This is a genomic window from Bacillus sp. REN10, from assembly GCF_016820555.1.
Lineage (GTDB): Bacteria > Bacillota > Bacilli > Bacillales > Domibacillaceae > Bacillus_CE.
The window spans coordinates 517,922-574,279 of sequence record NZ_JADHDW010000001.1; the positions used below are offsets into that span (position 1 = coordinate 517,922).

Here is a 56,358-nt window from a genome sequence, read left to right on the forward strand (position 1 = left end):
TGATCATTGCGGAAAATAAAGAGCGTTTTCATTACGCCCCCGGCGATGAAGCGAGCACGACATTAGATCAATCGAAAGTGATCAATGACCCTGTACTCTCTCAAGTATTTACTGAAGATAAAAAAGTACGAACGGAGCTTCCTATTCAAGGAGGAATCCAATCCAATCGGCATGAGAATTCCATTGTCATTGCTGTTCCGCTTCGAATGACAGATAAAGAAGACGGAGCTGTCATTATTTATCAATCATTAGAGGTCATTAAGGAAACCTCTCAGCAAACAACAAGACTAATTTTACTAGCAGCGGGAATTGCCATTGTGTTAACAACTATCTTTGCGTTTTTCCTATCCACAAGAATTACAGCTCCTTTAAGGAAGATGAGGGAAGCTGCGACGGAAGTAGCAAAAGGAAAATTCGATACGAAAGTACCCATTTTAACAACGGATGAAATCGGTGCGCTTGCTACGTCCTTTAACCAAATGGCCAAGCAATTAAATTATAATATTCATGCGCTGAACCAGGAAAAAGAACAGCTTTCCAGTATACTAAGCAGTATGGCGGATGGTGTGATTACCTTTAATCGCGATGGGACAATACTCATCACCAATCCGCCAGCGGAGCGATTTTTGCAAAATTGGTATTATGAGATGGGAAATAATTACGATAATCAAACGATGCCTACTTTAGTGGCTGATTTGCTGAGAAAGGCGATTGAAACTGAGACGGAGCAAATTGGTGAATTGTCCTTAAAAGACCGCTCGTATGTAGTGATCGTCAGTCCGCTTTATAATGATAAGTCCGTTCGCGGTGCAGTAGCGGTGGTTCGGGATATGTCCGAAGAGCGGCGATTAGACAAGCTTAGAAAAGACTTTATTGCTAACGTCTCTCATGAATTACGGACACCGATTGCGATGTTGCAAGGCTACAGTGAAGCGATTGTCGATGATATTGCAGGAACGGAAGAGGAAAAAAGAGAAATTGCTAAAATTATTCATGAAGAATCGCTTCGAATGGGGCGTCTTGTGAATGAACTGTTAGATTTGGCGAGAATGGAAGCAGGGCATATTAATCTAGAATTAGAGGAAATCGAGCTGTCTTCGTTTATGAAGCGAGTATGCAATAAATTTCAAGGCTTAGCAAAAGAAAAGCAAATCGAATTGAGAGAAAATATTCCTGATGAGGAGTATTATATTGAGATTGATTCAGACCGCATTGAGCAAGTGTTGACGAATTTAATTGATAATGCTATTCGCCATACGCAGGAAAAAGGCTTTGTGGAAGTTAGATTAGAACGAAAAGCGGATGGGTATGAAGTTCATGTTCAAGATTCAGGTGTCGGCATTAGCGAAGAAGACTTGCCGTTTGTGTTTGAGCGGTTTTATAAAGGCGACAAAGCGAGAACACGAGGGCAATCAGGCACAGGACTTGGTCTATCTATTGCCAAAAATATGATTAAAGCACATCAAGGAAGTATTAAAGTAGAAAGCCAACTAGGAGAAGGAACAACCTTCACTTTTTACTTGCCACGAAGAAAATAAATGAAAGAGGAAGCTATTGTCTAGTAGCTTCCTCTTTTTTAAGTCATATTGAAAACGTTTTCGTGCATACAACTAGAAAGGCAGAGAACAAATAGAGTCGCAAGGAGGCCGATCAATATGACAGACTATATAAAGCGGTTTTGTATCGTGTTGGCGATGGTGGTGTGTGTCAGTTTGCTTATTCTTGGCGGAGGGATGATTCATCAGGAAAAGGAGTTGAAAAAAACGAGCATTTCGCATGGAAGAAGTTCAGATGTGATTACATAGAGATTAAATACTTCACACAATCGTTAAATTTATGTATAATAAACTCTAAAATACAATATCATTTCATCTTCGGGGCAGGGTGAAATTCCCGACCGGCGGTATAGAAGCATCCCTTCTGAGCCCGCGAGCCGCAAAGGCAGATTTGGTGAGAATCCAAAGCCGACAGTATAGTCTGGATGGGAGAAGGTGAAGGTCTGCCAGCGTTCAAAAAGTACAGTTTTGAACGTCTATTTGAGTATGACTTCAAACTCCCTCAAGCCTTTTGCTTGAGGGTTATTTAGTTGGCAGCCTTTCTTCTTGTGCAGGATGAATGAGAAGAAGGAGAGAGTTTTGTGAGAAACAAAAAGATTCGAGTGTTAACGTCTGTGGGTTTATTAAGTACATTATCCTATTTATTAATGTTGCTTAACTTTCCAATCCCGCCATTTCCAAGCTTTTTAATGATTGACTTTAGTGAAATCCCTGCGCTGATTGCTGCGATCGTCTTTGGTCCGCTTGCCGGTATTACGGTTGAATTCATTAAAAATGTATTAAATTTTTTAGCAGCAGGCAGTCCAACGGGTGTGCCTGTAGGGCATATAGCGAATTTCACAGCGGGTGTCACGTTTATCCTTCCGGTGTACTATGTGTATAAGAAATTTGAATCGAAAAAGGGAATGACTATTGCTTTGATCGCAGGGACAATAGTGATGGCTGTTATGATGAGTGTGTTGAACTATTATGTCATTTTACCAGCTTATACGCTTTTCTTAAATGCACCGGCGATGACAGCACCCGAAACGAAGCAGCTAGTAGTCACAGCTATTTTACCGTTTAATTTCATTAAAGGAATGGCGATGGCTGTAGTCTTTTTCTTCATTTATTCCCGCATTCAAGTATGGATGAAAAAACAATCAATGGCATAAAATGCTTAATGAATAAATGACGAAGGTCTCTGCTAAATTAATAGCAGGGGCTTTTTTTGAGGAAAACATTTTAAACATGCGGAAAGAACAAAAATAGATTATGATAAACGTAAATGATTCTTTTTGATAGAAATGAGGGAAGATTATGAATTTTTTAACGAGGTTTAGTTTGAAAAATGCCTTTGCCGTTTTCATTATTTCTTTTTTACTTATTCTTGGAGGCTTATACTCGTTTACGAAGTTAAAAGTGGACTTATTGCCGAATATTGAGTTTCCGCAATTAAGTGTGGAAGTTATCTACCCTGGTGCTTCTCCACAAGACTTAAATGAGCAGGTGACTTCTAAGCTTGAAGAAAAGTTTAAAGGGGTAGAAGGTGTTAAAAAAGTCCAAAGCTCTACTTTTGAAACGTTATCTGTAATTAGTATGGAATTCCCTTTCAGTACCGATATGGATGAAATGGAGCAGCAAGTGAACAATTTAATTAAAGAAGCGGACTTGCCAGAACAGACAAAAACGGAAATTAACCGTTTTTCTTTCGGTAGCTTTCCGATCTTTAATATTTCTTTATTCGCTAAAGAAGGGACGGATCTTCAACAGCTTCTTGATGAGGAAGTTATTCCTGAATTGAATAAGATTAATGGATTGAACAGTGTATCTGTTGGCGGATTGCAGGAAGAATGGCTTCAAGTGACAGTGGATCCAAACAAAGCTCGCGCCTACGGTTTATCACTTTCGCAAATTAAAGATCAAATCAATGAAAGGAATCTATCTTTTCCGGCTGGGACTATTGAAGGGAATCAAATCCAAGTTCCTGTCCGAGTCCAAGAAAAGGTAGAGACGAAAGAGCAGTTAGAGAAATTTATAATCACACCAGCGGCTTTTATTCCGAATGGTCAGCCGGTTGTATTGAAAGACATTGCCGTCATTGAAGAAGTAAAGGATCGGGCAGAAATCACACGCTATAATCAAAAAGATGCCTTGTCCATGGCGATAACGAAAAAGCAAGATGCCAATACCGTTGAAGTGGCTGAGAAAGTCATCAATATTATGAACAAGTACGACGGAGAATTTGAGTACGCCATCGGATTTGATTCAGCTGAAGGCATTGCCAAATCAGTTAGCACATTAATAAAAGAAGGATTACTAGGCGCGTTATTTGCTTCGTTGGCCGTGTTATTGTTCTTAAGAAATGTGCGTGCGACAATCATCGCCATTATTTCAATTCCGCTTTCTTTGCTTGTCACATCCATCTTTTTGTATCAGTTAGATATATCATTAAATATTATGACACTTGGTGGCATGGCTGTAGCTGTCGGTCGAGTAGTCGATGACAGCATCGTTGTTATAGAAAATATCTTTAGGCGAGTACGCAAATCGGGAGAAGGTGTGACGAATGAATTAATTATTCAGTCAACAAAGGAAATATTAAAAGCCATTACTTCTTCTACGATCACGACTGTTGTTGTTTTTTTACCGCTTGGTCTTGTCGGAGGGATTACAGGAGAATTCTTTCTTCCGTTTGCGATTACGATCGTGATTGCTTTATTAATGTCTTTACTCGTTTCCATTACGATTGTACCGATTTTAGCGAAGTTTTCGTTTAAGAAAGTTCCGCAGGCCGAAAAAGAAGGTCGATTACAAAAAGGATATGTACGGGCGATTGAGTGGTCATTAAACCATAAAGTAATTGTGATCATGTTATCTTTAGTTACGTTATTCAGCTCTTTTGCCTTTGCGTCCAGATTAGGATTTACCTTTATTCCAAATGAAGAGCAGAAGCTGTTAGCAGCCACGTTTCGTTTACCTTCGTCTACGCCACTTGAGAGAACAAATGAACTATCTTTACAGCTTGAACAATATTTAGCTGATGCAAAAGAAGTGGAAAATGTGACAACAGGGATTGGTACGAGGGATTTCCAATCAGGATTGAAGCGACCGAATCAAGCGAACTATTTTATTACGTTAAAAGATGGAGTCGATGTAGCTGATTATATCGACAAACTTGAACGTGAGATGGAAGAGCTGATTTTAACAGCAGAGCCGAAAGCCGTTCTTGGGGTGCAGGAGCAGCAAACGGGTGGCCCGCCATCTAATAATAATGTCAATATTGATTTATATTCCAATGATCTTGATCAATTACAAACAGCCGCTCAAATGGTTGAAACGTATATGAAGAAGCAAGATGACTTGAAATATGTTTCCAATAATTTCAGTGAAAAGCAAACGCAGCTCATCGTAAAGGTTGATCCTGCAAAGGCTGCGAAGGCAGGAGTATCGGGCTTTCAAATTCTTGGAGCCATCGCTGATCAAACGGAGCCGGTGGACGTTGGAAAGCTAGAATTGGATGGAAAAGAAAAAGCTGTTCGTCTAGCATATACAGAAAACGCCAATGCTGTTGATGATATTAAAAAGATTCAGCTATTCACAGCAAAAGGTCCATTAGCGATTACAGAAGTAGCGGATATCAAAGAGGGAGATGCATTTACGTCCATTCAAAAGCTTGATGGCAAAGTGTTTGCTCGAATTTCTGCGCAAATTGAAGGCAATGACATTCGAACTGTATCTGAGCGAGTGATTGAGGGAGTCAAACAGGATGTAGATTTACCAAAAGGAGTGAGCTTTGAAGGAGGAGGCGGAAGCGATGAAACCGTCGAAACATTCCAAGCATTAGGGTTAGCAATGGTCATTGCGATTGGATTAGTGTACATTACGATGCTCATTACGTTTGGTCAAGCGAGAATTCCATTTATCGTTCTTTCTTCTTTAATTTTTGTACCAATCGGTTCACTATTAGGACTAACGATCGCTAATGAGCCATTGTCTGTTAGTGTCATGATTGGTTTATTAATGTTGATTGGTATCGTGACAACCAATGCGATTGTGCTTGTTGATCGAATCGGACAAAATAGAGAGAACAAAGATATGACGATTCGGGAAGCATTGTTAGAAGCAGGAAAAACGAGACTGCGTCCAATTTTAATGACTGCCTTTGCGACAATTACGGCATTGATCCCGTTAGCGTTAACGACATCCTCTGGAACACTGATTTCAAAAGGCTTGGCGATTACAGTGATTGGAGGCTTGACGTCTTCTACTGTGCTAACACTTATTCTGATTCCTGTGCTATATGAATTATTTTTCTACCGAACAGTCAAGCAAGAGCAATCAAAATAAAAGAAACCCGCCAATTGGCGGGTTTCTTACTGTTTTATTCGTATTTTAAAGCGTCGCCATCAAACGGAGCGTCCGCCACTTTAATGGAATCTGTCGGGCAGCCTTCAAATGCATCTTGCATATCTTCTTCAAGCACTTCCGGAATAGCCGCTGTCCCTTCGTTATCATCTAAAATAACGAACGCAATTCCTTCATCATCATAATCATAAATGTCTGGTGCAGCTGCTCCGCAAGCACCGCATGCAATGCATGTGTCTTTATCAACAATTGTATATTTTGGCATTGTGAAACCTCCTTAGTGTATGTCAAATCCTCAATGGATTAAGCCAATCTTAAATCCTTAGAAAACTTCTATATTTTATTTTATATGTGATGTATTTACTTTTCAATAAAAAGTTCTCTCTCTGAAAATGATAAGGCTTTCATAAATTATCAACACTCTTTCGAGAACATCTGACGTATTTCGTGGTAAAATGGACAAAAGTGAAAAAAAGGAGACGAGAAAGTTGTTCATCCATGCAGTTATGCTATTGATGTTTAAGCAGTTAAACGGCGAGAGAACGGCCTCGTCCATCTATCATTTATTAAAAGGGAAGAAATCTTCTCAAACGATACAAGATGCTCGCTTATTTCAATTCGATCGATGGTTTCAAACGGCACCATTTCTCGAAAGAAATGTATATGATGAATGGATTCAACAATTGTTGAAAATGGGGTATGTGCAAGGTGACTCCAACTGCCTGTTAGTGACGGAAGCAGGCGAACAATGGCTTGCTCATTTTCGCGATACGTTAACGACTCTTGAGCATTTAAACGGTTTGAAACTGCAAGATTGCTCTTTATTGTTTTGGAAAAGGCTGGCGTTGCTTGTTCAAGTGACCTCTCATCTTGTGTACAAGCAAAAGCAGTACCATCCAATTACAAGGGATGAGCCCACTCTTTTTTGGATGAAGCAATTCCTTTCTGAGCAAATGCTATTGAAAGAAGAACTGGCTGTAAAGTTATATGATGAACTGGCAGGCAGTTTAAAAAGTCAAAGCTTTGAAGATCCACTGATACTTGTTCTTCGTTTATCGGGGAACAATAAAACAGGAAAAACCGCTGTGCAAACGGCTGAAATTGTTCATATGGAAGAAACGGAATATTGGTATCGCTTTTTAAATTTGCTTCATTTTTTGATTGAATACATTTATCAGCATGCCTCACAATTTCCATTGTTATACGGAGCCCTTAAGGACATATATGAGTCAGTGAACCTGACGCAATCAACGAAGAAGACGGCGGAGTTACTAAAGAAAGGCTATTCGCTTACAGAAATTGCTCAGCAGCGAAGACTAAAAATGAGCACGGTAGAAGACCATCTTGTTGAACTTGCTTTCAATATGTCTCATTTCCCGCTTGATGAGTATGTGAACGATCAGCAAGCGCAACACATTTTAGCTGTGGCTTTAAAGCAAAGTCATAAAAAGTTAAAGCCCATTAAAGATCAAATTCCAGATGTCACATATTTTCAAATTCGACTAGTATTAGCTAGGCATAGCAGGTGAGGGCATGGCAAAAATAAAGAAAATTCTATTCGAGCAATTTGGTTATTCTCAATTTCGAATGGGGCAAAGGGAAGTCATTGATTCTTTATTAGCAGGGCAGCACACGCTTGCTATGCTACCAACAGGAACAGGCAAATCACTATGTTATCAATTACCTGCCTATGTGCTGTCAGGTAGCGTGATCATTGTTTCCCCGCTTTTGTCACTTATGCAAGACCAAGTAGAGCAGTTAAAGATGCGCGGAGAAAAACGAGTGATTGCCATTAATTCTTTCTTAACTTTTACGGAAAAAAGTCATGTATTGAGCCGCTTGGGCCATTATCGCTTTATTTTCTTATCGCCTGAAATGCTAATGAATCAGTGGATGATTCAAGCGTTACAACAAGTGCACATTGCTTTATTCGTTGTCGATGAAGCGCATTGCATTTCTCAATGGGGACATGATTTTCGTCCGGATTATCTGTTGCTTGGGCAAGTAAGAGAAAAGCTGGGTCATCCGTTAACTTTAGCTTTAACCGCTACGGCTACCTCTGAAGTGAGAAAAGATATTCTTCGTTATTTACACATTGAAGACGCACAGGAATGGGTCTTTTCTGTGGATCGCCCGAATATCGCCATGGTGATTCAGCACTGTTCTTCGAGGGCGGAAAAGTTTGAACGCTTATCTGAGTTAGTTGTTAACTTAGAAAAGCCTGGAATTATTTATTTTTCGAGCCGGCGCGGAGCAGAAGAAGGAGCCGAGTGGTTAAAGCGGCAGGGGGTTCAGCAAACGGCCTTCTATCATGGAGGGATGGTTCAAGAAGACCGGATTTTAATTCAGCAGCAATTTCTCTATGACGAATTAGATGTAATTTGTGCTACCAGCGCCTTTGGAATGGGAGTGAATAAGGAAAACGTTCGATTTGTTATTCATTATCAACTGCCTTCGCAGATGGAATCTTATTTGCAAGAAATTGGCCGTGCAGGAAGGGATGGAGGGCAGTCGCTCGCCGTTTTATTATATACTCCAGGAGATGGAGAACTCCATACGATGATCACAGAAAATGAATTCCCTAACGATTGGCAAATAAAAAATTATTTTCGGTATCAGCCACATCATTCACAAGAAGAACTCATGAATATGCTCGGTTTAAGTGACATTCAGTACCGGTTTGTTTCTCGTTATGCCATGTCGATTGAGGAGGATTCTTTAGATGATAAGATCCGCTTGATCATTAAGCAGCGCGAAAGCAGGTTAACACAAAAAAAACAAAAACTTGATGAGATGCTTCAATGGGTATCGTCTAAAGCGTGTCGCCGGAGAGGGGCTTTGCAATTTTTTGAGGAAAAGGTCAATCAACGGCCGAATCGCTGCTGTGATATTTGCGGCATTCATTTGCCTGATTTCTGCGGGCGGACAAAAGTCGCTACAGAGGAAGCGAACAATGACTGGGAAGCCTTGCTGAAATTGTTATTAAATATTAAAGGATGATCAAGTTTTCGAATGAAAAAAAATAAACAATCCGAACTCATTAAACAAATCACAGATGAGGAACTTTTAAAATCATTATATCTTACACAATTTTTTTTATTGCTTCTTTCATTTATTGCAGGCTTCTTTTTGTTTCCTGATTTTTCATCATTTTACAATTTGTTTCAATGGTCGTTATTCGAAATTGTCATCATAGGGGCAGGAGTAGGAATGATGGTTGTAATATTTGATCTTTCCTTAATGAAATGGTTGCCTGATCGATATTATGATGACGGCGGAATTAATGAGCGGTTATTTGCTCAGCGATCTATTTGGGACATTTTTTGGATCGCGGCGGTAGTGGCCGTTTCCGAAGAAGTTTTTTTTCGGGGGATGTTACAAACCTCTGTAGGGTTGGTCGTCACTAGTTTAATTTTTGCTTTGATTCATATTCGATATTTATCCCAATGGTATTTAACATTGAATGTGGTCCTTTTAAGTTTTGCAATCGGCTGGTTATTTGAATGGACAAACAACCTAGCCGCGACGATTATGATGCATTTTGTAATTGATTTTTTCCTTGGCTTAGCGATTCGAAGACAAGCGAGGAAACAGGCAAGTAGTGTTAGAGAGGAAGAGAATAAATGACAGTAGATCCTTATCGTGAATTAGCGAGAAAGAATCGTCAGGAAATACAAAAAGTTCATGTGGAGAAGCTGGAATCTAACGAAATAGAAAATCATTCCCGCATAAAGAGGAGAGAAGAACAAGAACAGCAACAACGCCAAAATCCGTTATTAAAAATCCTGTTATTCTCATTTATTTTAATTCCCATTTTAACGGGTTTATGGTATTCGTACGAACAAAGCAAAAAAGAACCGTCTAATTCCGAAGTGATTGAAAAAGCATATAGCTTAGAGGAGATGACCGAGGTCATAGATGAATAAAAGGGCGGAGACAAGCACTCCAGCCCTTTTTATTATATATGATGACCTTAAAAGAATTTCTTTCGATCGCGTTCCTCTTTTAAAATCTCTACCGCTTCTCGGAACCGTTGCGAGTGAATCACTTCTCTCTCCCTTAAGAAGCGGAGGCCATCATTTAAATCAGGGTCATCGCTGACATCGATGATCCATTGATACGTCGCCCGCGCTTTTTCTTCTGCAGCAATATCTTCGTACAAGTCAGCAATCGGATCTCCTTTCGCCTGAATATAGGTGGCTGTGAAGGGAACCCCACCTGCATTTTCATAAAATAAGGCGCGGTCATGATTGACATAATGAGCTCCTAGTCCAGCAGCCTTCATTTGCTCAGGTGTCGCGTCTTTTGTAAGCTTATATACCATTGTGGCAATCATTTCTAAATGCCCTAATTCTTCTGTGGCAATGTCGGTTAATAATCCAACAACAGATCCTGGAATGGTATAGCGCTGGTTCATGTAGCGTAAAGCGGCGGCAAGTTCCCCGTCTGCTCCGCCGTATTGCTCAATTAAATATTTGGCTAAAGTAGGGTTGCATGTACTTACTTTCACTGGATATTGTAGCTTTTTTTCGTAAATCCACATGTTGTTCTCCTCTCTTAGTTTATACTTGCCAAGGCCACGGTTCTTCTTTATAGTCGAAAGGGTGATGGGAATAGCTGTAGCCAAAGCTTGTCATCGCTCCGTATTTTTTCTCAAATGCTTTTTTCAGTGTTTTGCTCGATCTCACCATTTGGTTGTATTGTTGTACAGCTTGCAGATCATCGGGGTGGGTGTGCAAATAAAGGGTTAATTCTACGATCACAAAGTCAGTCGCTTGAATTTGTTCAAGTTCACGATAATATTCTTGAGAAAGCGACTTCATTTTTTAGCTCCCTCCTTTGGTTCTTTAAATGGAAAGTAAGGATCGAAAAAAGCCTTCCATAACGTTCCTTTTTGCAAGGCGGCTAGAGGGGGAAATTGCTCTAGACCCGGCGGTTGAAACCCTATAAATAATTGCGGACCAGTTGAGTATCTTTTTATTTTAATGGGTGGACAAGGGTCCATCGGGCTGATAAAAGGCCGATACGTTCGATACCATTGATTTTTGTCCATGCCTTGCCTCCTTATATCGTCTATTCTTCAATCTATTGTATGGGCGATTGGAGTGAGATATTATTGATTTTTAAGAGGATTTGAATGAATGAAATGATTGGTTAAATTTGTATTAGAGGATGTAGCGTATATGATATGGTTAATACTCGGAATAATTTCGTTTGGAGTGGCTTTACTGCTTTATATGTGGAAAGAAGCTCATGGAAACAAAGTGAAGGAAGAAACAATTGTATTGAACAGCTACCCGGGAAAAGAACCGTTTACGTTCTTTTTTATTTCGGACATTCATAGGAGGAAAATCCATCCATCGATTATTGAAGCCATTAAAGGAAGAGCAGAACTCATCATAATCGGGGGAGATTTAGCCGAGAAAAGGGTAAGCTTTGAACGAATCGCTTATAATTTGCAATTATTAAGGGAGGTTGCTCCTGTTTTTTTTGTGTGGGGTAATAATGATTATGAACTCCCAAAACAATCATTTGAGCAATTATTAAAAGCGCATGACGTAGTGATGTTGCGGAATGAATCATTTTGTGTTCAAACAGTGGAAGGAAAAGAGATTTATTTATTAGGTGTAGACGATTTAAGTGTCGGCTACAGTGATAAAGAAAGTACCTTTAAACAGGTGCCAGACGAAAGTTTTAAAATCCTGCTTAGCCATAACCCGTTATTTATTAGGCGAATGATGGAAAAAGATCAAGTGGCTCTTTTTTTGAGCGGTCATACACACGGGGGACAGATTCGACTGTTAGGAATGGGATTATATAAACAAGGCGGCTGGACACAAAGAGGAAATATGATGGTGCTTGTCAGCAACGGCTACGGAACGAGTGCTCTTCCTCTTCGATTGGGAGCGAAAGCCGAGACGCACTTGATCACCATTATGTCTTCTTGAGTGAGTACAAAAGGTGAAAATGACCTATACAAATTTTACACAGATCAGCCTTCGCTATATAATGGGGGTAATATGTGAAGGTGTAGAGAGGAAGTTGAAGAAATGAGCGAAGGTAAATACAATATTAAGGCGGTTTCCAATTTAGTTGGCATCCAACCAGGAACCCTTCGTGCTTGGGAAAGACGGTATAAAATATTAAATCCTGTTCGAAACGATTCGGGGCACCGGTTATATACAGAAGAGGACGTAAAAAAGTTAAAATGGCTCGTCGAGAAAGTCAACCGGGGGTTTACGATTAGTCAAGCGGTTTCATTAATGGATCAGCACGAAGTAGGTTTAGATCAACAGGTCACTTCACACGCACACGAGGAGCAATCCTCTCTTTCTGAAGAACTATTGCGGGCCTTGCTTTCTTTTGATGAAGTAAAGGCACAACAATTAATTAACCAAGCCTTCTCGTTGTATACGATTGATAAAGTAACGGTTGAAATATTAGCAGAGCTGCTTGTTCGAATCGGGTATATGTGGGAAAAAGGAGAAATTACAACGGCTCATGAGCACTTTGCCACTTCGATTTTACGCTCACGAATCGGCATGATTATGCATTCTTTTCCTCATAATGGCATCCTTCCTAAAGTGGTAGCTGTATGTGGTCCAGGAGAGTGGCATGAGCTCGGCTTGCTCATCTTTACTTTATTTGTTCGCCGGCGAGGCTATGAAGTGATTTATTTAGGTTCGAGTTTAAAAGACGGAGATATAGAAGTCGTTTTAGATACAGTGAAACCAAAGTTTCTCTTTCTTTCAGTCACTTTAATGGAAAACTTACCTAAAACGCTGCAATTAATCGATCAGCTGAAGGCAGAGCAAGCGGATCTTCAGATTGGCATCGGTGGAGCAGCTGTGAATGAAATGGCTGAACAGCTAGCGAAAAGCTATGAACAGCATATCGTTGGTCACACGAAAGAAGAATGGGAAGATTGGCTGAATCAGCAAATATAATCATGCGTTTATAACTCACCATCTCTGCTTCTTATCATAGTATGTGTTAAAGAGGTCCTTTAAAGCAGGGGGCAGCAGATGATGAGGATAGAAAGATTATCAGAGAATAAAGTGAAGCTTTCCGTTACTTATGATGAGTTAAGAAAAAGAGGCTGTTTAAAGAAACATATTTTGGAGGATTCTTTTATTTGGCATGAAATCTTTGATGAAATGTTAGATGCCATTGAAGAGCAGTTAAATATTGACACAGAAGGAATGATCGCTATTGAAGTACATTCGATGGCGGGGGATGAGTTAGTGCTTATTTTAACGATTGAGCATTTAGACTTTTTTGATAAGTTGGAGGATGTGGCAGGAGGAAAAAGTGATGAACACGGCTTTGAACAAACCATTAAGTTTTTAGATATTGAAGATCTCATTGGCCTCGTTCACGATGATCCAAGAATCCGCTCCATTTCAAGCTCGCTGTTTTATTTTAAAGGAGCGTACTATGTGAATTTTTCCTTTGACTTTGATAGTCAATTCGATGTCTTTGAAGCTGTCTTAATGGAATATGGGATGTATTCGAGTTTACCAGAAGAAATGCTTAAGGAATATGCGTTGACGATCATTCCTTCCAACGCTATGAGAAAGCTTTATCAGTATTTTATTAAGCGTGTGTCAAGCTGAAATCGTTGAAATTAGCTGTTCTTTCTCCTATCATTTAAATGGATAGGAGATTTTTTTTGAAAAGCTTTGTTAACGTGTCGTGTGGATTGTTGACCTATTTGAATGAAATGAGAAGAAAACGTCCGGTAAGCTTATTTTTCGACAAAGCCTTACGGAAATAATGCTGCAGTGAAAAGATAGATGTTGGAAACGAGGAGTGAGTAAGATGCAGAAGGAAGATTGTATTATTGTAGGCGGAGGGCCTTGTGGGCTTTCTGCCGCTATTGCGTTAATGGAGATCGGAAAACGCCCGCTTGTCATTGAAAAGGGAAACATCGTTCATTCTATTTATAATTATCCAACGCACCAAACTTTTTTTAGTTCAAGTGAAAAGTTGGCGATTGGTGATGTGCCATTTATTATCGAGGGACGGAAACCGAAACGAAATCAGGCTCTCACTTATTATCGAGAAGTCGTCAAATTAAAAGATATTCGGGTCAATCGCTATGAAACGGTTCATAAAGTCGAGAAACAGGAAAATGGCTTATTTCATGTGTATACTTCTAAAGCACAATATGAAACACCTTACGTCGTCATTGCTACCGGTTATTACGACCATCCTAATATGATGAACGTAAAAGGAGAGCATCTTTCGAAGGTGTTTCACTATTTTAAGGAAGCACATCCTTATTTCGATATGGATGCTGTCGTTATTGGCGGCAAAAATTCCTCTGTCGATGCTGCGCTAGAGCTGCATAAGGCGGGGGCTAGAGTGACTGTTCTTTACCGCGGAAGTGAATATTCACCAAGCATCAAGCCGTGGATTCTTCCTGAATTTGAGGCATTAGTGAGAAATGGGGAGATTCGCATGGAATTTCAAGCTGTGGTGAAGGAAATGACAGAAGAAGAAGTCATATATGAGCAAAACGGTGAGTTGAAACGATTGAAAAATGATGTGGTGTTCGCCATGACAGGGTATCATCCGGACCATGAATTTTTAAAGACAATGGGTGTAAAGATCGATATTGAAAGCGGTCGACCGCATTATGATCCGGAGACGATGGAAACGAATGTGAACGGGATTTTCATTGCAGGGGTGATTGCTGCTGGGAATAATGCCAATGAAATTTTTATTGAAAATGGTCGATTTCATGGGGGAGACATTGCTAAGGCTATTGCTTTTCGAGAAGAAATAGAATAAAAGTAGGCGGAGCGATCGGTTATTTGATTGCTCCGCCTTTTGAACAATGAATGGCGTGAAGCTCGTTAATTAAATATGTTTTCGAGAGCAGTAGCATCGTATTTTGCCGATAAGGCGATTAAAAGTTTGATTCGGGCTTTTTGGCCATTTAAACCATTAGAGAAAATCACTCCGAACTCTTTTAACTGTTTGCCACCGCCTTCATACCCATAAACGTCCTGTACAATGCCGTTAAAGCACCGAGACACAAGGACGATGGGGATTTGCTGTCTAACCAACTCTTTTACCCCGGCAACAGCAGCAGGAGGGAGGTTTCCTTGACCAAGCGCTTCAATAACGACGCCATCGTAATGGAGCTCATGTAAAGCTGATAAAAGAGAAGCATCCATTCCGGCGTAGGCTTTAATGAGAGCGACTCGCTGATCAATAGTTGTGACATCGATTTGTTGTCGCTTCGTCGGCACATGATGAAATACGATTTTACTTTTCGTCACAATGCCGATAGGTCCATATTGTGGACTCTGAAAAGTGGAAATATTACTGGTGTGTGTTTTTGTAACGTTTTCGGCTGAATGAATTTCATCATTTAAAACAACTAATACTCCTTTCCCTCTAGCGGAGTCACAAGCGGCCACCTGAACGGCACTTAGTAAATTATATAGTCCATCTGCTCCAAGTTCATTGCTCGATCGCATCGCCCCTGTAAGGACGATAGGTACATCAGTTGATAATGTTAAGTGGAGAAAGTAGGCTGTTTCTTCTAGCGTATCTGTTCCATGTGTGATCACCACCCCGTCAAACGCTTCTTTTCGCAGCCGCTCCTCGATTAGTTGTTTCAAGTGCAGCATTTCTTTTGGTGTGATGTGAGGGGATGGTAAATGAAAAGGCTCTACCGTTGTAACATGAGCTGCTTCGTTTAATAAGCTAGTGGATAGAAGCAGAGGATTTTGTTCCCCTGGTGTCACAGCACCGGATTGTTTATCCTCCATCATCGAGATGGTTCCCCCTGTATGTATAACAAAGACGTGTTTTTTAGACAAAAGAACAAACCTCCTAATTCTTTTTGCAAATTTTGTATTTTCAATCCCTTTTATTAATGATACGATGAAGAAAACAGAAAGAAAAGAGGACAGATGGATGCTGGCAATCTTTTCGGCAGGGATCGCACCAGGGCTTGCGCTATTATGCTATTTTTATCTTCGCGATAAATATGAAACAGAGCCTGTCACTACTGTAGCGAAAGCTTTCATTTATGGGGCGTTACTTACATTTCCAACCATGTTTATTCAATATGTTTTGGCAGAAGAAGGGATCACGTTTTCCACTATAATCGAAGCCCTTTTTACGGTCGGATTTCTTGAAGAGTTTGTAAAATGGTTTATTTTATTTTATTTAATTTATCAACATGTTGATTTTGATGAGCCCTATGACGGCATTGTGTATGCGACGAGTGTGTCTTTAGGGTTTGCTACGATTGAAAATGTACTTTATTTACTTGCTCACGGGGTGGAACATGCTTTTGTAAGGGCGCTTTTACCTGTATCCAGCCACGCGTTATTTGGAGTAGTGATGGGCTTTTATTTAGGAAAAGCGAAGTTTCATCGAGATGGAAGAGAGAAGACATATTTATTCTTAGCTTTTCTCATTCCGTTTTTGCTGCACGGATTCTTTGACTATATTTTATATTTAGAAACCATTTGGGTCTATTATATTGTTCCTTTTATGTTTTTCCTATGGTGGTTTGCTCTAAGAAAAGTAAAGCAAGCACATATTTTAACTGAACAGCATCATCGCGAATTATTTCAAGAAAGAAGCTCTTCATGAAAAGGGCTTCTTTTTTGTGTTTCTGGATCATTTTAACAGTGGAAAGCTGTTTGATTATGAAACTTTACTGAATAAAAAAAGGTTAGCAGAAAAAACTACGAATACACATCATACTTCATGTGGAGGGTAAAAAAATGCGAATGGGTGCAAGAGTCATAAAGACAGCAATCGCTTTTGTTATGCTACTTAGCTTGGTGATTGGGGGGCTATTTATTTCACCGTTATATACATCCGCTTTTTCAGGGCAAGTCATTCAAAAGGGGGCTTATGGAGACGATGTTATTGAGCTGCAGACTAGGCTGAAATATGTTGGTTATTATAAGGGGAGAGTAGATGGTGTTTATGGATGGGGAACGTATTGGGCTGTTCGAAACTTTCAAAAGGCCTTTGGTTTGCCTGTCGATGGTCTCGTTGGTCAAACAACAAAAAATAAACTAATTAAAGCCTCTAAATATAATAAAAGTTATGTAAAAAATCAGAGCAGCAGTAGGAAATCCTATAATAACAAAGCAGCAGCGACAAGTGTGCCAGGAGGTTTTTCTCAAAATGAGATTCGTTTAATGGCTAATGCTGTCCATGGTGAAGCGCGTGGAGAGCCATATGAAGGACAGGTAGCAGTAGCAGCTGTTATTTTAAATCGAGTGGCTAGTCAAAATTTTCCTAATACTGTATCAGGGGTTATTTTTGAACCGAGAGCTTTTACAGCAGTGGCCGATGGACAAATTTGGTTGACGCCAAATGAGACGTCGAAACGGGCGGTGATTGATGCCCTTAATGGATGGGATCCTACGAACAATGCGTTATATTATTTTAACCCGAACACTGCAACGAGCAAGTGGATTTGGACGCGTCCGCAAATTAAACGAATTGGTAAGCATATTTTCTGCAAATAAGGAGGGAAGCAGTTATGTTGCGAATACTAACGATGGTTTTTCTATCATTAGTAGCGGTGGGGACAGGCCTTTGGGGATATCAAGAGCATCGTGAAAAAAACGCGGTATTAATTAATGCCGAAAACAGTTATCAGCGGGCATTCCATGATTTAACGTACGAAGTGGATAAACTTCATGATCAAATCGGCGCAACGTTAGCGATGAATACGCGACATTCTCTATCCCCTGCTTTAGCAGATGTATGGAGATTAACTTCACAGGCACACAGCGATGTCGGACAATTGCCGCTCACTTTATTACCTTTTAATAAAACGGAAGAATTTCTAGGGAATATTGGAGATTTCAGTTATAAAGCAGCAGTGAGAGATTTAGAGAAAGAGCCCTTAACGGATCAAGAGTATAATCATTTAAAGAATTTATATAAGCAGTCAGCCGATATTCAAAATGAATTACGAAAAGTACAACATATGGTACTGAAAAACAACTTGCGTTGGATGGATGTAGAGCTGGCGTTAGCAACGAACAAAGAAGGAGCAGATAATACAATTATTGATGGATTCAAAACGGTAGAGAAGAGATCGGAAGGCTTTAGTGAATCATATGTGAACAGTTTGCCTGGACAAGCAAAGCAATTGACTCATCATCAGTTGCAAAAATTGAAAGAAACCGCGATTTCTAAAAAAGAAGCTGTTCAACAAGCAAAAACATTTACAAACATCAAAAATCCGGAACAAGTAAAGATAACAAAAAGCGGGAAGGGCTCTGATTTCTCTTTCTATAGTATTAATATGAAAGGCGGAAATGGGGAGAAAGCAAGTATTGATGTGACTAGAAAAGGGGGCCATCCTATTTGGTTCATTATCAATAGGGACATTAAGCAGCCAACGATCGGATTAAATGAAGCAAATCATCAAGCGGCGGCTTTTTTAAAGAAGCATCAATTTACAGATTTAGAACTGGATGATAGTACGCAATATGATCATATAGGGGTATTTACTTTCATTGGAAAGCAAGATGGTGTGCGAATTTATCCAGATGCAGTGAAAGTAAAGGTGGCGCTAGATAATGGGCAGATTATTGGTGTCACAGCCAATGAATATTTAGAAAACCATCGCACAAGAAAGTTCTCGAAGCCGGCTATACCTGAAGGTAAAGCTCAAAGCTTTATTAATCCAAAAGTGAAAATAGAAGAAAAGCGGTTAGCAATTATTGAAAATGCATTAAATCAAGAAGTTCTTTGTTATGAATTTTTAGGAACGCTTGGAGAGGACACGTATCGAATTTTAATTAATGCCAAAGATGGGCGGGAGGAACAAGTAGAGAAATTACGCAATGCGGAGCCGGTCTATGAAAATGTATTGTAAATGATGGGGATAGTATTCTTACATTGCATTTTCAGAAATCACCATCTATAATTTGGATTATACCCATTATAGTAAAATTGAACTATGGGCAGTCAGAAATTAGGGTGAGGGATTGTAATGCTTAAAGTAGGAATAGATTTAATGCTTGAGCCGTTAGATGTGTCAGATGAAGAGGAAAAAGAAGCTTACCGCTGCAAGGTGGCAGATATAAAAGATGGTCAAGTATTTATTAATTACCCCGTGAATATAAAATCGAACCGCACGGTCTTATTGATGGACAATACCGAGTTAACAGCGGAATTTATCGACCCGACAGCCGCTTCTGCGGTGTATGTATTTAGTACAAAAGTCATTGGTCGGGTCAAACATTCTATTCCGTTGTTAGTTTTGCAGGATCCTGGTTTGGAGAAGTATCAACGAATTCAGCGGCGTAAATATGTACGTGTGTCCACAGCCGCAGATGTAGCTGTGCACTTAGAGGCACAAGCCCCTTTTACTGCCGTGACGATTGATTTAAGTGCTGGCGGATTAGCTATTCCTGTTCCTAGCGGGATGGACATAAAGCAAGGAGATCAAGGAAAAGTGTTTCTTTCCATTCCATTTGAGTCTGGAGATCATCATTATTTTGAATTAACAGCTAAAGTGGTAAGGGTGTATGAAGAGGAAAAAAGCAATCGAACCATTGCTTCTCTCCAACTAAATGATATGTCTAGAGTAGAACAGCAATTATTGATGCGCTTTTGTTTTGAGCGTCAAATTATTTTAAAAAGAAAAGGACTCGTATAAAGGTTGCCTTTTACCGAGTTTTTTTTTGAAGAATATCTTTTCATCGTATGGTAAAATGAAAGGACAAATTGATTAGAAGGTGAAATAATGACGAAACCAATGCAAATTGCCATCGACGGACCAGCTGCTGCAGGAAAAAGTACAGTAGCGAAAATAATTGCGGAGAAATTATCATATGTTTATATCGACACTGGTGCGATGTATCGAGCACTTACTTATAAAGCTTTACAGCAGCATGTAGACCCGGAAAGCGAGAGCGATTTATTACAGCTGCTTCAGCATATAGAAATAGTGTTAAAGCCTGGAGAAAACGGGCAACAGGTGTTTGTTGACGAGCAAGATGTAACGAATGAAATTAGAACGAATGACGTGACAAATACGGTTTCCTTCATCGCGAAACATCCTTTAGTGAGACAAGAGATGGTGAAACGTCAACAAGCGTTTGCTAAAGCTGGAGGAGTAGTGATGGATGGACGAGACATCGGCACTCACGTACTGCCAAAGGCGGAAGTCAAAATTTTTCTGAAGGCAAGCACAGAAGAACGTGCAAAAAGAAGATATAATGAGAATCTTTCGAAAGGAATTCCTTCAGATTTAGAGAAATTAAAAGAAGAGATTACTCTTCGCGATCAAATTGATTCAGAAAGAGCAGCTGCTCCATTAAAGAAAGCGGATGATGCGATTGAGCTCGATACGACATCTTTAACAATTGACGATGTTGTAGAAAAAATTATGGCGGTAGTAAAAGAGGAGAAGGTAAAATGACGACCTTTTATTCGATTGCCAAGACGGTCGTGAAGACGATCTTAATGCCGATGTATCGAATCGAAGTTCATGGGAGAGAACATTTCCCAAAGGACGGAGGGGTGCTTCTCTGTGCTAATCATATTGATAATTTAGATCCCCCTGTCGTCGGAATTACAGCCCCGAGGACGGTCTCCTTTATGGCTAAAGAAGAGCTGTTTGAAGTCCCGATCCTTGGAAAAATGATCTCTCAGTTGCAAGCATTTCCGGTAAAAAGAGGAATGAGCGATCGCGAAGCATTACGAAAAGGACTAAACTTCTTGAAAGAGGGAAAAGTATTGGGTCTCTTTCCAGAAGGGACGCGATCCAAAACAGGAGAGATTGGCAAAGGGCTAGCCGGTGCCGGTTTTTTTGCCCTTCGCACGGAGGCATATGTTGTACCTTGTGCGATTGTAGGTCCGTATAAGCTTTTTCGTAAACTAAAAGTGATTTATGGCCCGCCGATTGATATGTCAGAACTTCGCGAAAGAAAAGCGAATGCGGATGAAGTAACGGAAATTATTATGAGCCGTATCCGTCAGTTACATGACAGTCATAAATAAAAGCTTCTTGCTTGACAAATGGCTGTAATTGTTAGAAGTTAATAGAAAGAATATTTATTTAACTAAATGTTAGCAGTTTCGTATTAAGGAGGAGTACATATGACAGAGGATATGAACCAAGTAGAAGTGAACAACTATGCAGTAGGCGACAAAGTCCAAGCAACAGTGGTGAAAGTGGAAGAGAAGCAAGTGCAAGTTGAAATTGAAGGAAGCAAAAAATACGGTATCATCCCAATCAGTGAACTATCCAGCCTTCATGTGGAAAAAGCTACAGATGTAGTAAATGAGGGCGATAAGCTTGAACTGCTCGTAACAAAAGAAGAAGACGATCTTTATGTTCTTTCTAAGCGCAAAGCGGATGCCGATAAAGCGTGGGAAGAAATGAACAAGCGTTTTGAAGCTGGTGAAGTGTTTGAGGCTGAAATTAAAGAAGTAGTGAAAGGCGGACTTGTTGTTGATCTTGGCGTTCGCGGTTTTATTCCTGCTTCATTAGTTGAAGATCATTATGTGGAAGATTTTGAAGATTATAAAGGTAAAACATTAAGTTTGAAAATCGTGGAATTAGAACAAGAGAAAAACCGACTGATTTTATCTCATCGAGCAGTTCTTGATTTAATGAAAGCAGAAAATAAAAAGAAAGTACTGTCAGAAATTCAAGCAGGTGATGTGTTAGAAGGTAAAGTGCAGCGACTCACTGACTTTGGCGCCTTTGTCGATATTGGCGGGGTAGATGGACTTGTTCATATCTCTCAACTGTCACACGAACATGTAGATAAACCTTCTGATGTCATTAAAGAAGGGCAAGAAGTGAAAGTGAAAGTATTATCTGTTGATCGGGATAGCGAAAGAATTTCTTTATCCATTAAAGAAACTTTGCCTGGACCATGGACGAACATCGCAGATAAGGCACCAATCGGTTCTGAATTAACTGGAAAAGTAAAACGCCTTGTATCATACGGAGCGTTTGTTGAAGTATTCCCAGGTGTGGAAGGGCTCGTTCATATTTCACAAATCTCTAACAAACACATTGGCACACCGCATGAAGTGCTCCAAGAAGGGCAAGAAGTGAACGTGAAAGTTCTTGATGTGAACGAAGAGGAAAACCGTTTATCTTTAAGCATCAAGCAATTACAAGAGGCAGAAGTGGAACCTGAAGAGAGTGCTTACGAAATGCCTGAAGAAAGCACAGGCTTCCAACTTGGAGAAATGATTGGAGATAAATTAAAAGGATTAAAAAACAATAATTAAATAGGTAAAACTATTTGAATGAGAAAATGGTGATGAGTTGTGACTAGGGAACAAAGAAAAAGAGAACATATTCAATATGCACTCTCTACAGGCCAAAGTCGTGCGACTGGCTTTGATGACATTGACATCGTTCACCAAAGTCTTCCAAACATCGCTTTGAATGACCTCTCCATTCAAACTAAAATTGGCGAACTTACTTTAAGTTCGCCAATTTTTATCAATGCGATGACTGGGGGCGGAGGTAGAGAAACGGAAAAAATTAATGAGAACTTATCTATAGCAGCACGGGAGTCTGGTGTAGCCATGGCAGTAGGATCACAAATGTCCGCCATTAAAAATCATGCTGAAAGACAAACCTTTCGCGTCGTTCGTCAAATGAACCCGAAAGGAATCATATTAGCTAATATTGGCAGTGAGGCGACGATCGAACAGGCCGCAATGGCTGTCGAGATGCTTGAAGCGGATGCGCTGCAAATTCATTTAAATGTGATTCAAGAATTGGCGATGCCCGAAGGAGACCGTAACTTTTTCGGCGCTTATGAGCGGATTCAGGCGATCACAGAGTCCTTGCCAGTGCCTGTCATTGTAAAGGAAACCGGATTCGGCTTAAGCAAAGAAGCGGTCAATCAATTATCTGCTTTACCGTTAGCTGCTATTGATGTGGGCGGTTTTGGCGGAACTAATTTTGCTGCTATTGAAAATGCTCGCAGGAATAGGGCTCTTGCTTATTTTAATAACTGGGGCATTTCTACAGTTGCATCCATTGTCGAAGCAAGGCAAACAGCACCTCAACATTTAAATGTCATCGCTTCTGGCGGTATACAGCATAGCTTAGATGTGTTAAAAGCCCTTATACTTGGAGCTGATGCAGTTGGAATGGCAGGGTTTCTGCTGAAAACCTTGTTGCAGGAAGGGTTTGAGTCGTTGTTAGTAGAAATAAACGAACTGCATGAAGATTTAAAAATGATGATGTGTGCTTTAGGTGCTACTACTGTAGAAGAATTGCATCGCGTACCTGTGGTGATTAAAGGAGAAACTTATCATTGGTTGGATGTGCGAGGGTTTGAGCCAAGGGGTTTGAGTCAAAGACCTTTCAAGTAAACTCCCTCAACTAGAACTCTTTCATGGTTTTGGTTGCTTGCTAAGGAGAATATTGATAAAATGGATAAGTTCAGAAAACCCTTCTACGTCAGAAGGGTTTTATTTATACGGACGTAGACAATAATGATGATAACCAAAATAGAATGTAAGTGTGGAAAGGATGAATAAAATGGTGAAACCAGTAGTCGCCATTGTAGGGCGCCCGAATGTAGGGAAATCAACCATTTTCAACCGAATTGTCGGCGAAAGGATTTCAATCGTCGAAGATATTCCTGGTGTAACAAGAGATCGAATTTATAGTTCAGGAGAATGGTTAAATCATGAATTTAACCTTATTGATACCGGTGGAATTGATTTAGGAGATGAACCGTTTTTAGAGCAAATTCGTCAACAGGCGGAAATTGCCATCGAAGAGGCGGATGTGATCATCTTTTTAGCAAGTGGAAGAGAGGGTGTGACTTCAGCTGATGAGGAAGTTGCAAAAATCTTATACCGCTCCAAAAAACCAATCGTTCTTGCTGTAAATAAAGTGGACAATCCAGAAATGCGCAGTCAAATTTATGACTTTTATTCTTTAGGTTTTGGGGAGCCGTTTCCGATCTCCGGTGCGCATGGAATTGGATTAGGAGATATGTTAGATGCGGTCGTCGCCCATTTTCCACAAGTGGATGAAGAGGACTATGATCCAGATGTCATTAAATTCTCGTTAATTGGTCGTCCGAATGTAGGGAAGTCTTCTCTAGTCAATGCCTTGCTAGGGGAAGAAAGAGTCATTGTAAGTAATGTGGCTGGAACGACGAGAGATGCTATTGATTCTCCATATATGTACGATGGACAAGAGTATGTCATTATTGATACAGCAGGCATGAGGAAAAAAGGGAAAGTATACGAAACGACAGAAAAATATAGTGTTTTGCGTGCGTTACGGGCGATTGAACGATCTGATGTGGTGCTAGTAGTGATTAATGCGGAAGAAGGCATTCGCGAGCAAGACAAGCATATTGCTGGTTATGCCCATGAAGCTGGACGGGCGGTCGTCATCGTTGTGAATAAATGGGATGCGATTGAAAAAGATGAGAAAACGATGAAGGAATTTGAACAAAGTATTCGCAGTCATTTCTTGTTCTTAGATTATGCGCCGATCGTCTTCTTATCCGCGAAAACAAAAAAACGGGTTCATACGCTGTTGCCAGTCATTGATCAAGCGAGTGAAAATCACGCGATGCGCGTACAGTCTAGTGTGCTCAATGATGTCATCATGGATGCGGTAGCTATGAATCCTACTCCATCAGATAAAGGAAAGCGATTAAGAATTTATTATGCCACACAAGTAGCCGTGAAGCCGCCTACTTTTGTGGTGTTTGTGAATGAACCGGAACTCATGCACTTTTCTTATGAACGTTTCTTAGAAAATCGAATTCGTGATGCGTTTGGCTTTGAAGGAACACCAATTCGCATTCTTTCACGTGCTCGAAAATAATGAAAAGCTGGTGAAAAAACATGAAGAAGAAGGAACAAATAGCTGTTGTTGGAGCTGGAAGCTGGGGGACTGCTTTAGCTCTTGTGCTTGCTGATAATGGCCATGATGTTCGTTTATGGGCAAATAATCAAGCGCGCATTCAAGAAATCAATGAACAGCATACGAATCATCAATACTTGCCGAATATTGAGCTTCCTGCAAATATTGTGGGCTATCATTCTATGGCGGAAGTTTTGGATGGGATTGATTTAATGGTGTTGGCAGTACCAACAAAAGCGATTCGTGAAGTGCTTCGTTCTGTCCAAAAACATCAAACCAAACCGCTGACCATTATTCATGTTAGTAAAGGAATCGAACCGGATACACTTTTGCGCATTTCTGAAATGATTGAAGAAGAAATGCCGAAAGAGCTTTGCCAGGCTATTGTTGTTCTATCTGGTCCTAGCCATGCGGAAGAGGTGAGTCTGCGTCATCCAACAACGGTAACGGTCTCCTCGAAAGATATGGAAGCAGCCGAAAGAGTTCAAGATATCTTTATGAATCAGCATTTTCGCGTATATACGAACTCAGACGTAGTCGGAGTCGAGATTGGCGGGGCCTTAAAAAATATTATTGCTTTAGCTGCAGGGATTTCCGATGGTCTAGGTTATGGAGACAATGCAAAAGCGGCCTTAATTACGAGAGGGCTAGCCGAAATCGCTCGACTAGGAACAAAAATGGGAGCGAAGCCGCTGACTTTCTCTGGACTGACCGGTATTGGCGATTTAATTGTTACTTGTACGAGTGTTCATTCCCGTAACTGGCGTGCGGGGAATATGCTCGGTCAAGGGAAAAAACTAGAAGAAGTATTGGCCAATATGGGGATGGTGGTTGAAGGGGTTCGGACGACGAAAGCTGCTCGACAATTATCTCTTAAGTATCATGTGAAGATGCCAATCACTGAAGCACTTTACGGCATATTATTCGAAGACCATGATCCAAAAGCTGTCGTTGACGAATTAATGGCTCGTATGAAAACACATGAAATGGAAGACTTAGTAAATGTATATGAAGATCGTCAATCTGATGAAATATAGAGACGTTCGCTGAGTCAAAAGTCAGAACCTCCCCATATAATATGGTGAGAAAGCCAGCGATATTAGGAGATGGCGGTCGAATCAGCTGAGGCAGTGAAACAGTCTGCTTCAGCTTTTTTTTGAATCCAGCTGAATTAGTACATAGACGAGCTTCATAGAGCTGGATTTCAACACGTTCAAGGTCCAATTTAGCTAGTGATTGTGATATAATCAGGTCGATAACTGAAAGGGGTAGTGCAAGATGTCACCATCAATGTTAAATATGTGGATTTCTTTTGCCGGTATGGGACTTATGATTCTCGCCGTCATGATGATTTATTTAAGTCGTTATAAAATGAAAAATGGTTTTTTTAAATTCATCTCTGCTATGTTGGCGTATGCTTGTTTGATTATTGGTGGAATGATCATGGTGTATATCGTGTTCAGCGGGCCAACAGGAGCTTAGGGGGCAACAATGAAAAAATATTCAATCATCGTATTATTTATTCTTATTTCTTCCATTATGAGCGGCTGTATGTTTCCGGAAGATCAGTTAGCGGCTAATCAAGTGCCGTATGAAGATCAAGTACAGTCGGTGCAAACGGCAGTAAATCAATATAAAGAGCAAAATGGCGGCCTCTTACCTATTAAAAACAAAGAAGCTGATACGCCATTATACGAAAAGTATCCGATTGATTTTAAAAAGTTAGCCCCGCAATTTATGGCAGAACCTCCAGGGAATGCTTTTGAATCAGGGGGGATCTTTCAATACGTTCTAATAGATGTTGAGAAAAACCCGACTGTGAAACTGATTGATTTAAGAATGGCGGAGCAAATTCGTGATATACAATTGCGTGTCAAGTCCCATAAATATCCACCGTATCATAGAGAGTTAGCTCCTAATGTGTATTCATTAAAATACAAGGAGCTTGGCTATGAAGAAGAGCCTTATGTGGTTAGTCCATACTCCAATAACAATTTGCCACTCGTGATTTCAGGAGATGGCACTATTTATGTTGATTACAGCAGTGATTTGTATTCAGCCTTGCAAACAGCAAAAGATAAGCCGAAAAAAGGAGAGGATATTCGTCCATTACTTTGTCAAGATTCTTTAATTGCTCCAGGATTTTCCCTTCCTTATACAGTAGATGAAAAGAATGTGCCTGTTTTTATGGCGAAATAAAGTGACACTTCAATCAGTGAGGGCTGTATCTCTTGTTGATTGTGTGAGTTTAACAGCCTGTTAATGCGGGATAAATAGAAAGAAAGAGACCTCAGTTTGCCTATTGGGGTCTCTTTTTTTCTATCTATTATTTTCAGGCATATAAAATAGGGACAACATCATACAATTTAATGTATGAGAAGCGGACTGCTACTAGAAAACGTATGCAATAAAGCAGGGAGGGAATCAAGTGGAAAAAACAGATGTTTTTAAAGATATAGCGGAACGCACAGGAGGAGATATTTATTTAGGCGTTGTAGGAGCTGTTCGAACAGGCAAATCGACGTTCATTAAGAAATTTATGGAGCAGCTTGTGCTTCCAAAAATAGAGAATGAAGCAGAACGAGCTCGTGCGCTTGATGAACTGCCGCAAAGTGCAGCTGGAAAAACAATCATGACGACTGAACCTAAATTTGTGCCAAATCAGGCTATCTCCATTCAAGTAGACGATGGCCTTGATGTGAATATTCGCCTTGTTGATTGTGTAGGGTATGTGATTCCGGAAGCGAAAGGATACGAGGATGAGAATGGGCCGAGAATGATAAATACACCTTGGTTTGAAGAGCCGATTCCCTTTCATGAAGCAGCGGAAATAGGCACTCGCAAAGTCATTCAGGAACACTCCACGATTGGTGTAGTGATCACAACAGACGGTACAGTAGGAGAGATTCCTAGAGAAAATTACCTTGATGCAGAAGAGAGAATCATCAACGAACTAAAAGAAGTGGGAAAACCGTTTATTATGATTGTTAACTCTGCTAGGCCATTTCATCCAGAAACAGACAGTTTACGAGACAGCTTGATCGAAAAATATGATATTCCTGTTATTTCTATGTCAGTAGAAAGCATGAGAGAAACTGATGTGATTAATGTGCTCAAGGAAGCGCTATTTGAATTTCCTGTTCATGAAGTGAATGTGAACTTGCCGGGCTGGGTGATGGTGTTGAAAGATAATCATTGGCTCCGAGGACATTATCAAGAGGCAATTAAAGAAACAGTGCAAGATATTAAGCGGCTTAGAGATGTGGATCGCATTGTTCAGCAATTCGATGATTATGAGTTTATTGAAAGTGCCGGATTAGCAGGTATGGATATGGGGCAAGGGGTGGCAGAAATCGATCTATTTGCTCCAGATGAGTTATATGATCAAGTGCTGAAAGAGATTGTTGGAGTTGATATACGTGGGAAAGATCATTTGCTGGAGTTAATGCAAGACTTTGCAAATGCGAAAAGGGAATACGATCAAGTGTCAGACGCTTTAAGAATGGTAAAGCAGACGGGTTATGGTGTTGCGGCGCCTTCCCTTGAAGATATGAGCCTTGATGAGCCAGAAATTATTCGTCAAGGATCCCGATTTGGTGTTCGTTTAAAAGCGGTCGCTCCATCGATTCATATGATTAAGGTGGATGTAGAATCAGAATTTGCTCCAATCATTGGAACAGAAAAGCAAAGCGAGGAGCTCGTTCGTTATTTAATGCAAGATTTTGAAGATGATCCGTTATCTATTTGGAATTCAGATATATTTGGCAGAAATTTAAGTTCCATCGTTCGCGAAGGAATTCAAGGGAAACTGGCTTTAATGCCGGAAAACGCAAGATATAAACTGAAAGAAACGTTAGAGCGGATCATTAATGAAGGTTCAGGAGGGATGATCGCTATTATTTTATAAATATACTGATGCTCCAGACTCTCTATTTAAGGAGGGTCTGTTTTGTATTTTTTACTAAACGATGAAAGAATGGTTAAAACTTAAGGGATTCTGCTTGATAAGCCAATTCTTATGTGATAATCTTTTAACAGAATTAATGCAGGAACATTGATTCTATAGCTTTTTTTTAGTTTTATGTATAGAATTAGAAAAAATAGCTTACTAATGAAAGTAATGGATAATAATACAAAACTTTCGTTGATCCCTCTTTGGGAGGAGGTGAATGGCATGAATAAAACAGATTTAATTAATCAAGTTGCAGAAGCAGCTGAACTATCCAAAAAAGATGCTACTAAAGCGGTTGAGGCCGTTTTTGATGCCATCCAAAGCACGTTAGCAAACGGCGATAAAGTTCAATTAATCGGTTTTGGTAACTTTGAAGTGCGTGAGCGTTCTGCTCGTAAAGGACGTAATCCTCAAACAGGTGAAGAAATTGAAATCGCTGCTAGCAAAGTACCTGCGTTTAAACCAGGTAAAGCATTGAAAGATGCGGTAAAATAATTACATAGCCTTTTGGCTAATAGGAGACCTCAAAAAGGTCTCCTTTTCTCATATTTAGGCTCTGTTATGTGGCAAAGACTGGTCCGTCTTATGTTTGCTGAGAGTCTAAACAGCCGCTTCCGTTTTTCTAAATAGAACACTTCTCTTTGATGTGGTTGTGGCGTTGTGCTAATATTTATATTGTTATAGTGTAAAGTGATATTTTATTTTATGTTAATGGAGAGGGTTGTATAGATATGGCTGAAGTAAATCGTGCTCAGATTGAAGAAGCAGTTAGATTAATATTAGAAGCAGTAGGAGAAGATCCGAATCGTGAAGGGCTGTTAGATACGCCTAAGCGAGTAGCAAAGATGTATGAAGAGGTTTTCTCTGGTTTAAATAAAGATCCGAAAGAATATTTTGAAACGGTTTTCGGAGAAGATTATGAAGAATTAGTGTTAGTGAAAGATATTCCGTTTTATTCGATGTGTGAACATCATCTTGTGCCTTTCTTTGGTCATGCTCACGTGGCTTATTTTCCGAAGAATGGAAAAGTGACAGGTTTAAGCAAGTTAGCTCGCGCAGTAGAAACGGTCGCACGACGTCCACAGTTACAAGAGCGCATTACGTCCGAAGTAGCTGATGCCATTATGGAAAAGCTTGAACCCCATGGCGTAATGGTCGTAGTTGAAGCAGAACATATGTGCATGGCGATGCGAGGAGTGAAAAAGCCTGGTTCAAAAACAGTAACGACGGCTGCAAGAGGTAAATATGCTGATGATGTACAGGCTCGTTCTGAACTTCTTCAACTAATTAAAGGTTAAGAAAAGGAAGGTAGGATGAGGCATGAAGTTAAATCAAGCTGACTACATCATGATTCGTGCGCTTGAAGATGGTGTAAATGTAATTGGATTAACAAGAGGGTCAGATACTCGCTTTCATCACTCGGAAAAGCTAGACCGAGGTGAAGTGATGGTTGCTCAATTCACAGAGCATACTTCAGCCATTAAAGTTCGCGGTAAAGCCGAAATTGTGACAAGTTTTGGACAAATGGAAAGCGGAAGTGTGAAAGAATAGAGCCGGATAAGAAGGAGGGCTATCCAGTATAGTGCCGAGCTTCTCTGCCAACGTCAATATATAGTGTTCCTCCTAGTATTTATGCTATATCAGACGGTGGAGAAGGCTGGCTCTTTTTTATTTTATGAAAAGGAGCCTTCTCTGTTCAATTTCTCTACATCGGTTCGTATTTAGCGAGTAAATGTGATATAATGTTGCTTGTTTTATAACATGATGAAATAAAAAATAGTACATAAATAATCATAATAAAAAGAAACGGGATTAAGGGGTTAAGACGATGAATGAATGGCTACAACAAAAATCATTAATTGAAAAAGAGGTCCAATATAAACTTTCCTATCCTTATTTGCGAAAGTATATTGATAAGCCTGATATTGACGAAACTCGTCTGGAGATATTAATGTTTCCGTTTAACACAGAACGCTTATCTTCCTCTGAAACAAAACAATATATTACAACTGCCACGCTGATTCAAATCGCTCTTGATACCCATGAAAAAGTGACAGCTTCCTCAAGTGATATTATAAAAGAACAACAGCTAACTGTTTTGGCTGGTGATTATTTCAGTGGTTTATATTATCAGATTCTCGCTGATTTGAATGATGTTCATATGATTCGAACACTTGCAGATGCAGTAAAAAGTATTAATGAAAACAAGATTGCCTTATACCAAAAAGAACGATATTCCATTGAAGCGATCATGGAGAGTGTTTATAAAATAGAGACTGAGATTGTCGAGAGGTTTTATCGGTTTTTCGATGTTCAATACCTTTTTTCAGGTGTTTCGCATGTATTGTTTGTTAAAAGGTTGCTGAAGGAAAAGGAAGCCTTTTTTGCAGGTGAGAAAGCCATTGTGATCGATTCTCTTAAACAGATGAAGTTCCCTGAGGTAAAAGGATCGCTTTCGATGGAGCAACAGCAAAGTCTTTTTGATATTTGTGAAGAATATATTAGAAAAGCAAGAACAGCTGTCGAACAAATGTTGAGCACAGAGCTCGTTCATGAACCGATCCTTCATCTTTTCGAAAAAATGTCAGCTGAATTTTTTGGAAATAAAACTTATGTGGAAGAAGGGTAAATAATGCAACAATCAAAGGAAGAAAGAGTACATGGGGTCTTTGAAAAAATTTCGAACAACTATGACCATATGAATTCTTTAATTAGTTTTCAGCAGCATAAACGCTGGAGAAAAGATACGATGAAAAAGATGGCTGTAAAAAAAGGAGCGAAAGCTTTAGATGTATGCTGCGGGACCGGCGACTGGACGATGGCGCTTGCCGAGGCTGTCGGAAAGGAAGGCAAAGTCATTGGGCTTGATTTCAGCCATAATATGCTAGAGGTCGGCCGCGAAAAAATTAAAGCGGAGAATTTGGCTCAAGTTGAGATGATTCAAGGAAATGCAATGGAGCTTCCATTTGAGGACAACACATTTGATTATGTGACGATTGGCTTTGGATTGCGCAATGTACCAGACTACATGCATGTTCTTAAAGAAATGAACCGGGTATTAAAGCCTGGGGGCATGGCAGTATGCTTAGAAACGTCACAACCGACAATGATCGGTTACCGACAACTGTACTTTTTGTATTTCCGCTTTATTATGCCGCTGTTCGGTAAGCTGTTTGCGAAAAGTTATAAAGAATATTCTTGGTTGCAAGAATCTGCTCGTGATTTCCCTGGCATGAAAGAACTTGCCCGTATGTTTGAACAGGCTGGATTGGTCAACGTCAGCTATAAGCCACATACAGGAGGAGTAGCAGCAACCCATATTGGTTATAAACAAAAGTAAATAAGTTGGGTGAAAACATGAAGTTAAATATGCTGTATTCGTTTTTAAAAGCGGATATTGATTTAATTGAAAAAGAATTGGAACAAGCTATCTCTTCTCAATCACCATCGTTGCGTGATGCGTCCCTTCATCTGTTGCAAGCGGGCGGAAAGCGAATTCGCCCAGTATTTGTTTTACTTTCTGCAAAATTTGGCCATTATGAAATTGAGAAAGTAAAAAATGTGGCTGTGGCTTTAGAACTTATTCATATGGCATCCCTCGTTCATGATGATGTCATTGATAATGCTGAGCTTAGAAGGGGAAAACCAACGGTGAAAGCGGAATGGGATAATCGTGTCGCTATGTATACAGGCGATTATATTTTTGCTCGTTCGCTTGAATATATGACAAGCATTGAGAACATTGAGGCTCATCGGATTTTGTCCAATACAATTGTCGAAGTATGCGTAGGTGAAATTGTTCAAATTAAAGATAAATATCGCTATGAACAAAACTTGCGGGATTATTTACGGAGAATTAAACGTAAAACAGCGCTGTTAATTGCGGCTAGCTGTCAGCTCGGAGCAATTTCTGCGGATGTTCCAAAAGACATTCATCAAAAGCTCTATCAATTTGGCTATAATGTTGGAATGGCTTTTCAAATAACGGATGATATTCTTGACTTTACGGCAACGGAAGCCCAACTTGGAAAGCCTGCTGGAAGTGATTTATGGCAAGGAAATATTACTTTACCTGTGCTCTATGCGATGCAGGATGAGAAGCTGAAACAGAAAATTATTCAAGTGAATGAACAGACGACAAAAGCGGAAATGAATGAAATCATTACATTATTGAAACAAAGTGACGCGATTGAACGGGCACATGCATTAAGTCAGCGTTATTTAAATCGGGCATTAGATATATTAAAGGAGCTGCCTTCTAACCGAAATAAAAAATCGTTGCGCGACATTGCCAAGTATATTGGTAAACGAAAATATTAGTTTTTTTACGAAAAGATTGTCAAGCTGACCAATCAATGTTACTATTTTGAAGGATTCATTATTTTTTAAAAAAAATTACATAATATAGGAGTGACTACAATGGAAAGAACATATTTAATGGTTAAGCCAGACGGCGTACAAAGAGGACTAATCGGCGAGATTGTTGCTCGTTTTGAGAAAAAAGGCTTCCAACTAGTTGGAGCTAAATTAATGAGCGTTTCTAAAGAAACGGCTGAGCAGCATTATGCAGAGCATAAAGAGCGCCCATTCTTCGGTGAATTAGTGGACTTCATCACTTCAAGCCCAGTATTTGCTATGGTTTGGGAAGGTGAAAATGTAATCGCAACTGCTCGTCAAATGATGGGTGCAACAAACCCTAAAGATGCAGCACCAGGAACAATCCGCGGCGATTTCGGCATTACAGTTGGTAAAAACATTATCCACGGTTCTGATTCTCCAGAAAGCGCAGTAAGAGAGATCTCTATTTTCTTCAAAGAAGAAGAATTAACAACTTACAGCAAACCAGTGAATGAGTGGATCTACTGATTATATTAAAAAATACTGCCTTTAGGGCAGTGTTTTTTATTTTTGTCAAAAACATCTATTGTACTACTTCCTTGTTGCGATATAATAAGACAAAAGAACTACAATTTATTGTCAATTACTGAATAGGGAGAGGAATTAGGGAATGGGTGACTATCAAGAATTTATTCAACAAATCAATCGGAAAACAGGCATTGATCTTAGTTTATATAAAGAAGCTCAAATGAAGAGACGATTAATTTCCTTATACGAAAAAAAGGGATTTCACTCATTTAAAGAATTTTTTGAAGCGATGAATCGTGATTCACAAATTTTTAATGAATTTTTAGATCGAATGACGATTAATGTGTCGGAGTTTTATCGAAATGCCAAACGGTGGGAAGTGTTAGAAAAGAAAATTCTCCCTCGGTTGCTTGCTTCTAATAAAAAGCTGAAAGTATGGAGTGCCGCTTGCTCAACAGGGGAAGAGCCCTATACAACAGCCATGGTATTATCGAAATTTATGCCGTTATCGCAAATATCGATTTTAGCGACAGATCTTGATCAAAATGCGATTCAGAAAGCGAAAATTGGCGTTTACTCTGAGCGGTCACTGGCGGAAGTTCCGAAAGAAATGAAAGAAAAATACTTTAAGGCTGAAGGAAGCTTTTTTAAAGTGACGGATGAAATTAAGCGAACGGTTACCTTTAAACAACAAAATTTATTGTCTGATCGTTTCGACTCCAATTTTGACTTGATCATTTGCCGAAATGTGATGATTTATTTTACTGAAGAAGCGAAGGATCAGCTATATCATAAATTCAATCAGGCATTAAAGCCTGGCGGAGTGCTGTTTGTCGGCAGTACAGAACAAATTTTCAATCCGAATGAATATGGATTTGAAGTCGAAGATACGTTCTTTTATCAACGGGCACCTCATATGGTGAAAAGTTAACAGTATATAAGAATAGAGACCTTTATGTGCAGGTCTCTATTCTTATATATGGATAATTTTTTTGAAAATATTATGAATTTAGACAAATACATCAATAGTTATGGTAAAATCTCAAAAAGTAAATAAGTATGTGGTAATTTAAAAAAATTATGTTATAGTGATACATAACCGCTTTAACGAGTTGAAGGGAGAAAGTGAAATGAGATATTTAACAGCAGGAGAATCACATGGACCGCAGTTAACGACAATTATAGAAGGGTTGCCTGCGGGAATGCCGCTTTTAGCAGAGGATATTAATACGGAGCTAAGCCGCCGTCAAAAAGGACATGGACGAGGCCGCCGAATGCAAATTGAGAAAGATGTAGTGAGCATTAAGAGTGGAGTGCGTCACGGCTACACGCTCGGTTCTCCAGTATCATTAGTAGTTGAAAATGATGACTGGAAACATTGGACGAAAATTATGGGAATTGAACCGTTAGATGAAAATGAAACAGACGAGGTCAAGCGTCAAATTACACGTCCGCGTCCAGGACATGCGGATTTAAATGGCGGCATTAAATATGGTCACCGCGATATGAGAAATGTGTTGGAGCGATCGTCCGCACGTGAAACGACGGTGAGAGTAGCAGCGGGTGCTGTAGCTAAAAAATTATTAAAGCTGCTGGGGATTGAAATTGCTTCCCATGTCGTTGAAATTGGAGGAATAAAAGCCAAACAGATGGCTGTAGACACCATTGAGCAAATTCAAGAACAGAGCGAGAATTCGCCCGTTCGCTGTTTAGATCAAGAAGCGGAAAAGCAAATGATGCAAGCGATTGATGATGCGAAGAAAAATGGCGATTCGATTGGAGGAGTTGTGGAAGTAATCGTAGAAGGGATGCCGGTTGGCGTTGGAAGTTACGTGCATTATGATCAAAAGTTAGATGCTAAAATTGCCGGAGCGATTGTCAGCATCAATGCCTTTAAAGGGGTGGAGTTCGGCATCGGTTTTGAAGCCGCTGAAAAGTTTGGCAGTGAAGTGCATGACGAGATCGCTTGGACGAAAGAGCAAGGATACTACCGAAAAACGAACCGCTTAGGGGGCTTTGAAGGCGGGATGACAAACGGCATGCCAATTGTCGTCCGTGGAGTGATGAAGCCGATCCCAACGCTTTATAAGCCGTTAGAAAGTGTCGATATTGATACGAAAGAACCATTCACGGCAAGCATTGAACGGTCCGATAGCTGTGCAGTACCAGCAGCTGCTGTGGTAGCAGAAGCGGTAGTCGCTTGGGAATTAGCTTCTGCGATTGTGAATCAGTTTTACAGCGACCGGATGGAGACACTCATTGCTTCTATAGAAGAAGCGAAACGTTATGCAAGGGAGTTTTGAGCATGCGGCAATTGATCATCGAAATGCCAAATAAGACGTATCCCGTCTATGTAGGGGAAGGAGCACTCACTCAGTTAGCCCCATTGTTTCAAGGTCCTTTGCAAGAAACTACGAAAATATTGGTCATTGCTGATGAACATGTCGCTGCTCTTCATGGGGATACATTAAAGCAAGCGATTCCGTCAAATGTATCTTATGAATGGTTAACGGTTCCGAAGGGGGAAACAGCGAAATCATTTGCCACGTTTGAGGCATGTTTAACATTTGCCCTGGAGAAAGGGCTGGATCGAAAATCTTGTATTCTCGCTTTTGGTGGAGGAGCAGCTGGTGACCTTGCTGGTTATGTAGCAGCAAGCTTTATGCGCGGCATTCGTTTTGTGCAAATTCCAACGACAATCCTCGCTCATGATAGCGCAGTGGGAGGCAAAGTAGCGATTAATCATCCGTTAGGAAAAAATATGATTGGTCACTTTCACCAGCCGGAAGCTGTAATTTATGATACGAGGTTTTTAAAGACGTTGCCCGAGCAGGAAATTCGCTCTGGTTTTGCTGAAGTGATTAAACATGCATTAATTGCTGATCGAGCATTTTTACAGGAGATTATGAAGAATGTCAGCAGTCTCGATGATCTCACAGATGATTTTTTAGCCTATTGCTTAGAACGGGGAATCGAGATTAAAGGAACCATTGTCAGTGAAGATGAGAGAGAGCAAGGTATTCGCGCTTATCTGAACTTTGGTCACACGTATGGACATGCGCTAGAGGCGGCTTTAGGGTATGGAAAAGTCACTCATGGTGAGGCTGTTGCCGCTGGCATGGTGTATGCATTGTACCTTAGTCAGAAAAAGACAGGTTTAGCGTTTCATGTAGAAACGTTTTGCCAGTGGTTAAATAAGCTGGGCTATCGATTAGATTTAAATGCCTCGTTTTCGTTTGAAGAACTTCATCATTTGATGAAAAGGGACAAGAAGACGATTGGTGAGCACATTCGCTTCGTTTTATTAGAAGCGGTTGGGAAGCCTGTCATTTGTGAAGTAAGCTCGAAAGAATTAGTAGAGACAGATCAATTAGTAAGGAAGGAAATGATGAGATGATCAGGGGGATTCGGGGAGCAACAACGGTTACAGTAAATAATGAAACGGAAATGACAGACGCTACGGAAAAGTTGCTGCAGCAAATGATTAAAGAGAATCAGGTGCAGCCTGATGATGTATGTTCTATTTTTATCTCGGTGACAGAAGATTTAACAGCCGCTTTTCCAGCGAAGGCGTTAAGACGATTCGATGGCTGGAGCTATGTGCCAGTGATGTGTATGAAAGAAATTCCGGTTCCTGAAAGCTTAGAAAAATGCATACGCGTCATGATGCATGTGAACACGAAGTTATCGCCAGCAGATGTGAAACATATTTATCTTGAAAAAGCCGTTAGCTTACGGCCAGATTTACAAAAGCAAAATCATTAATCTAACGGAGGGGATATTCATGAAATGGAAAGAGCAAATTATTAATTTAAAAGCGTATCAGCCAGGTCGCTCTGCAGAAGCAGTGAAAAAGCAGTTCGGTTTAGAGAAAATTGTTAAATTAGCTTCGAATGAGAACCCCTTTGGTTCGTCCAACAAGGTGCAACAATGGATTCAATCTTATGCAAGTTCTTTCGCTATTTATCCAGATGGTTATACGACCATTTTGCGAACAGCGTTGAGCGAGCACCTTGGGTTAGATGCCAAGCAATTTATTTTCGGGAATGGATCGGATGAGATTTTGCAAATTGTGTCACGCTCTTTGCTTGAGCCTGGGAAAAACACGGTGATGGCCACTCCGACATTTTCACAATATCGCCATAATGCGATTGTGGATGGTGCGGAAGTACGAGAAATTCCGCTCGTGGACGGTGCGCATGATTTAGATGCTATGAGAGCAGCAATAGATGAACAAACCGCTGTTGTTTGGCTTTGTAGCATCAATAACCCAACAGGTGTTCATTTAACGAAAGAAGCGTTAGTAAACTTTTTAAATCAAGTACCTAAAGATGTGTTAGTCGTGCTGGATGAAGCGTATTATGAATATGTGGTAGCGGATGATTATTACAATGCGCTCGATATCATTCAAAGCTATTCGAATGTGTTAGTGACTCGAACATTTTCGAAAGCATATGGTTTAGCGAGCTTCCGTGTCGGCTACGGCTTTGGCTCAGAAGAAATGATTCAGCGACTAGAGCCTGTACGCGAGCCGTTTAATGTAAATACGTTGGCACAAGGAGCCGCAGCAGCAGCGCTTTCAGATCAGCAATTTATCGACACATGTCGAGAGGAAAATCGCAAAGGGTTGGAGCGGTTTTACCAATTTTGTCAAAAAGAAGGTCTGTTTTACTATCCTTCACAAGGGAACTTTATTTTAATAGATTTCCAATGTGATAGTGATATACTATTTGAATATTTAATGAAGAAAGGATATATTATTCGCTCTGGTCAAGCGCTCGGATTCCCGACGTTTGTGAGGGTGACTGTCGGTTCGAAAGAAGAAAATGAAGGTATTATGCAAGCGATGAAAAGCTTTTTAGCCGAAACAGCTATAAGATAGTAGGTGTAAATCATGAGAGGAAACGTGTTTATTGCCGGCTTAGGATTAATTGGTGGCTCTCTTGCCAAAAGCATTAAAAAGTCCCATCCGCAAGCTACAATCATTGGCTTTGATATCCGTCCTCAAGAAATGGGACTGGCAGAGGCGCTGCACGTCATTGATAGAAGCGTCTCCTCCTTTCAAGAAGGGGCGGAGCAAGCCGACTTAATTATTTTGGCCGCTCCTGTTATGCAAACAGAAGAAATGATACGTGAATTGACGACCTTTCGCTTAAAAGACCATGTGATTGTCACAGATACGGGCAGTACAAAGAAGAAAATTATGGAATGTGCGCAAGTATTATTGGATCAAAAGATTACCTTCATTGGCGGCCATCCGATGGCTGGTTCTCATAAAAGCGGTGTCGCTGCAGCGAAGGAACATCTATTTGAAAATGCTTTTTATTTATTGACACCAAGCAATCATGCAGATGAAAAGCAAATCGCGATTTTGAAAAAATGGTTGGAAGGCACGAAGGCGAAAATTATTGAGTTATCAGCGGAGGATCATGATGAATTGACGGGAGTGGTCAGCCATTTTCCTCATGTTGTCGCCGCATCGCTCGTTCATCAAGCCGAAAGCTATAACCATCACAATTCACTTGTTTCTAGACTAGCTGCTGGCGGATTTAAAGATATTACTCGCATTGCTTCGTCTAATCCAGAAATGTGGAAAGATATTTCTTTACATAATAAGGAAGTATTGTTGGGGTTGTTAGAAAATTGGCAATCCGAAATGAATAAGGTCATCGATATGTTAAAGGAAGAAAAAGCGACGGATTTATTTAACTATTTCCATGTAGCGAAAGAGTTTCGCGATCAATTGCCTGCTCAATCGATGGGGGCCATCCCTGCTTTTTACGATTTGTATGTCGATGTTCCCGATTATCCTGGGATCATTTCTGAAGTGACCGCTTATTTAGCGGAAGAGCGAATTAGTATTACGAATATTCGTATTTTAGAAACGCGCGAGGATGTGTTTGGTGTTCTTGTCATTAGCTTTCAAAATGATAAAGATCGTATGCGGGGGATGAACTGCATTGAAAAGCAGACGAATTATGACTTATATTTAGCCTAAAAGGGTGTGGTATAGATGAAAGAGATCAAGTTGAATTTAACGAACTCAGTGCTGCGAGGAACGCTTGAAGTACCAGGGGATAAATCCGTTTCTCACCGCTCTGTGATGTTCGGAGCTTTAGCGGAAGGAAAAACGACGATTCGCCACTTTTTAAAGGGGGCGGATTGTTTAAGTACGATTGATATTTTCCGAAAACTCGGGGTGCAAATTGAAGAAACAGAAGAAGAAATCATTGTTCATGGAAATGGCTGGGATGGGTTAAAAGAACCGGTTGATATTTTAGACGCAGGAAATTCTGGAACAACGACAAGGTTGCTGTTAGGCATTTTAGCGGGCAGGCCTTTTCATTCTGTACTAATTGGCGATGAATCAATTGCCAAACGCCCGATGGATCGCGTAGTTGTACCTTTAAGGCAGATGGGTGCACAAATTTCAGGAAGAGAAGAGGGGCGCTTTACACCTTTAGCCGTGAAAGGTAGTGAATTAACAGCGACTCATTATGAGCTTCCAGTGGCTAGTGCTCAAGTGAAATCCGCAATTATTTTTGCCGGTTTGCAAGCAAAAGGAGAGACCATCATTACGGAACCGCTACCGACAAGAGACCATACAGAAAAAATGATTGAACAGTTTGGCGGCAACATTACAAAGCGCGGAAATGAGATTATTGTGACAGGCGGTCAAGTGTTGAAAGGAACAGATATTTACGTGCCAGGAGATATTTCTTCGGCAGCCTTTTTCCTTGTTGCTGGTGCCATTGCACCAAACAGTGAAATCGTGTTAAAAAATGTTGGCTTAAATCCGACAAGAACGGGTATTATTGATGTAATGAAAAAAATGGGAGCCAATATGGAAGTAGAGCTGGAAAGTTCAAAAGGTGAGGAAGTCGGTACCGTCATTATTCGAAGCTCTGCATTGCAAGGGATAGAGATTGGCGGCGATTTAATTCCTAGATTAATTGATGAAATTCCAATTATTGCTTTGTTGGCGACTCAAGCATCAGGCAAGACGATTATTAAAGATGCTGAAGAATTAAAAGTAAAAGAAACGAACCGTATCGATGCGGTCGTGAATGAATTAACAAAGCTTGGAGCAAAGATTGAAGCGACAGATGATGGAATGATCATTTATGGCGGCCAGTCGCTGACAGGCGGTCATGTGACATCTTATGGTGATCATCGAATCGGGATGATGCTTGCTGTTGCTTCATTGATCGCTTCTGAACCAGTGGCTATTGAAAACATTGAAGCGATTGCTGTATCTTATCCGCAATTTTTTGAGGATTTAACAAGATTAATTCAATAAAGAGAGGGAGCTGAGAAGGAATTTATCAGCTCCTTTTCGTGATGAAGAAGGAAATTTTATTAATGTGGAGAATTTATGTATCATAGAAAAGAAAACAAGTAGCTGCTTATCTTGTAAAAAAGATGAAAAGCTGAAGGAAAGAAAGGGTTCGAACATATGTCTTATGCACAACAAATGATGGATTGCTTACAACAAGGAAATGAACAACAGGCTCGATCACTATTTCAAAAGGTACTCACTTTTTCATCGGATGACGACAAATATAGCCTTGCTGAGCAGCTGTATCATTTAGGATTTCTCAATGAGACGAGGGAACTGTATGAAGCGCTGTTAGAGAAATATCCAAGCGAAGGCGAGCTTCGAGTACTGCTAGCGGAAGTTCTTGTCGAGATGGATGAAGAAGAGGAAGCGATGTTACAATTAGATCAAATGGATGAATTAGATGAATTCTTCCCAAGGTCGCTCTTGCTGTTAGCGGACTTATATCAAATGCAAGGCTTATATGAAGTCAGTGAGCAGAAACTATTACAAGCAAAAAAGCTGCTTCCTGATGAACCAGTGATTCAATTTGCTTTAGCTGAGTTGTACCTAGAACAAGGGAAATTTCTCGAAGCGGTTAAAAATTATCGTGAACTGCTTGAACTTGAGGAAGACGTGATCGCAGGAGTTTCGATTCATCAGCGACTAGCGGAGGCATTAAGTGCTGGTGGCGCATTTGAGGAGAGTCTCTATCATTATGAACAAGCGCTCGAACATAAAATAGAGATCAATACCTTATTTGGCTATGCGTTTACGGCATTGCAGGCAGGGCATAATCGGACAGCAATTGACAAGTTTAATGAAGTGAAAGCGTTAGACCCGGATTACCATTCGATTTATTTATATTTAGCAAGAGCGTATGAGCGAGAAGAAGAGTTGGAAAAAGGGCTTGAAGCAGCAAAAGAAGGGATTCGTTATGACGAGTTTCATAAAGAGCTATTCGTTATCGCTGGCAAACTGAGCTTGAAGCTTGCTAAAGAACAAGAAGCAGAAAACTTTTTCAGAGAAGCATTGGCGCTAGATCCAGAGTATTCAGAGGCTGGTTTAACATTAAACAAGCTGTTATTGCATCAAGAACGCTATGAAGAGGTTCTTGAAATATCAGCATTGTTGAAGAAAGAAGGAGAGGCAGACCCTCAATTTATTTGGGACGAAGCAAAAGCGTATCATGGAATCGAAGACTATGATCAGGCATTAAAATCTTATGAAGAAGCATATAATTTCTTTAACACGAATCATTTGTTTTTAGAGGAGTACGGTTATTTCTTAGCAGAAGAAGGAAGACGTCAGGAAGCGTTGCAGATCTTCACTGGACTGTTAAAAACGGACCCGACGAATGAGGAATGGCTGTCGCTAATTGAACGGTTAAGGGATTAACAGGCTAATATTATTCTTTACAGAGGAGGGATTTATCGATGGCTGCCCCTGTATCTGTTCATGAGAAAAAAGATTTTATCCGTTGGTTTTTAAATCATTATCAATTAAAGAGAAGAGAGTCTGTTTGGATCTTAAATTATTTAATGAGCCATGATCAGCTAATGGAGAAGGTTCATTTCGTCGATGATGCTCAATATTGTCCAAGAGGAATGGTTATGTCCACGCATTGTGTCGATAGTGCGCCATTTCGTTTTTTTAAAGAAAACATTATGACAACCGATGCCGAAAAATCCTTTCATGATATTCGTTTAAACAAAGAAGAGAATATATACATTGAATTGAAGTTTAGAGGATCGAATACTTCTCACCAATATGCAGCCGTGTTAGAAGAAAATCCGTTCATGCCGAGAAATTTACGAATTACCGAAAAAGATAAAGCGTTGGCTGAGAAATTTTTAAAAGATAGCATTTACCGCTTTCAAAAAGAGCGACTTCTGCAAGCAATAGATGAGGCGCTCGATCATGGCGATAAAGAACGGTTTCTCGAGTTAACAGAAAGACTAAATCAACTAAAATAACCTTTTGCTCACCCGGGCAAAGGGTTATTTTCATTTAGGAAAGGTAGCCCTCTATTCGCCATCGTGATATGATGAAAAGCGAGGTGAACAATCATGAATTGGAATGGAAAAGATACGGAAATGTTTCAGCAGCAAAAGGAATACATTGATACACTGATCATGCCGCTTGTCCCGGTTTCTTTTGATTCGGATATGAAGCAAACGGCCTCTCAGTATGAATTTATTCAATTATTGACGATGTTATTAGAGAAGCAATTTAAAGGCCGCATTCTCCTTGTTCCGCCGTTTTCTTACATGAAAAAGCAAAGCGGAGAAGAGAAGACAAAAGCTATTAATGAATGGACAGATGAATTTGACCATGCCGGTTTCAAGCATACATTCTTCTTTACTTCGGATAGCGACTGGAAGTTTGTTGAAGAACAACTGAAAGGCACGCTCATTTGGGTGCCATCTGTTCCGCTGGAGCATATGGAGGATTCGTACAAATATTCTTTGATCGAAGAGCAAGCCAAGCAGTTTGTCAATATCATTGTTCAAAAATGGCAGGAAATTTAGCAATATTTCGGAAATTCGTCACAGGCTTTCCGCTTTTTTAAAGCAGTATCATATTGACCAAAAATCAAGTTTGGATTATCATAATGATGTCCTAGTTTATGTTTGTGCGATTATTTTGTGTCCATGATGGACAGACCTTATGATAGAGGGGGGAAAAGAATGAGCAAACAACGGGTATCAAGACGTCAATTCCTTAACTACACTCTTACGGGAGTAGGAGGTTTTATGGCGGCAGGTATGCTGATGCCAATGGTTCGTTTTGCAGTCGATCCAGTGCTAGAAGCTGGTGGTAAAGGCGACTTTCATGCAACGAAGCAAAAAGTGGATGAATTAAGCAAAACTCCAACGCGCGTCGACTTTTCTTATGAGCAAAAAGATGCATGGTATGTATCTGAAGTAACACAAACAGCTTGGGTTTACAAAGATGACAAGGGCGAAATCGTCGCTCTTTCACCAGTATGTAAACATTTAGGTTGTACAGTGGACTGGCAAGGTGGAGACCACAAAAACAAGTTCTTCTGTCCATGCCATAACGGTTTGTACGAGAAGAATGGTAAAAACATTCCAGGTACACCACCAACAAAACCGTTGGATGTGTATCCAACAAAAGTGAAAGACGGTTTCCTTCACCTTGGTAAGCCGAAACCGAACAATATCGTGTAAAGGAGGCGTAATACATGCTTAACAAGATTTATGATTGGGTAGATGAGCGTTTAGATATTACGCCGATGTGGCGCGATATCGCTGATCATGAAGTGCCTGAGCACGTAAACCCTGCGCATCATTTTTCTGCGTTTGTTTACTGCTTTGGTGGATTAACGTTTTTCGTAACTGTTATTCAAATTTTATCAGGTATGTTTTTAACGATGTACTATGTGCCTGACATTAAAAATGCTTGGGAATCAGTCTATTATTTGCAAAATGAAGTCGCTTTCGGAATGATTGTACGCGGAATGCACCACTGGGGTGCGAGTTTAGTAATCGTTATGATCTTCTTACATACGCTACGTGTATTCTTCCAAGGTGCTTACAAAAAACCTCGTGAATTAAACTGGGTAGTCGGAGTATTAATTTTCTTCGTTATGCTTGGATTAGGTTTCACAGGCTATTTATTACCTTGGGATATGAAAGCGCTATTTGCGACAAAAGTTGGTATTGAAATCGCGGCGGCTACACCGTTTATTGGGGCTCAAGTGAAAACATTGCTTGCCGGTCATCCGGATATTATCGGAGCGCAGACACTTACTCGCTTCTTTGCGATTCATGTGTTCTTCCTTCCAGCAGCTTTGCTTGCGTTAATGGGAGCTCACTTCGTTATGATCCGTAAGCAAGGAATCTCAGGTCCATTGTAAAATTCGACAGACAATTCATTTGATTTGTATCTTTATAGAAGGAGGGGAACGCTATGCATCGTGGAAAAGGGATGAAGTTTGTTGGTGATTCGCGTATCCCGGCTGAACGTAAACCGAATATTCCGAAAGACTATTCGGAATACCCAGGAAAAACAGAAGCCTTTTGGCCGAACTTTTTATTAAAAGAGTGGATGGTCGGTTCTATCTTTTTAATCGGTTATTTATGTTTAACGGTTGCGCATCCGTCTCCGCTTGAGCGTGTTGCGGATCCAACAGATACAGGATATATTCCACTTCCAGACTGGTATTTCTTGTTTCTTTATCAATTGTTAAAATACACTTATGCATCTGGACCTTATAACGTAATTGGTGCTTTCGTTATTCCAGGTCTTGCATTCGGAGGTTTGTTATTAGCTCCATTTATTGACCGAGGACCAGAGCGTCGTCCGTCAAAACGTCCATTTGCGACAGGCTTTATGATGTTAGCATTAGCATCAATCGTTTTCTTAACTTGGGAATCCGTTGTTACTCACGATTGGGATGCAGCGAAAGCTCAAGGGGAGATTAAAGAAGAGGTTGAAGTTGACATTGACAAAAATGCTGAAGGCTATCAACTTTATCAAAAAAATGGCTGTATCGGATGTCATGGTGATACATTAACTGGCTCGGGAGCCAATCCATCACTTGTGGATACAGGATTAAAACCTGAGGAAGTTGCCAAAATCGCTAAAGAAGGCCGTGGTGCTATGCCAGCTGGCATGTTCAAAGGTACCGATGAAGAATTAGGTAAATTAGCTGAGTATATTTCTACTTTAGAATCGAAGAAGTAATAATCAGAGATGTTCCGTATTGTACGGGGCATCTTTTTTAGCTTTTGTTTCATAATGCTGTGGATTTATACTAATCAAAGACCAACAATATACTTCCAGATCAAGTTTTTGTATATAATAAAGTGAAGGAGGAGAAACAACGTGCGCTATTTATATTGGATATTAACAAATAAGTCCTTTCTTTGGACTTTATTAATCATTAATATTTTTGGAACGATATATGGGTATATCTGGTATGGTTCACAACTTCAGCAAACGAAGTGGTACTTCATTCCTTTCGTTCCTGATAGTCCAACAGCCAGTTTATTTTTTGTAGTAGTTTTGGTTGGGTTTTTATTAAATAAGCACTGGGGATTGTTTCAAGCACTAGCGATTATTACCCTATTTAAATATGGAATTTGGGCTGTCGTTATGAATATATTAACGCTAAAAGTAAGTGGCACTTTGCCTTGGGAAGGATATATGCTAATGGCCTCGCATCTTGGGATGGCTGTTCAGGGAGTGTTATATGCTCCTTTTTATCGAATTAAATGCTGGCAGTTGATTGTGGCTGCGGTTTGGACTTTACATAATGAAATCATTGATTACGTATTTATGCAGTATCCTATTTATCCTCAATTGAATTTGTACATTCAAGAAATTGGTTATTTCACGTTTTGGCTTAGTCTTCTTTCGATCTTCCTTGCTTGGTACGCTGGGATGAGAAGACAGCGTTTGACATGGGATTTTCCTAATCGCTTGTGACATGATTATTTTCTTCTCGTTTCTTCCTTACCTGCATATATTATAAGCAGGATTGAGGAGGGAGAGCGATGAATAAATTTAGACAGTTGTTCATAATTTTTTTCCTGTTTATGCTACCTATTTCTACTCAGGCGGAAATCACTAATTCTCGCCTTCTTAAGTTAGATACCCTCTCTGAGCAAGCTTTACAGTTCACGAAAGCAGGCCGTTACGATCAGGCTGAGGCGCTGATGGAGCAATTTAACAAGGACTATCTTGTCTTGCAACAAGATGATCGTCTTGTGTCAGCGGAGGAGTGGGCCGTTATTATGAATGTATTTCATGAAGCATTTGCACTAGTTAAACAGCCAGATGGAAGAGAACAAAAATGCTTAGAAGTAATGACTTCTTTTCGCTTAGTTGTTAATGCTATTAGCTCAACTAGTACACCGCTATGGATGCAAATGGAAGAGCCGGTCATGTCCTCCTTGCAAGATGTTAAGCAATCCTCTTCCCAGTTAGATTCTTCACAATTTCATGAGACGTTCAATGTTTTTTTATCTAATTATGAAACGTTGAAACCGAGTTTGCAGGTAGACTTAGATGCGGATCAGCTACAAGTATTAGATGCACAAGTTCGCTATGTTGATCATTACCGAGAAGAAATTTTAGCTACTCCGACAGAAGCGGACGCAATTGAGCGGTTGGAAAAGGAAGTGAAGGCGGTGTTTTATGAGAAAACGAGAGAAGAGAGCGTTCAGCCATCGCTTGGCTGGGTGATTAGTATGACGGGCGGAATTATTATTACTACATTATCTTACGTTGGCTGGAGAAAATATAAAGGACAGCAGGAGGAAGCGAGGAATAAGCCTAATCATTGAAAAAATTTCATGGTAACGATAATATATAAGTGCAACTATTAATTGACTTACGGGGGTAATATTTACACTATGGGCTATCTCGTCTACTTTATATTGCTAATGATTGTCCCGATTTGGGCACAAATGAAAGTGAAAAGTACGTATAATAAATATTCAAGAGTACCAGTGTCTACTGGTATGAATGGAGCTCAAACGGCAAGAAAAATTTTAGATGACAATGGTCTGTATCATGTACAGGTTGTAGAAACACAGGGCTTTTTAAGCGACCACTATAATCCGATGACCAAAACGGTGCATTTGTCCCCTCATAATTATCACGATCATTCTATTGCTGGTGCGGCTGTCGCTGCCCATGAAGTGGGGCATGCGATTCAAGATGCTGAAAATTATTCATTTCTTCGCTTTCGCCACGCATTAGTTCCAATTGCTAATCTTGGATCGAATATGTCTTGGATTTTTATTATGATTGGGATTTTTACACAGTTATCAGGGATGATGCTGTTAGGTATTGTGTTAATGGCATTTGGAGTTTTATTTCAAGTCGTTACACTTCCAGTTGAGTTTAACGCTTCCTCAAGAGCGATGGATCAAATCGTTTCTTCTGGCATTATTCGTAATGATGAAGAGAGAGAAGCACGCAAAGTGTTAAATGCTGCGGCGATGACGTATGTAGCAGCAGCGGCTGTCGCTGTGCTTGAATTAGTTCGTTTATTGCTTGTCTTTACAGGTATGCAAAATCAAAATGAAGAGTAAAAAGAGAAAGCAGTCAGCTCGGAAGTTGACTGCTTTTTTAGTTCTATAGGGTTTTAAGTGAAGGTGCCTTTCGTTTTTCTTTACACCTCGATTGGTTGTTTATTCTCATCGAGTGTGAAACCTTCTCCTAGTACATCATGGACGATGGTAACGGAAACAAAGGCATGGGGATCAACGGATGAGATAATATTCTTCAAGCGGACGAGTTCATTTTTAGCCACCACACAGTAGAGAACAGGACGCTGTTCTTTTGTAAAAGAGCCATGACCTTGTAACACGGTGACGCCGCGCTCCATTTCTTTCAAAATTTTGTCCGCGATTTCATCGTGAAGGTTGGAAATAATCATGGCCCCTCTTGCCGAATAGGCTCCCTCTTGCATAAAGTCAATCACTCGAGCGCCAACGAAAACAGCGACAAGTGTATACATTGCTTCCCGGTAATCAATATAAGTGAGTAAAGAGACGGTGATCACGACAGCATCAAAGGCAAACATCGTTTTTCCCATGCTGATATGAAAATATTTATGGACGAGCCGAGCGATAATATCCACTCCTCCTGTTGTTCCGCCATAACGAAAAATAATGCCAAGTCCTACACCGATAAAGACACCCGCAAAGAGAGCGGCTAGGAATAGATCGTTATGGAGGGGAATTGGATACTGGATTTTTTGGAAGATCCATAAAAAAATGGAAAGGCTCACGGTGCCTGTAATTGTATATAAAAACGGCGTGCGTCCGAGCAGTTTCCACCCGATAAAAAACAGCGGAATGTTTAAAAGTAAGTTGGAATAGGAGGGGTCAATTTTATACAAGCTGTATAATAATAAGGTGATCCCTGTCAGTCCGCCTTCTGCTAGATTATTCTGCATATTAAAATGAACGAGGCCAAAGGCAAAAATAGCGCTTCCTAATAAAATAAAAAAAATGTTTTTCAATTTCATTCCAAACAGCATGATGTGTCCCCCTTTGTATGAAAACTCTGCGTTTTCTGCCGGTACTTGTCATTATATAGAACCACTGACTATTCGACAATATCTCTCCTATTGAAATGGATAAATTGATTGTCATAAACGAAAGAATTAGCTAACATAAAAAAGAGTATATAGAAAGCAGGGAAGAAGATGGATAAGACATTAAAAGAAATGCAAAAAGAAGTGGATGACTATATCGGCCAGTTTAAAGAAGGCTACTTTAGCCCGTTGGCAATGCTCGCGAGATTAACCGAGGAATTAGGTGAATTAGCCCGTGAAATCAATCATCATTACGGGGAAAAGCCGAAAAAAGCATCAGAGCAGCCGAAAACAATTGAAGAAGAGTTAGGGGATTTACAATTTGTCATCACTTGTTTAGCCAACTCATTAAATATTGATTTGCAGACGGCACATGAACGAGTAATGGAGAAATTTAATACAAGGGATAAAGATCGTTGGACGAAGAAAGAGGAGGAATAATGATGGAAACAATTCAAGTGATCATTGCAGGCCCTCGCGGCAGAATGGGAAAAGAAGCGGTAAAAATGGTGCAGGAGACAGAACATTTTCAGCTGGTAGCTGTGCTTGACCGTAAATATGATGGCCAATTATTAAGTGAGATCGAAGGATTTCAAGGGGTAGATGTTCCTGTTTATGTGGATATTGACCAATGCTTTAGCGAACAACAAGCAGATGTTTTGATTGATTTAACAACGCCTGAAACCGGTTATGTACATACGAAAAAAGCGTTGCAAAATAATATTCGTCCTGTAGTAGGAACGACAGGATTTACGGATGAGCAGTTGCAAGAATTAACCGCATTGGCAGAGGAGAAGGGAATTGGCTGTATCATTGCACCAAACTTTGCAATTGGCGCCATTTTAATGATGAAATTCTCTGAAATGGCGGCTAAATATTTCCAAGATGTAGAGATTATTGAACTGCATCATGATCAAAAGTTGGATGCGCCATCAGGAACGGCGTTAAAAACTGTCCAAATGATGAGCAAAGTGAGACAACCGAAAAAGCAGGGGCATCCGGATGAAAAGGAAACGATGCCGGGAGCTCGCGGAGCAACTATGGATGGGATGCATATTCACAGCGTGCGCTTGCCAGGCTTAATTGCTCATCAGCAAGTCATGTTTGGGGCAGATGGGCAAACGTTAACGATTCGCCATGATTCGTATAACCGCGCTTCCTTTATGTCAGGTGTCAAAGTGTGTGTAGAGACAGTAATGAATGTAAAGACGTTAATTTATGGCATGGAACATATTATTGACTAATTTGGGAGGTTGTTTATGAAAATTGCGTTAATTGCCCATGATAAGAAAAAAGCGGATCTCATTGAATTTGTGGCCGATCATCGGCACGTGTTTGAGCAATATGACTTATTTGCTACAGGAACAACAGGGCGGAGAATATCCGACAGAACGGGGCTAACGATTCATTGCTTCCAATCAGGTCCCCTAGGAGGCGACCAGGAAATTGGAGCTAGCATTGCTCGAAAAGAAATGGATATTGTCTTTTTCTTTCGTGATCCGCTCACGTCTCAGCCTCATGAACCGGATGTATCCGCGCTAGTCCGTTTATGTGACGTCTATGCCATTCCGCTTGCAACTAATATCGGAACAGCAACGATGCTTGTAAAAGGAATGGAACGAGGCGATTTAAGTTATTTGCAAGGAAAGAGGTTAAGCTACGATGGCGAATGAGGTAGATATCGTCGCGTTCGGTGCTCATGCGGATGATATTGAAATTGGCATGGCGGGAACTGTCGCTAAATATGCGGCACAAGGTAAGAGTATTGTGTTTTGTGATTTAACAGAAGCAGAACTATCGTCGAATGGAACGGTTGAATTGAGAAGGGCAGAAGCGCTAGAAGCAGCTAACATATTAGGTGTGCAACAACGCCTCAATTTAGGCTTGCCAGACCGTGGGTTGTTCATAACGGACGAAGCCATTCGTAAAGTAGCTGATGTCATTCGTTATTTTCGGCCAAAAATCATTTTTGCTCCCTATGAAAAGGATCGTCACCCGGATCACGGCCAATGCTCGCGACTTGTGCAGGAAGCGGTGTTTTCCGCTGGCATTCGAAAGTACGAAACAATCAGTCATTTGCCTGCCCATAAAGTGACACACGTCTATTTTTACATGATTAATGGTTTTCATACACCGGATTTTTGTGTCGATATTAGCGACTATATGGAGGAGAAGAAAAATAGTTTGCTTGCTTATCGCAGTCAATTTCAAGGAGAAGTCGAGACACCTTTAACAAACGGTTATATTGAAGCAGTAGAGGCAAGAGAACGAATGATGGGCAAAGAGGTAGGCGTACCTTATGCAGAAGGGTTTAAAGTAGTAAAGCCGCTACTATTAGAAAATGATGTCATTGGAGAGTAACATGAGAAAGTTAAAAATCGGAATTACTTGCTATCCGACGGTTGGCGGATCAGGGGTAGTAGCAACTGAGCTAGGGAAGCTTCTTGCGGAAAAAGGGCATGAAATTCATTTTATCACTTCGGGTGTGCCGTTTCGGCTAAACCGGATGTATCACAATATTTATTTTCACCAAGTAGACGTCAATCAATATTCGGTCTTTCAATATCCTCCTTATGATATTGCTTTAGCTAACAAAATAGCAGAAGTGATCGTACGAGAAGACCTCGATCTTCTGCATGTGCATTATGCGATGCCGCATGCGATTTGTGCGATTTTAGGAAAACAGATGGCGCATTCTAATATCAAGATTGTGACGACTTTGCATGGGACCGATATTACTGTGCTTGGAGAAGATCCTTCTTTGACGGCGTCGATTCGGTTTGGTATTGAGCAGTCTGACGCAGTTACTGCTGTATCTGAAGCACTCGTGCAACAAACGATGGTTGTCATCAAGCCGCAACAAGAGATACAAACGATCTATAATTTTATCGATGAACGCGTATATCGTCGAATTGAATCAGCGGAGCGGCTTCGTCATGAATATGAAATTCAGCCAGAAGAAAAAGTGATTATGCATGTGTCTAATTTTCGCAGTGTAAAGCGGGTACCGGATGTCATTCGGGTGTTTGATCGCATTCAACAAGAGATTCCCGCCAAGCTATTATTAGTCGGCGATGGGCCGGAAATGACGGTTGCTTGTGAGCTTGTATCTGAACTGGGGCTACGCGATCGAGTATTGTTTCTTGGCAAACAAGATAACTTGGAAGAACTGTACTCTATTAGTGATCTCCTTCTGCTTTTATCAGAAAAAGAAAGCTTTGGGCTTGTCCTGTTAGAAGCGATGGCTTGTGGAGTTCCTTGTATTGGGACGAATATAGGCGGCATTCCTGAAGTAATTGAGCATGGGCTGAACGGCTTCATTTCGGAAGTAGGAGATATTGCAAACATGAGCCGCCAAGCGATTGAACTGTTAACCGATGAAGTGCTATATCAACACTTTCAAGAAAAGGCATTAGAAACAGTTCGGACGCGCTTTGATTCAAAGCAAATTGTCGGTCAGTATGAGCAGTTGTACTATGAGCTGCTAGAGTGTGCAGGTGAACAGCATGAAAAATGAGGATATGTTTCAACAAGCGGCTCCTTTACTCATCCAATTAGAACAAGCAGGTTTTGAAGCTTATTATGTTGGCGGAGCGGTGAGAGATTATGTGCTAAAGCGGCCAATTGGGGATGTGGATATCGCCACATCCGCTCTGCCGGAAGAAGTGAAAAATGTATTTCCGAAAACGGTTGATGTCGGTATTGAGCATGGAACGGTCCTCGTTCTGTGGAAAGGTGTCGGCTATGAAGTAACGACCTTTCGAACCGAGTCCGATTACAAAGATTATCGGCATCCAGAAACGGTGTCATTTGTGCGGTCGTTAACAGAGGATTTGCAACGGCGCGACTTTACAATGAATGCGATGGCCATGGATCAATCAGGGCGTATCATCGACCCGTTTAACGGGCAGCAAGCATTAGCTCACAAACAAATTCAAACGGTTGGTGAGGCAAGTGAACGTTTTTCGGAAGACGCCTTACGAATGATGCGAGCGGCTCGCTTTGTCAGTCAGCTTGGTTTCGGGTTGCATGAGGAAACGGCCGCCGCATTAAAAAAGCACGCTCCACTTCTTCAGTATATTGCTGTCGAGCGTAAATTAAATGAAATCGAAAAGCTATTTGCAGGGGCCTACAAAAACAGCGGCATCCTCGTGCTGTTAGAAGCCGGACTTCATACTTATTTGCCTGGAATGATGGAGCAAGAGAAAGCGCTGGAGCAACTGCTTTCTTTCTCGTTGGATCATTTAACTTCCCATCAAACGTGGCTGTTGTTGCTGAAATTATTGAATCATCCGTCTCCGAAAACATTTTTATCTGAGTGGCGCATGCCTGCCCAAAAAGTGAAGTATTTAACGGGCGCACTTCAGCTGTTATACAGACGGGAAACAGAAGCTTGGTCTGACTTTTTCTTATATGAAGCGGGAAGTGAAGCGGCGATTGATGTAGAAACGGTACATGCTCTTCTTCATGACCGGGAAGCGAAGGCGGAGGAGTTAGGTGAGCGGTATGCCCGCTTAGCGATTCAACAGCTGAGTGAGTTAGCCGTTTCAGGAAAAGATTTGCTTTCCTGGAAAAGAGAAAAAGGCGGACCTTGGATGAAACAATACTTATCAGCTATTGAACGTGCCGTTGTGGAAGGAAAAGTAGAGAATTCGAAAGAACAAATAAAGGAGTGGCTCAAATCTTGCAATCTTCTGTGAAACAAAAATTATTGGAAGCTTTTTCAGAAGCAAATGGGGAGTTTGTTTCGGGGCAAGCGTTAGCAGAAATCGTTGGCTGCTCGCGGACAGCGATTTGGAAGCACATTGAAGCGTTAAGAAATGAAGGCTTTGAGCTAGAAGCGGTGCGCAAAAAAGGGTACCGCATTATTGATAAGCCCGATAAAGTGACAGAAAACGAACTATTAATCGGGTTGCAAACAGAATGGCTTGGAAAAGAAATTGTGTTTAAAGAAACGATCGATTCTACGCAAAAAGAAGCGCATCGATTGGCGCAGGAGCCGTTTAAAGAAGGAACGGTCGTTATCGCTGAAGAGCAAACCGCAGGACGCGGGCGAATGGCAAGAGAGTGGCATTCACCAAAGTATACTGGCATTTGGATGAGTGTCATTTTAAAGCCGGCCCTTCCTCCGTACAAAGCTCCGCAATTTACTTTGATTACAGCTGTAGCTGTTGTTGAAGCGATCAGGAGCGTAACTGGACTGGCGGCTGAAATTAAATGGCCGAATGATATTTTATTAAACGGCAAAAAAATTACCGGTATTTTAACGGAACTTCAAGCGGATGCGGATCAAATTCATTCGATTATTATTGGGATTGGCTTGAATGCCAACCAGAAGGAGTTTCCAGAAGAGTTGGCGGAGATTGCGACATCTTTAGCGATTGAAAAAGGAGAGCCCGTCTCTCGTTCTGAGCTTGTGCAAGAAATATTAAAGAATCTTGAAATGTATTATTATCTGTATATGAAGGACGGCTTTACCGATATTAAAAAGCGCTGGGAAAAATATGCCGTTTCGATCGGTAAACGTATTACCGCCCGCACAGTGATGGCAACAATTACAGGAAAAGCGCTTGGCATCACAGAAGAAGGGGTATTAAAGCTTCTTGATGATGAAGGAACGATTCACGATATTTATTCAGCCGATATTGAGATTAATAAAACAGCGGAGTAGTCCCCGCTGTTTTATTAATTTTTAATAGTCAAAAAACAATGAGCTTGTTATAATAAATTCGGGCAGTATCCAATAAGAGCTGCACCTTGTTGATGTTTAGTTTATGGTGAATTGAATATGCGAAAGTCTGCCTTGATCCGCAATGGACAGGGACAGAGGGTCGAAACAACTACTGATGATAAATCGGGTCCTTCTGTCTGGAGGACCCTTTTTTATTAAATATTGTTTCGTCTCCTCTGATGAAAAAGGAGGAAGCGGAAATGAAGCAAACGAGTCATTTTTTAAGCATGAAAGCAAACGGTGAAAAAATTGTGATGGTGACGGCTTACGATTATCCCTCTGCTAAGTATGCTGAGCAGGCGGAAGTAGATGTGATTTTAGTGGGCGATTCTTTAGGGATGGTCGTTCTCGGTTATGAATCAACAGTACCTGTGACGCTTGAGGACATGGTTCATCATACGAAAGCTGTTAAGCGGGGAGCAAAGAACACGTTCATCGTGACTGATCTGCCGTTTATGACGTACCACATTAGCAAAGAAGAGACGATGAAAGCGGCTCAAAAGTTGCTTCAAGAAGCGGGCGCTCATGCGGTAAAGCTAGAAGGTGGCGGAGAAGTGATCGAGACGATTCGCGCGTTGACGCAAGCGGGTGTTCCTACCGTGGCTCACTTAGGGTTGACGCCGCAATCTGTCGGGGTACTAGGCGGCTATAAAGTTCAAGGGAAAACCGCCTCAGCAGCGGCGAAATTGCTTGAGGAAGCCAAGCAAGCAGAAGAGGCAGGAGCTTGTATGCTTGTGTTAGAGTGTATACCGCATCAATTGGCTGCGGAAGTATCTCGAGCACTCACCATCCCTGTCATTGGAATTGGCGCAGGAGTAGATACGGACGGACAAGTTCTTGTGTACCACGATTTGATTCAATACGGTGTCGAGCGCACACCGAAATTTGTAAAAACATATGGCGATGTAGGCGAAGTGATTAGCTCAGCGGTTCATTGTTATGTTCGTGAAGTGAAAGCAGGGCAGTTTCCAAGTGAAGAGCATGCGTTTTCGATGAAAGAGGAAGAACTACTGCAGCTATATGGAGGGTCATGTTCATGATTGTCGTTAAAAAGATGAATGAATTAACCGCGATTGTTAGTGAAAAGAAAAAAGCAGGACTTTCGATCGGACTCGTACCGACGATGGGCTATCTTCACGAAGGTCATTTAACGCTTGTCAAAAAGGCAAGAGAAGAAAATGACGTTGTTATTATGAGTATTTTTGTTAATCCGCTGCAATTTGGTCCAAATGAAGATTTTGACAGCTATCCTCGCGACTTTGAGCGTGATCAAAAGCTAGCGGATGAAGCGGGCGTTGATCTTTTATTTGCTCCGGAATCGGATGAAATGTATCCGAAACCATCCATGATTGTCATGAACGTCGTCGATCGGACGGATCGACTATGCGGAGCGAAACGCCCTGGTCATTTTGATGGTGTCGTGACGGTTGTGACGAAGCTGTTTCATTTGGCGCAGCCGGATCGGGCGTATTTTGGTTTAAAAGATGCCCAGCAAGTAGCGGTGATTCATGGATTAGTAGAATCACTGAATTTTCCACTTGAAGTGATTGGTGTCGAAACGGTAAGGGAAGAGGATGGATTAGCGAAAAGCTCGCGCAATGTGTATTTGACGGCAAATGAACGGCAGTTAG

The 56,358-nt window shown here is 40.6% G+C and carries 63 protein-coding genes and 1 riboswitch (2 of these 64 only partly in view); of the genes, 57 read left to right on the forward strand and 6 right to left on the reverse strand.

The genetic code is table 11. From position 1 onward, the window contains the following. From IRB43_RS02635 to IRB43_RS02650, 4 genes are all read left to right on the forward strand, one after another. A protein-coding gene (locus tag IRB43_RS02635; RefSeq protein ID WP_203361857.1) for an ATP-binding protein crosses the window boundary here: on the forward strand, positions 1–1,538 show its 3' portion. Its footprint begins 238 nt before the window's first position; only the last 1,538 of its 1,776 coding nucleotides appear in the window; its start codon lies off the left edge, out of view; the stop codon is at positions 1,536–1,538. A gap of 117 nt (positions 1,539–1,655) precedes the next feature. Further along, complete coding sequence (locus tag IRB43_RS02640) at positions 1,656–1,805, forward strand: hypothetical protein (RefSeq protein WP_203361858.1); 150 nt, start codon at positions 1,656–1,658, stop codon at positions 1,803–1,805. 61 nt (positions 1,806–1,866) lie between these two features. Then, positions 1,867–1,997, forward strand: a riboswitch (FMN riboswitch). A gap of 140 nt (positions 1,998–2,137) precedes the next feature. Further along, positions 2,138–2,710: an ECF transporter S component gene (locus tag IRB43_RS02645; protein WP_203361859.1), complete on the forward strand. Its 573-nt coding sequence runs from the start codon at positions 2,138–2,140 to the stop codon at positions 2,708–2,710. 145 nt (positions 2,711–2,855) lie between these two features. Continuing rightward, positions 2,856–5,885, forward strand: a complete 3,030-nt coding sequence (locus IRB43_RS02650; protein ID WP_203361860.1) for an efflux RND transporter permease subunit — start codon at positions 2,856–2,858, stop codon at positions 5,883–5,885. Between the two features lie 34 nt (positions 5,886–5,919). Here IRB43_RS02650 and IRB43_RS02655 read toward each other — a convergent pair whose 3' ends face one another. Beyond that, positions 5,920–6,168, reverse strand: coding sequence for a ferredoxin (locus IRB43_RS02655; RefSeq protein ID WP_203361861.1), 249 nt, complete (start codon positions 6,166–6,168; stop codon positions 5,920–5,922). Positions 6,169–6,391: 223 nt separating this feature from the next. Here IRB43_RS02655 and IRB43_RS02660 point away from each other — a divergent pair, with 223 nt between their 5' ends. From IRB43_RS02660 to IRB43_RS02675, 4 genes are all read left to right on the forward strand, one after another. After that, entirely contained in the window at positions 6,392–7,432 is a 1,041-nt protein-coding gene (locus tag IRB43_RS02660; RefSeq protein ID WP_203361862.1) for a YpbB family protein, read from the forward strand. Positions 7,433–7,436: 4 nt separating this feature from the next. Then, positions 7,437–8,903 (forward strand): RecQ family ATP-dependent DNA helicase, encoded by a 1,467-nt coding sequence (locus tag IRB43_RS02665; protein ID WP_203361863.1) that lies wholly within the window; start codon positions 7,437–7,439, stop codon positions 8,901–8,903. 210 nt (positions 8,904–9,113) lie between these two features. Further along, on the forward strand, positions 9,114–9,530 hold the full coding sequence (locus IRB43_RS02670) for a CPBP family intramembrane glutamic endopeptidase (protein ID WP_343070783.1): 417 nt from the start codon (positions 9,114–9,116) through the stop codon (positions 9,528–9,530). Then, positions 9,527–9,829, forward strand: coding sequence for a hypothetical protein (locus IRB43_RS02675; protein ID WP_203361865.1), 303 nt, complete (start codon positions 9,527–9,529; stop codon positions 9,827–9,829). Before IRB43_RS02670 ends, IRB43_RS02675 begins: the two co-directional genes overlap by 4 nt. A 47-nt stretch (positions 9,830–9,876) precedes the next feature. On the opposite strand, the gene IRB43_RS02680 is transcribed toward IRB43_RS02675, so the two are convergent. From IRB43_RS02680 to IRB43_RS02690, 3 genes are read right to left on the reverse strand one after another with little or no spacing between them, the layout of a single operon-like run. Beyond that, entirely contained in the window at positions 9,877–10,446 is a 570-nt protein-coding gene (locus IRB43_RS02680) for a manganese catalase family protein (protein WP_203361866.1), read from the reverse strand. 19 nt (positions 10,447–10,465) lie between these two features. Then, positions 10,466–10,726, reverse strand: coding sequence for a spore coat protein CotJB (locus IRB43_RS02685; RefSeq protein ID WP_203361867.1), 261 nt, complete (start codon positions 10,724–10,726; stop codon positions 10,466–10,468). Continuing rightward, positions 10,723–10,956 carry a spore coat associated protein CotJA gene (locus IRB43_RS02690; RefSeq protein ID WP_203361868.1) on the reverse strand — a complete coding sequence of 78 codons (234 nt, stop codon included), beginning with the start codon at positions 10,954–10,956 and terminating at the stop codon, positions 10,723–10,725. The genes IRB43_RS02685 and IRB43_RS02690 overlap by 4 nt, the downstream gene beginning before the upstream one ends. A 130-nt stretch (positions 10,957–11,086) precedes the next feature. On the opposite strand from IRB43_RS02690, the gene IRB43_RS02695 reads away from it, so the two are divergent. The 4 genes from IRB43_RS02695 to IRB43_RS02710 all read left to right on the forward strand — a co-directional run bounded on the left by IRB43_RS02695 (position 11,087) and on the right by IRB43_RS02710 (position 14,699). Beyond that, positions 11,087–11,851, forward strand: coding sequence for a metallophosphoesterase (locus IRB43_RS02695; RefSeq protein ID WP_203361869.1), 765 nt, complete (start codon positions 11,087–11,089; stop codon positions 11,849–11,851). Positions 11,852–11,953: 102 nt separating this feature from the next. Further along, complete coding sequence (locus IRB43_RS02700) at positions 11,954–12,850, forward strand: MerR family transcriptional regulator (protein WP_203361870.1); 897 nt, start codon at positions 11,954–11,956, stop codon at positions 12,848–12,850. A gap of 78 nt (positions 12,851–12,928) precedes the next feature. Next, positions 12,929–13,519, forward strand: a complete 591-nt coding sequence (locus IRB43_RS02705) for an adaptor protein MecA (protein ID WP_203361871.1) — start codon at positions 12,929–12,931, stop codon at positions 13,517–13,519. 205 nt (positions 13,520–13,724) lie between these two features. After that, the gene (locus tag IRB43_RS02710) at positions 13,725–14,699 is read left to right on the forward strand and encodes a YpdA family putative bacillithiol disulfide reductase (RefSeq protein ID WP_203361872.1); all 975 of its coding nucleotides are present in this window, start codon (positions 13,725–13,727) and stop codon (positions 14,697–14,699) included. 65 nt (positions 14,700–14,764) lie between these two features. Here the strand turns inward: IRB43_RS02710 and IRB43_RS02715 are convergent, their stop codons facing one another. Beyond that, positions 14,765–15,739 carry an asparaginase gene (locus IRB43_RS02715; RefSeq protein WP_203361873.1) on the reverse strand — a complete coding sequence of 325 codons (975 nt, stop codon included), beginning with the start codon at positions 15,737–15,739 and terminating at the stop codon, positions 14,765–14,767. 97 nt (positions 15,740–15,836) lie between these two features. On the opposite strand from IRB43_RS02715, the gene prsW reads away from it, so the two are divergent. The 36 genes from prsW to IRB43_RS02895 all read left to right on the forward strand — a co-directional run bounded on the left by prsW (position 15,837) and on the right by IRB43_RS02895 (position 47,986). Next, positions 15,837–16,523, forward strand: coding sequence for a glutamic-type intramembrane protease PrsW (gene prsW / locus IRB43_RS02720; RefSeq protein WP_203361874.1), 687 nt, complete (start codon positions 15,837–15,839; stop codon positions 16,521–16,523). Positions 16,524–16,702: 179 nt separating this feature from the next. After that, positions 16,703–17,416, forward strand: a complete 714-nt coding sequence (gene sleB / locus IRB43_RS02725) for a spore cortex-lytic enzyme (protein WP_481748107.1) — start codon at positions 16,703–16,705, stop codon at positions 17,414–17,416. Positions 17,417–17,430: 14 nt separating this feature from the next. Further along, on the forward strand, positions 17,431–18,780 hold the full coding sequence (ypeB, locus tag IRB43_RS02730; RefSeq protein WP_203361876.1) for a germination protein YpeB: 1,350 nt from the start codon (positions 17,431–17,433) through the stop codon (positions 18,778–18,780). A 117-nt stretch (positions 18,781–18,897) separates the two neighbouring features. After that, a complete protein-coding gene (locus IRB43_RS02735; protein ID WP_203361877.1) occupies positions 18,898–19,566 on the forward strand; it encodes a flagellar brake protein in 669 nt (222 codons plus the stop codon). Positions 19,567–19,653: 87 nt separating this feature from the next. Then, a complete protein-coding gene (cmk, locus tag IRB43_RS02740; protein WP_203361878.1) occupies positions 19,654–20,331 on the forward strand; it encodes a (d)CMP kinase in 678 nt (225 codons plus the stop codon). Continuing rightward, the gene (locus IRB43_RS02745; protein WP_203361879.1) at positions 20,328–20,912 is read left to right on the forward strand and encodes a lysophospholipid acyltransferase family protein; all 585 of its coding nucleotides are present in this window, start codon (positions 20,328–20,330) and stop codon (positions 20,910–20,912) included. Before cmk ends, IRB43_RS02745 begins: the two co-directional genes overlap by 4 nt. 99 nt (positions 20,913–21,011) lie before the next feature. Continuing rightward, a complete protein-coding gene (gene rpsA, locus IRB43_RS02750) occupies positions 21,012–22,160 on the forward strand; it encodes a 30S ribosomal protein S1 (protein WP_203361880.1) in 1,149 nt (382 codons plus the stop codon). A 39-nt stretch (positions 22,161–22,199) separates the two neighbouring features. Continuing rightward, a complete protein-coding gene (gene fni / locus IRB43_RS02755; RefSeq protein WP_203361881.1) occupies positions 22,200–23,261 on the forward strand; it encodes a type 2 isopentenyl-diphosphate Delta-isomerase in 1,062 nt (353 codons plus the stop codon). A 169-nt stretch (positions 23,262–23,430) separates the two neighbouring features. Continuing rightward, the gene (der, locus tag IRB43_RS02760; protein WP_203361882.1) at positions 23,431–24,741 is read left to right on the forward strand and encodes a ribosome biogenesis GTPase Der; all 1,311 of its coding nucleotides are present in this window, start codon (positions 23,431–23,433) and stop codon (positions 24,739–24,741) included. A 20-nt stretch (positions 24,742–24,761) separates the two neighbouring features. Next, entirely contained in the window at positions 24,762–25,817 is a 1,056-nt protein-coding gene (locus IRB43_RS02765; RefSeq protein ID WP_203361883.1) for an NAD(P)H-dependent glycerol-3-phosphate dehydrogenase, read from the forward strand. A 241-nt stretch (positions 25,818–26,058) separates the two neighbouring features. Beyond that, the gene (locus IRB43_RS02770) at positions 26,059–26,262 is read left to right on the forward strand and encodes a DUF2768 domain-containing protein (protein ID WP_203361884.1); all 204 of its coding nucleotides are present in this window, start codon (positions 26,059–26,061) and stop codon (positions 26,260–26,262) included. 9 nt (positions 26,263–26,271) lie between these two features. Continuing rightward, complete coding sequence (locus tag IRB43_RS02775) at positions 26,272–26,979, forward strand: hypothetical protein (protein WP_203361885.1); 708 nt, start codon at positions 26,272–26,274, stop codon at positions 26,977–26,979. Between the two features lie 229 nt (positions 26,980–27,208). Further along, entirely contained in the window at positions 27,209–28,687 is a 1,479-nt protein-coding gene (gene spoIVA, locus IRB43_RS02780) for a stage IV sporulation protein A (protein ID WP_203361886.1), read from the forward strand. A 213-nt stretch (positions 28,688–28,900) separates the two neighbouring features. Continuing rightward, complete coding sequence (locus IRB43_RS02785) at positions 28,901–29,227, forward strand: HU family DNA-binding protein (protein ID WP_481748108.1); 327 nt, start codon at positions 28,901–28,903, stop codon at positions 29,225–29,227. Between the two features lie 236 nt (positions 29,228–29,463). Further along, the gene (gene folE / locus IRB43_RS02790; protein WP_203361888.1) at positions 29,464–30,030 is read left to right on the forward strand and encodes a GTP cyclohydrolase I FolE; all 567 of its coding nucleotides are present in this window, start codon (positions 29,464–29,466) and stop codon (positions 30,028–30,030) included. Between the two features lie 22 nt (positions 30,031–30,052). After that, the gene (gene mtrB / locus IRB43_RS02795) at positions 30,053–30,283 is read left to right on the forward strand and encodes a trp RNA-binding attenuation protein MtrB (RefSeq protein ID WP_094835406.1); all 231 of its coding nucleotides are present in this window, start codon (positions 30,053–30,055) and stop codon (positions 30,281–30,283) included. Positions 30,284–30,560: 277 nt separating this feature from the next. Continuing rightward, positions 30,561–31,361 carry a heptaprenyl diphosphate synthase component 1 gene (locus tag IRB43_RS02800; RefSeq protein ID WP_203361889.1) on the forward strand — a complete coding sequence of 267 codons (801 nt, stop codon included), beginning with the start codon at positions 30,561–30,563 and terminating at the stop codon, positions 31,359–31,361. Between the two features lie 3 nt (positions 31,362–31,364). Then, the gene (locus tag IRB43_RS02805; protein ID WP_203361890.1) at positions 31,365–32,072 is read left to right on the forward strand and encodes a demethylmenaquinone methyltransferase; all 708 of its coding nucleotides are present in this window, start codon (positions 31,365–31,367) and stop codon (positions 32,070–32,072) included. A 17-nt stretch (positions 32,073–32,089) separates the two neighbouring features. After that, positions 32,090–33,052 (forward strand): heptaprenyl diphosphate synthase component II, encoded by a 963-nt coding sequence (gene hepT, locus IRB43_RS02810; protein ID WP_203361891.1) that lies wholly within the window; start codon positions 32,090–32,092, stop codon positions 33,050–33,052. Between the two features lie 99 nt (positions 33,053–33,151). Continuing rightward, on the forward strand, positions 33,152–33,598 hold the full coding sequence (gene ndk / locus IRB43_RS02815) for a nucleoside-diphosphate kinase (RefSeq protein ID WP_203361892.1): 447 nt from the start codon (positions 33,152–33,154) through the stop codon (positions 33,596–33,598). A 142-nt stretch (positions 33,599–33,740) separates the two neighbouring features. Further along, the gene (locus IRB43_RS02820; protein ID WP_203361893.1) at positions 33,741–34,529 is read left to right on the forward strand and encodes a CheR family methyltransferase; all 789 of its coding nucleotides are present in this window, start codon (positions 33,741–33,743) and stop codon (positions 34,527–34,529) included. 199 nt (positions 34,530–34,728) lie between these two features. After that, positions 34,729–35,901, forward strand: coding sequence for a chorismate synthase (gene aroC / locus IRB43_RS02825; protein ID WP_203361894.1), 1,173 nt, complete (start codon positions 34,729–34,731; stop codon positions 35,899–35,901). Between the two features lie 2 nt (positions 35,902–35,903). Further along, positions 35,904–36,995, forward strand: coding sequence for a 3-dehydroquinate synthase (gene aroB / locus IRB43_RS02830; protein ID WP_203361895.1), 1,092 nt, complete (start codon positions 35,904–35,906; stop codon positions 36,993–36,995). After that, entirely contained in the window at positions 36,992–37,363 is a 372-nt protein-coding gene (gene aroH, locus IRB43_RS02835; RefSeq protein ID WP_203361896.1) for a chorismate mutase, read from the forward strand. The genes aroB and aroH overlap by 4 nt, the downstream gene beginning before the upstream one ends. 19 nt (positions 37,364–37,382) lie before the next feature. Further along, positions 37,383–38,480 carry a histidinol-phosphate transaminase gene (gene hisC, locus IRB43_RS02840; protein WP_203361897.1) on the forward strand — a complete coding sequence of 366 codons (1,098 nt, stop codon included), beginning with the start codon at positions 37,383–37,385 and terminating at the stop codon, positions 38,478–38,480. Positions 38,481–38,492: 12 nt separating this feature from the next. Continuing rightward, a complete protein-coding gene (locus IRB43_RS02845) occupies positions 38,493–39,596 on the forward strand; it encodes a prephenate dehydrogenase (RefSeq protein WP_203361898.1) in 1,104 nt (367 codons plus the stop codon). A gap of 15 nt (positions 39,597–39,611) precedes the next feature. After that, positions 39,612–40,898, forward strand: a complete 1,287-nt coding sequence (aroA, locus tag IRB43_RS02850) for a 3-phosphoshikimate 1-carboxyvinyltransferase (protein ID WP_203361899.1) — start codon at positions 39,612–39,614, stop codon at positions 40,896–40,898. 156 nt (positions 40,899–41,054) lie between these two features. Beyond that, positions 41,055–42,314, forward strand: a complete 1,260-nt coding sequence (locus tag IRB43_RS02855; protein ID WP_203361900.1) for a tetratricopeptide repeat protein — start codon at positions 41,055–41,057, stop codon at positions 42,312–42,314. 38 nt (positions 42,315–42,352) lie between these two features. Continuing rightward, a complete protein-coding gene (locus tag IRB43_RS02860) occupies positions 42,353–42,892 on the forward strand; it encodes a ReoY family proteolytic degradation factor (protein WP_203361901.1) in 540 nt (179 codons plus the stop codon). 93 nt (positions 42,893–42,985) lie between these two features. Further along, the gene (locus tag IRB43_RS02865; RefSeq protein ID WP_203361902.1) at positions 42,986–43,447 is read left to right on the forward strand and encodes a YpiF family protein; all 462 of its coding nucleotides are present in this window, start codon (positions 42,986–42,988) and stop codon (positions 43,445–43,447) included. Positions 43,448–43,606: 159 nt separating this feature from the next. Next, positions 43,607–44,110, forward strand: coding sequence for a Rieske (2Fe-2S) protein (locus IRB43_RS02870; RefSeq protein WP_203361903.1), 504 nt, complete (start codon positions 43,607–43,609; stop codon positions 44,108–44,110). A 14-nt stretch (positions 44,111–44,124) separates the two neighbouring features. Then, positions 44,125–44,799, forward strand: a complete 675-nt coding sequence (qcrB, locus tag IRB43_RS02875) for a menaquinol-cytochrome c reductase cytochrome b subunit (protein ID WP_203361904.1) — start codon at positions 44,125–44,127, stop codon at positions 44,797–44,799. Positions 44,800–44,852: 53 nt separating this feature from the next. Further along, entirely contained in the window at positions 44,853–45,629 is a 777-nt protein-coding gene (locus tag IRB43_RS02880) for a menaquinol-cytochrome c reductase cytochrome b/c subunit (protein ID WP_203361905.1), read from the forward strand. A 141-nt stretch (positions 45,630–45,770) separates the two neighbouring features. Further along, positions 45,771–46,373: a lipoprotein heptaprenylglyceryl N-acetyltransferase LhaT gene (gene lhaT, locus IRB43_RS02885; RefSeq protein WP_203361906.1), complete on the forward strand. Its 603-nt coding sequence runs from the start codon at positions 45,771–45,773 to the stop codon at positions 46,371–46,373. Between the two features lie 68 nt (positions 46,374–46,441). Further along, on the forward strand, positions 46,442–47,233 hold the full coding sequence (locus tag IRB43_RS02890; RefSeq protein WP_203361907.1) for a sporulation protein YpjB: 792 nt from the start codon (positions 46,442–46,444) through the stop codon (positions 47,231–47,233). A gap of 69 nt (positions 47,234–47,302) precedes the next feature. Beyond that, entirely contained in the window at positions 47,303–47,986 is a 684-nt protein-coding gene (locus IRB43_RS02895) for a zinc metallopeptidase (protein WP_203361908.1), read from the forward strand. A gap of 80 nt (positions 47,987–48,066) precedes the next feature. Here IRB43_RS02895 and IRB43_RS02900 read toward each other — a convergent pair whose 3' ends face one another. Further along, positions 48,067–48,939, reverse strand: a complete 873-nt coding sequence (locus tag IRB43_RS02900; protein WP_203361909.1) for a YitT family protein — start codon at positions 48,937–48,939, stop codon at positions 48,067–48,069. A 168-nt stretch (positions 48,940–49,107) separates the two neighbouring features. Between IRB43_RS02900 and IRB43_RS02905 the strand changes: the two genes are divergently transcribed. The 9 genes from IRB43_RS02905 to panC form a co-directional block, all read left to right on the forward strand. Further along, positions 49,108–49,437, forward strand: a complete 330-nt coding sequence (locus tag IRB43_RS02905) for a nucleotide pyrophosphohydrolase (protein WP_203361910.1) — start codon at positions 49,108–49,110, stop codon at positions 49,435–49,437. 2 nt (positions 49,438–49,439) lie between these two features. Beyond that, on the forward strand, positions 49,440–50,240 hold the full coding sequence (gene dapB / locus IRB43_RS02910; protein ID WP_203361911.1) for a 4-hydroxy-tetrahydrodipicolinate reductase: 801 nt from the start codon (positions 49,440–49,442) through the stop codon (positions 50,238–50,240). 15 nt (positions 50,241–50,255) lie between these two features. Then, positions 50,256–50,669, forward strand: a complete 414-nt coding sequence (mgsA, locus tag IRB43_RS02915; RefSeq protein WP_203361912.1) for a methylglyoxal synthase — start codon at positions 50,256–50,258, stop codon at positions 50,667–50,669. Beyond that, positions 50,659–51,357 carry a bacillithiol biosynthesis deacetylase BshB1 gene (gene bshB1 / locus IRB43_RS02920; protein WP_203361913.1) on the forward strand — a complete coding sequence of 233 codons (699 nt, stop codon included), beginning with the start codon at positions 50,659–50,661 and terminating at the stop codon, positions 51,355–51,357. The genes mgsA and bshB1 overlap by 11 nt, the downstream gene beginning before the upstream one ends. Before the next feature lies 1 nt (position 51,358). Beyond that, complete coding sequence (gene bshA, locus IRB43_RS02925; RefSeq protein ID WP_203361914.1) at positions 51,359–52,513, forward strand: N-acetyl-alpha-D-glucosaminyl L-malate synthase BshA; 1,155 nt, start codon at positions 51,359–51,361, stop codon at positions 52,511–52,513. Then, the gene (locus IRB43_RS02930; protein WP_203361915.1) at positions 52,503–53,696 is read left to right on the forward strand and encodes a CCA tRNA nucleotidyltransferase; all 1,194 of its coding nucleotides are present in this window, start codon (positions 52,503–52,505) and stop codon (positions 53,694–53,696) included. The genes bshA and IRB43_RS02930 overlap by 11 nt, the downstream gene beginning before the upstream one ends. Continuing rightward, on the forward strand, positions 53,681–54,667 hold the full coding sequence (locus tag IRB43_RS02935; RefSeq protein ID WP_203361916.1) for a biotin--[acetyl-CoA-carboxylase] ligase: 987 nt from the start codon (positions 53,681–53,683) through the stop codon (positions 54,665–54,667). The genes IRB43_RS02930 and IRB43_RS02935 overlap by 16 nt, the downstream gene beginning before the upstream one ends. 260 nt (positions 54,668–54,927) lie before the next feature. Then, on the forward strand, positions 54,928–55,767 hold the full coding sequence (panB, locus tag IRB43_RS02940; RefSeq protein WP_203361917.1) for a 3-methyl-2-oxobutanoate hydroxymethyltransferase: 840 nt from the start codon (positions 54,928–54,930) through the stop codon (positions 55,765–55,767). Beyond that, positions 55,764–56,358 carry the 5' portion of a pantoate--beta-alanine ligase gene (panC, locus tag IRB43_RS02945; protein WP_203361918.1) on the forward strand. 254 nt of this gene lie beyond the right edge of the window, so only the first 595 of its 849 coding nucleotides appear in the window; it begins with the start codon at positions 55,764–55,766; the stop codon falls past the right edge of the window. The genes panB and panC overlap by 4 nt, the downstream gene beginning before the upstream one ends.

What these genes read in the sequence shown, in the direction of transcription:
- IRB43_RS02900 (WP_203361909.1), bottom strand. Translation starts at nt 48,939, where the DNA reads ATGCTGTTTGGAATGAAATTGAAAAACATTTTTTTTATTTTATTAGGA.
- aroA (WP_203361899.1), top strand. Translation starts at nt 39,612, where the DNA reads ATGAAAGAGATCAAGTTGAATTTAACGAACTCAGTGCTGCGAGGAACG.
- IRB43_RS02665 (WP_203361863.1), top strand. Translation starts at nt 7,437, where the DNA reads ATGGCAAAAATAAAGAAAATTCTATTCGAGCAATTTGGTTATTCTCAA.
- prsW (WP_203361874.1), top strand. Translation starts at nt 15,837, where the DNA reads ATGCTGGCAATCTTTTCGGCAGGGATCGCACCAGGGCTTGCGCTATTA.
- bshB1 (WP_203361913.1), top strand. Translation starts at nt 50,659, where the DNA reads ATGGCGAATGAGGTAGATATCGTCGCGTTCGGTGCTCATGCGGATGAT.
- IRB43_RS02705 (WP_203361871.1), top strand. Translation starts at nt 12,929, where the DNA reads ATGATGAGGATAGAAAGATTATCAGAGAATAAAGTGAAGCTTTCCGTT.
- folE (WP_203361888.1), top strand. Translation starts at nt 29,464, where the DNA reads ATGGCTGAAGTAAATCGTGCTCAGATTGAAGAAGCAGTTAGATTAATA.
- IRB43_RS02700 (WP_203361870.1), top strand. Translation starts at nt 11,954, where the DNA reads ATGAGCGAAGGTAAATACAATATTAAGGCGGTTTCCAATTTAGTTGGC.
- ypeB (WP_203361876.1), top strand. Translation starts at nt 17,431, where the DNA reads ATGTTGCGAATACTAACGATGGTTTTTCTATCATTAGTAGCGGTGGGG.
- IRB43_RS02675 (WP_203361865.1), top strand. Translation starts at nt 9,527, where the DNA reads ATGACAGTAGATCCTTATCGTGAATTAGCGAGAAAGAATCGTCAGGAA.
- ndk (WP_203361892.1), top strand. Translation starts at nt 33,152, where the DNA reads ATGGAAAGAACATATTTAATGGTTAAGCCAGACGGCGTACAAAGAGGA.
- IRB43_RS02895 (WP_203361908.1), top strand. Translation starts at nt 47,303, where the DNA reads ATGGGCTATCTCGTCTACTTTATATTGCTAATGATTGTCCCGATTTGG.
- IRB43_RS02745 (WP_203361879.1), top strand. Translation starts at nt 20,328, where the DNA reads ATGACGACCTTTTATTCGATTGCCAAGACGGTCGTGAAGACGATCTTA.
- aroB (WP_203361895.1), top strand. Translation starts at nt 35,904, where the DNA reads ATGCGGCAATTGATCATCGAAATGCCAAATAAGACGTATCCCGTCTAT.
- IRB43_RS02695 (WP_203361869.1), top strand. Translation starts at nt 11,087, where the DNA reads ATGATATGGTTAATACTCGGAATAATTTCGTTTGGAGTGGCTTTACTG.
- IRB43_RS02930 (WP_203361915.1), top strand. Translation starts at nt 52,503, where the DNA reads ATGAAAAATGAGGATATGTTTCAACAAGCGGCTCCTTTACTCATCCAA.
- IRB43_RS02870 (WP_203361903.1), top strand. Translation starts at nt 43,607, where the DNA reads ATGAGCAAACAACGGGTATCAAGACGTCAATTCCTTAACTACACTCTT.
- IRB43_RS02890 (WP_203361907.1), top strand. Translation starts at nt 46,442, where the DNA reads ATGAATAAATTTAGACAGTTGTTCATAATTTTTTTCCTGTTTATGCTA.
- IRB43_RS02860 (WP_203361901.1), top strand. Translation starts at nt 42,353, where the DNA reads ATGGCTGCCCCTGTATCTGTTCATGAGAAAAAAGATTTTATCCGTTGG.
- IRB43_RS02845 (WP_203361898.1), top strand. Translation starts at nt 38,493, where the DNA reads ATGAGAGGAAACGTGTTTATTGCCGGCTTAGGATTAATTGGTGGCTCT.
- bshA (WP_203361914.1), top strand. Translation starts at nt 51,359, where the DNA reads ATGAGAAAGTTAAAAATCGGAATTACTTGCTATCCGACGGTTGGCGGA.
- IRB43_RS02775 (WP_203361885.1), top strand. Translation starts at nt 26,272, where the DNA reads ATGAAAAAATATTCAATCATCGTATTATTTATTCTTATTTCTTCCATT.
- IRB43_RS02800 (WP_203361889.1), top strand. Translation starts at nt 30,561, where the DNA reads ATGAATGAATGGCTACAACAAAAATCATTAATTGAAAAAGAGGTCCAA.
- IRB43_RS02735 (WP_203361877.1), top strand. Translation starts at nt 18,898, where the DNA reads ATGCTTAAAGTAGGAATAGATTTAATGCTTGAGCCGTTAGATGTGTCA.
- mgsA (WP_203361912.1), top strand. Translation starts at nt 50,256, where the DNA reads ATGAAAATTGCGTTAATTGCCCATGATAAGAAAAAAGCGGATCTCATT.
- IRB43_RS02770 (WP_203361884.1), top strand. Translation starts at nt 26,059, where the DNA reads ATGTCACCATCAATGTTAAATATGTGGATTTCTTTTGCCGGTATGGGA.
- IRB43_RS02685 (WP_203361867.1), bottom strand. Translation starts at nt 10,726, where the DNA reads ATGAAGTCGCTTTCTCAAGAATATTATCGTGAACTTGAACAAATTCAA.
- hepT (WP_203361891.1), top strand. Translation starts at nt 32,090, where the DNA reads ATGAAGTTAAATATGCTGTATTCGTTTTTAAAAGCGGATATTGATTTA.
- aroC (WP_203361894.1), top strand. Translation starts at nt 34,729, where the DNA reads ATGAGATATTTAACAGCAGGAGAATCACATGGACCGCAGTTAACGACA.
- dapB (WP_203361911.1), top strand. Translation starts at nt 49,440, where the DNA reads ATGGAAACAATTCAAGTGATCATTGCAGGCCCTCGCGGCAGAATGGGA.
- sleB (WP_481748107.1), top strand. Translation starts at nt 16,703, where the DNA reads ATGCTACTTAGCTTGGTGATTGGGGGGCTATTTATTTCACCGTTATAT.
- IRB43_RS02670 (WP_343070783.1), top strand. Translation starts at nt 9,114, where the DNA reads ATGATGGTTGTAATATTTGATCTTTCCTTAATGAAATGGTTGCCTGAT.
- IRB43_RS02655 (WP_203361861.1), bottom strand. Translation starts at nt 6,168, where the DNA reads ATGCCAAAATATACAATTGTTGATAAAGACACATGCATTGCATGCGGT.
- IRB43_RS02820 (WP_203361893.1), top strand. Translation starts at nt 33,741, where the DNA reads ATGGGTGACTATCAAGAATTTATTCAACAAATCAATCGGAAAACAGGC.
- mtrB (WP_094835406.1), top strand. Translation starts at nt 30,053, where the DNA reads ATGAAGTTAAATCAAGCTGACTACATCATGATTCGTGCGCTTGAAGAT.
- panB (WP_203361917.1), top strand. Translation starts at nt 54,928, where the DNA reads ATGAAGCAAACGAGTCATTTTTTAAGCATGAAAGCAAACGGTGAAAAA.
- IRB43_RS02650 (WP_203361860.1), top strand. Translation starts at nt 2,856, where the DNA reads ATGAATTTTTTAACGAGGTTTAGTTTGAAAAATGCCTTTGCCGTTTTC.
- IRB43_RS02905 (WP_203361910.1), top strand. Translation starts at nt 49,108, where the DNA reads ATGGATAAGACATTAAAAGAAATGCAAAAAGAAGTGGATGACTATATC.
- IRB43_RS02805 (WP_203361890.1), top strand. Translation starts at nt 31,365, where the DNA reads ATGCAACAATCAAAGGAAGAAAGAGTACATGGGGTCTTTGAAAAAATT.
- aroH (WP_203361896.1), top strand. Translation starts at nt 36,992, where the DNA reads ATGATCAGGGGGATTCGGGGAGCAACAACGGTTACAGTAAATAATGAA.
- IRB43_RS02785 (WP_481748108.1), top strand. Translation starts at nt 28,901, where the DNA reads ATGGATAATAATACAAAACTTTCGTTGATCCCTCTTTGGGAGGAGGTG.
- IRB43_RS02710 (WP_203361872.1), top strand. Translation starts at nt 13,725, where the DNA reads ATGCAGAAGGAAGATTGTATTATTGTAGGCGGAGGGCCTTGTGGGCTT.
- IRB43_RS02640 (WP_203361858.1), top strand. Translation starts at nt 1,656, where the DNA reads ATGACAGACTATATAAAGCGGTTTTGTATCGTGTTGGCGATGGTGGTG.
- cmk (WP_203361878.1), top strand. Translation starts at nt 19,654, where the DNA reads ATGACGAAACCAATGCAAATTGCCATCGACGGACCAGCTGCTGCAGGA.
- IRB43_RS02690 (WP_203361868.1), bottom strand. Translation starts at nt 10,956, where the DNA reads ATGGACAAAAATCAATGGTATCGAACGTATCGGCCTTTTATCAGCCCG.
- IRB43_RS02855 (WP_203361900.1), top strand. Translation starts at nt 41,055, where the DNA reads ATGTCTTATGCACAACAAATGATGGATTGCTTACAACAAGGAAATGAA.
- qcrB (WP_203361904.1), top strand. Translation starts at nt 44,125, where the DNA reads ATGCTTAACAAGATTTATGATTGGGTAGATGAGCGTTTAGATATTACG.
- der (WP_203361882.1), top strand. Translation starts at nt 23,431, where the DNA reads ATGGTGAAACCAGTAGTCGCCATTGTAGGGCGCCCGAATGTAGGGAAA.
- IRB43_RS02680 (WP_203361866.1), bottom strand. Translation starts at nt 10,446, where the DNA reads ATGTGGATTTACGAAAAAAAGCTACAATATCCAGTGAAAGTAAGTACA.
- rpsA (WP_203361880.1), top strand. Translation starts at nt 21,012, where the DNA reads ATGACAGAGGATATGAACCAAGTAGAAGTGAACAACTATGCAGTAGGC.
- IRB43_RS02865 (WP_203361902.1), top strand. Translation starts at nt 42,986, where the DNA reads ATGAATTGGAATGGAAAAGATACGGAAATGTTTCAGCAGCAAAAGGAA.
- IRB43_RS02880 (WP_203361905.1), top strand. Translation starts at nt 44,853, where the DNA reads ATGCATCGTGGAAAAGGGATGAAGTTTGTTGGTGATTCGCGTATCCCG.
- IRB43_RS02765 (WP_203361883.1), top strand. Translation starts at nt 24,762, where the DNA reads ATGAAGAAGAAGGAACAAATAGCTGTTGTTGGAGCTGGAAGCTGGGGG.
- hisC (WP_203361897.1), top strand. Translation starts at nt 37,383, where the DNA reads ATGAAATGGAAAGAGCAAATTATTAATTTAAAAGCGTATCAGCCAGGT.